The sequence below is a fragment of the Pectinatus frisingensis genome, assembly GCF_015732285.1.
GTDB classification, from domain to species: domain Bacteria; phylum Bacillota; class Negativicutes; order Selenomonadales; family Selenomonadaceae; genus Pectinatus; species Pectinatus frisingensis.
Window position 1 is genome coordinate 1 of record NZ_WIQU01000068.1, and the last position, 57,671, is coordinate 57,671.

The following is a 57,671-nucleotide window of genomic DNA, read 5'->3' on the forward strand; positions in this document are numbered from 1 at the left end:
GCGCTTTTCTTGACTATTTCAGTCAATGTTCGAATAGCGCGTAGGCTGGATAACTTCCTGAATATCCGCTTTGCCTAACAGGATATCTGCCAATGATTTTTCCGGCTCTGCATCAAAGAACTGCGAATCATTGCCTTGATCGTCATTATCTATAACCAGTACTTTTAAATCACAGCTTTCTGCTATGGCATACGCCAGATTAACGGTAATTGTTGTTTTGCCAACGCCGCCTTTTTTGTTAATGAACGAAAATGTTTTCATAAATTTTCAAATCCTCTCGCTTAATTTTTCTATACAAATCAAGCGAAAATCTGCTATAATAAATCTTAGAGAACGAGATTTGTCTATAACAAATTTTCACGTTAAGCGCTATCAGCTGCCAACTGATAGCGCTTTTTTCATACCTAAATTTTTATCTTCCCTTGATTCTTACCAAAGCGCCTTCTAGTTTCATATCTGGACGTGCCTTAAAATAATAATCTTCACCATATTCGATAGACGTTGGCATCCAGGTCATCCATTCTTCTTCATCTGAGAAGTACGGCGCATAAACCTCACAACAACTACCACACGTGAATTCAATATCTGTGCCTTCCATTTCAAATCTTCCAGCTGAATTACGGATTAAGCGCCCTTTCTGGCCTACGGCTGCAAACATCCGCTTTAAACGCCAATCACTTTCATCGAAGCAATTGCTGCCCAAACTCAGTAAATGCTTTACATAGGTTCGCTCCTCTTCTGTTGCCTTTTCTGGATCAAACTCGTCTTGAATCCATTCCAAATCATCGACAAGTTCACTGATGATTGGAGCAGCCTTTTTAAATCGTTCAATCATGCCTTGTTTCAACATTTTCTCTTCCTCCTCTATTCTAAAAATGGATAAAAAATAGACGTTCAATATTATCAAATATCAAACGTCTAAGACTTAAAATCTATGCTATTGTAGAATGGTAAATCCACTTGCTTCTAATAAAAATTAACGTATCCACTCACACCAGATGTAACCGTACTTCCACTTTTATGAATTCTTCAATCACTTTTTTGAGCTCTCCATCCTTATTTTTCTTAAAGCGAAAATGTGGCTGGAAGTACGGAAAATCAAGGATTTTCGGATATTTTTCGCCGTAGCAACGCGATACACTCGACGTGAGAAACTTAGGCTATTTCCAAATATATCTACAAGCACTGTAAAACCTTGATTTTATGTATGTTTTACATTAATTCTATCTACTCACCACTATCATTTTCGACTAGGCTATTTTTGCCCTTATGCTGTATGTAAGAAATCATTTCATCTATTGTGGCTAGTCTATCATTCATCATTAGTGTAACCTTAGGATACCAACCCAAAGCCTCTGCGATTTGTTTCTTTTCATCTTCTTTTTGAAGTTCTTCACTACATTTCTCACAGGCATTAAGCTGTTCAAAAGAACAAGATCCAAATGCAGCATGACTCACATCTTCAATTCTATGTAAACTTTTGCAAACATCACAATACACATAAATCGCATCATCCAATAATGGAACAAGTTCCCCCTGCTTATAATCAGCATTTAGCTTTAAGTACATCATACATAATTCCTACCTTTCTTCTTTTGGTAGTACTATATATCACTCGTGAGGCACATAATAGCAAGTCATTTATTATACAAAGATGAAGATAATTATCCGACTACTTTTTCTTTGAGCTATACTTATTTGCGCTGCGGTGCTTTGTCCCCTCTTCATCTACCGTGACATTGCTTCTCTGAGTTTTTCTTTTTTGCACTGCCTCAAAAACTTCCTTAGAGATGATTGCCGGGTTATTATCACTGATTAAATAATATGTACTATTCTCATCAGATTTCAAAAGCTCCGCTTCTCCGATATACTTTCGTTTGGTTAGCGTCAACTCAACAGTTCGTTTGTTCCACTTATCCTTGCCGGTTGGTGATTTGATACCTAGATTTTCTAGTTCTTTCAAGATGCCTGTTACGCTTTTGCCACCAAGATACAAGTTGAATATCTTCTGAACAATAGTTGCCTGTTCCTCATTAACAATTAATTTTCCGTTCTCATCGCTATCATATCCGTAACATTTTCTATCAGCTAATTTTGAAGTTCCGTATTCGACCTTCTTCTTAATACCCCATTTGATGTTTTCGCTTCTACTCTCGTTTTCTGCTTGTGCCAATGCCTCCACGATGGAAATCATCAGCTGGTTGTCGGTTTCAGTGGAATCCAGATTTTCTTGTTCAAAAATAACACGAACATCGGATTCTCCTAGTATCTTCAAAGCCTCGAGTGTATCAACAGTATCCCTGCCAAACCGACTAAGACTTTTGGTTATCACTATATTAATTTTCTTTTGCTTGCTATCTTCAACCATACGAGCAAAATCTTTTCTTAGAGATTTGGACTTACTGGATGCAATATCAATATAGACATCAACTAATCTCCAAGTATCCACTGTAGCCACAAGCCTAGTAAGTCCGGAAATCTGAGCAGTAAGACTATTCAATTGTTGCATGTCATTTGTACTAACCCTGCAATATATTCCAACCTTCTTTTCAATTCTAGAACGTACAGCCGGAATATAGTTTACTTTCTTTTCCATTTTCACTCCTTGTGGCTAATCAACATCAATTTCATTTTATCTATGATGAATAGCCTATTTTTCTTCAAACCACACATATACTCTAGTGAAAAATCAATTTACAATCATTCCGTCAACTTGCCATCACATCTTAACAATCCTATCTCCACAACCTACCCGTTTTCAAGCTGTCAACTCGACCCTACGGCATTTTAGCCGTGGATATGTTTAGTTCCTCGATTACAACCAAAAATTCGAGAGCTGAAGTTTAACCTCCAACCCTCGGAAATCCCCTTATTTCAAGCCCTTTTCACACATTACTTCTGAACCCTTGACATCAACGCTACGCACTCCACATGACATGTCTGCGGGAACATATCTACGGGCTGGATTTGTTCAGTTTTGTAACCGAGGTCAGCCAATATGGCAATATCGCGGGCAAGCGATGCGGGATTGCAGGAAACGTAAACGATGCGTTTAGGATGCATATTAGCAAATGTTTTCAGTACAGTGGGTGTACAGCCGGCACGCGGCGGATCAACAACCACTACATCAGGATATACACCTTGTTTATAAAGCTGCGGCATAACAATAGTTGCATCACCGACGATAAATTCAGCATTTTTAACATGATTGTCACGGGCATTTTTTTGCGCATCGAGGATAGCTGGTTTGACAATTTCTATACCGTAAACTTTGCGGGCTTTTTGTGCTAAAAATAAAGTTATTGTTCCCGTGCCGCAATAAGCATCAATTACTGTCTCATGGCCGGTCAGATTAGCATATTCTAAAGCCTTTTGGTATAAAACAGCAGCTTGACTGGTATTGACTTGAAAAAATGAGCGAGGAGATATATGGAAAGTCAGTGTTCCTAATGAATCTTTTATAGAAGGTTTACCCCATAATAGATGTGTTTCCCGCCCCATGATAACGTTATTGCGATATGTCTGGATATTTTGCTGTACGCTGGCCAATTTGGGCAGACGTTGACGCAACAGTTTCACCAATTCCTTACTGTGATGCAAATCTTTAGTTGCTGTGACTAGGATGACCATACAGTCACCAGTTTCACTTACACGGCCAACAATGTGTCGTAAAGTACCGATATGTTTGTCTTCATCATAGATGCTGATGCCAAGCTTTTGTACAGCATCGCGTATAGCGTTGGCAATATTGTTATTGGTTTCTTTTTGAATATAGCAGTCACGGGTGTCGACGATGTTGTGGCTGCCTTGGGAAAAACAGCCAAGAATGACGCGCTTTTTGTCCATACCAATGGGAAACTGCATTTTATTGCGATAATTCCAAGGCTGTTTTGCACCTAATGTTGGGTGAATTAGTAAATTTTTTTGTTTGCCAATTCTTTCTACAGCATCTTTTACTTGCTGTTGTTTTATTTTTAACTGGGCATCATAGGACAGGTGCTGCAGCTGGCAGCCACCGCATTCATAATAAAGCCCGCAGCGTGGCGCTATTCGCTGCGGGCTGGTTGTTATAATGCGGATTATTTTGCCGATAGCATAGTTCTTTTTGCTGGTTTGGATAGTTACATCCAGTTGTTCGCCAGGCAGGGCATAAGGAACAAATACCGTAAAATTATTGATGCGTCCAACGCCTTCGCCGTTACTGCCGATGCCTGTGATAGTCATTGTATAGGTGTTGCCGATTTTTATTGGCAAGGTTGTTTTCATTTTAATAACTCCATTGTGGTAGTATTATTAGTCATTGATAAAGGTAATTTTATCAGTCAATTCGGCCGGTGATTTAAGTAATAAACGGGCACCGTTTTCCAGCAGTTCTTCCTTGGAACGGAAACCCCATAAAACTCCTACCGGTAACATATCAGCGTTGACTGCTGTCTGCATGTCTACGGAAGAGTCGCCCATATATATTATTTCTCCCGGATTTAGATGCATTTTTTCAGCTATTAGCAGGACTTTTTTAGGGTCAGGCTTGCGTTTAAAACCAGGCAGATCACCAATGATATAGGTAAAAGTAGTTTGTCCAAATAAATGATAAATGATTTTTTTTGCAGCATCATCATGTTTATTGGTGCAGACAGCCAATGGGATATGTTTTTGCCGGAGCTTTTCAAGCATTTCTCCGATTCCATTGTAAGGCACTGTTTTATCAAGCTGATGTATGGCATAAATTTTTTTGAACTTTTCCAGAGCTTCATCAGCGATATTAGTCGGTGTATTAAGTGGCAAAGCCCGTTCAATTAATTTTTTTATGCCGTTGCCAACCATCATGCGATAGCTTTCAATTGGGTGTTCCGGATAGCCGTATTTTTTAAGGACCGTATTTACACTGTCACCTAAATCATTCAGGGAATTGACTAGCGTACCGTCCAAGTCGAATATTACTGCTTTATATTTCATTGATTTACCTTCTTCAATAAATTATATTTGTGTTGTTCAGTTGAGGTTGCATACAGTATGATATTTAACAGGTAAATGCAAATTTATTTATTTATCTGTATATTGTCATGTTCTAGTTGCAAAAGAAATTTTTTCGTTTTTACTCCTCCGGCATAGCCGCAAAGTTTACCATCAGAGGCGATGACTCGATGGCAAGGAATGCAGATAACTATGGGATTTTTATTATTAGCCATGCCGACTGCCCGAGTAGCTTTGGAATTACCGATGGCTTCAGCTATTTCCTTATAAGAACGGGTTTGTCCGTAAGGAATATCCAATAATGCATTCCAAACTTTTTTTTGGAATGCGGTACCGGAAGGGTTTAACGGCAAGATAAATTTATCTCTTTTGCCACTGAGATATTCGGAAATTTGTGTAAATGCTTCCCGTAATAGGAGTGATTCCATTTTTGTGGCAGCAGAAAGCGGCTTACGAAAACTGATTTCTGTGATAGCAGATTTTTCCTCAGTTATGTATATATTGCCTATTGGTGTTTCATAGGTAAATCTTTTTTTCAAGGAAGTATGCCTCTTTTCATTAAAATGTATTTTAATGGTCAGTAATAAGGCCAACATGTATAAAACGCTATCAGCAAGTCATAGTTTTAGTATTTGTTTAAGTTCATGGGCTGTCTGGCGTAATCCCCAGGGCTGCTGCAGTAAAACCGGGATAACAGCGCGATATTGTTTTACTGTAGCCATTAAAATGACATCGGTAACAGGCTGGCTAAGATCAGCACAATGTCGGGATATAGCAGCGTCACCACCTTTACTGAGCATAGTTTGTTTTAAAATATTGGCAGCTTTGGTGTCAACGTCGGTCAGTTTGATTACACGAAAAATTGCCTTTTCCGCCATTATTGCAATACCGGCATCGGTACAGTCAACAGCTGCTATTGCTGCTTTGGCGGCGGGATAGTCGTTAATTGTCAATATTTCCATGGTATCATCTCAAGAAAAATAGGGGTTGTACGTTTTTTCATGACCGATAGTGGTGGTCGGACCATGACCGGGATAAACAATATTGTCGGTGCTGAGAGGTAATATATTTCTCTCAAGGCTGCTGACCAATGCCTTCATGGAACCTCCGGGGAAGTCAGAGCGACCTATTGATTCAGCAAATAGTGAATCACCGGAGAAAATTATTTGGTCGTTTATCAGGCAGATACCGCCTGGAGTATGTCCCGGTGTATGAATGACTTTTAAGTAGCTTTTACCTATGTGTATTATATCATTTTCATTAAGAAAAAAATCAGCTTTTTTTGATATGACAGGTGAACCCCAGTAAGTTGAAAGGTTTAGCTTGGCATCGGTCAGCATTGGTGCGTCGAGAGGATGGATTCCAAGCTTAATGGAGAATTTATCACATACGGCAGTGTTGGCACCAATATGGTCACTGTGACCATGTGTATTAAGCACATATTTTATGGTGCAGTCAGCAGCCTTTATCCAGTTTAAGATAAGTTGGGGATGTGAGCCCGGATCGATGACGACAGCCTCTTTAGTAGAGGTGTCAATTGCCAGGTAACAGTTTTCGTCGAAGTCGCCGTTGGTAAGAACTTTTACTTCCATAGTAATCAATCACCTTCTGTGCCTTTTGGTTTATTTAATGCCCGGGCGACGCGAAATACATTTTTATTGCGTCGTATTTTGCTCATTATAGTTTCGGCCTGGGCGATACTGCGTATTTCAAGACTCATGGATATAGTTGAAGTTTTATTTTTCTTATTAGGTCGGGCAGTCATTGAATGAATATTAATTTTGGATTCAGAAGGTATTGCCATTAATGATGTCAATACACCCGGTGAATCATTACAGGTTATATCAATAGTGACGGTGTAGGTTTTGTCAAGACCGATATCCCAGCTGACATCGACTACACGTGACAAATCATTTTCATCTTTTATGATATTGGGGCAATCGGCACGATGCACTGATACGCCGCGACCTCTGGTTATATAACCGATTATCGGGTCACCGGGGATTGGATTGCAGCAACGTGCCAAGTGAACGAGAAAACCGCTTTCACCTTCAATTAATATGCCATGGCTGCCCTTTTTCTTTTCACCATGCGGTTTTATTTGTTCGAGCATTTGCGATACATCAGGAGGTGTTATTTCTTTTAAATCTTTTTTGTATAGTTCAATTAAACGAGAGATGACGCCATTTACAGTTATACCGCCATAACCGAGAGAAGCCAGTAAATCATTAGCGTTCTGTTGAATATTCATGTCACGGGCAACAACAGCCAGTCGATCGTCTTTAAGCAGTTCCCGGGGATCATAGCCAAGATGTTTGATACCCTTTTCAATAAGTGCCAGGCCAGAAGCAATGTTTTCTTCACGTTTTTGCCGTTTAAACCATTGACGGATTTTGGTGCGAGTTTCTGAAGAAGCAACAATATTGAGCCAATCGGGACTGGGACCGTTGTTTTGGTTATTTGTTATAACGGAAACGATATCACCATTTTTTAGTTTGTATTCAAGCGGGACAATTTTTCCGTTGATCTTGGCGCCAACACAATGATTACCGATATCAGTATGAATACGATAGGCGAAATCAATGGGATTGGAGCCTTTTGGCAGGCCAATTACATCACCGCGCGGCGTAAAAACAAAAACCTCATCTGAAAAAATATCGACTTTAAGAGCTTCAACATATTCATCGGGATCACTGAGCTCTGTCTGCAAAGAGATAAGCTGACGCAACCAGGAAAGTTTTTGATCGTAAGCATTATTGGCATTGATGCTTTTTCCTGATTCTTTATATTTCCAGTGTGCAGCAATCCCATATTCCGACACTTGGTGCATCTGAAAAGTACGAATCTGGATCTCAAGCGGATAGCCGTTGGCAGCAATGACAGTGGTGTGCAGTGACTGATAACCGTTGCTTTTTGGCATGGCGATGTAATCTTTAAATCTGCCGGGAATAGGTTTCCAGATATTATGAATTATTCCTAAGATCGTATAACATTCCTGTACGGTATTTACCAGTACGCGGACAGCTGACAGATCGTATATTTCGCTTATATCTTTATTATCACGTTTCATTTTGCGCCAGATACTGTAGAAGTGTTTGGCTCGGCCTTGAATTTCTGCTTTTATACCGGTTTTTTTTATTTCAGTGACCATTTCCTGCACGGAATCGTCGATAAATTTTTGTCGTTCCTGTCGTTTTTGTTTGACTTTTTCTACTAAATCATAATATTCTTCCGGATACAGATACCGGAAACATAGGTCTTCAAGCTCCCATTTTATATTAGAAATGCCCAGTCGATTGGCAAGCGGCGCATAGATTTCCAATGTTTCTTTGGCGATGCGTTTTTGCTTTTCTTCGGGCATATATTTTAAGGTACGCATGTTGTGGAGCCTGTCGGCAAGTTTTATCATAATAACGCGTATATCCTTAGCCATGGCAAGGAACATTTTGCGATAATTTTCTGATTGCTGCATTTCTTTGGATTTGAAATGAATTTTGTTCAGTTTGGTTACGCCATCAATTAGTAGGGCGACTTCTTCACCAAACTTTTTTTTCATTTCATCAAGTGTGAATGTGGTATCTTCTACCACATCATGCAAGAGGGCAGCTGCAATTGTCACTTCATCAATATGCATTTGGGTCAGGATTGCCGCTACATGAAGCGGATGAATGATATAATGCTCACCTGAAGCGCGCTTTTGATCAAAGTGCGCAGCGTACGCGAGGTCATAAGCCTTTTGGATCAGATCAATATCGGAATTAGGCTGATATTCTCTGACGGCATCTTTTATATCATCTATTGTTATTTTTGTAGCGTTGTCATCAATCATGATTTTACCCTCAGATCTATTTTAAATCGTTATTTATAATAGCTTTTTGAAAATAAGTGTTTGTTATTTATTGATTGTATCATATTAGTGAGTTTTATAGCAATAGAAAGCCGCTTTGCGTCGGTATTTTTGTTAATATTTACCGTATTTGTTACTTCTTGACACTATCTTTAAAAACCTTTAAAATAAACAATATGTGATGCTAGCATGGCTCACCGATATAGCAGGGTTTGGCGCTCTGTGTGATACTATTGTCAGTAGAAATGCAGGTTATCTATAAAAAGTGTGTAGTAAAAACTATTGGTATAGGGCAGAGGCTTTCCTGAAACGGTTTGCAGATCACTGTCAAGTAATATTTGCGATACTTGTAAAAATTAATTGAATATTGTATTTCCCGGGTGACAATAATTGAAGATTAATTGGAAAATATTCAACGGTGTAAAGGTGGAAGCATAAGCGGCCGCCTTTATAAATCGGATGAATGTGGAGAAAATCTTTGGGAATACAAACTAAAAAGAAAGGAGGATGAGGGCTATAATCGAGATAATTATAGCGGCTCTTGTTGCTGTTATCTTGGGATTTGCTGGCGGGTATGCAACGCGTAAGAAGAAGGCTGAAGAGGCTATTGGTTCGGCAGAAACGGAAGCAAAGCGTATTGTTGATTCAGCACAAAAAGAAATTGAAACAAGAAAAAAAGAAAGTATTCTTGAAACTAAAGAAGAAATACATCGTTTGAGACAGGAAATTGAGCGGGAAACGCGGGAAAGACGCAATGAACTACAGCGTCAGGAACGGCGTTTAATGCAAAAAGAAGAAAATCTTGATCGTAAAGTAGATGGACTGGAAAAGAAAGAAACTGTACTTTCCCGTAAGGAAAGTGAGATTGATAAAGTGCGTGAATCGGTTAATGTTATGCACGCAAAGCAGTTGAGTGAACTCGAACGTATTTCAAGTCTGACGATGGAAGAAGCCAAAACGATACTCTTGGCAGATGCTGAAATGGCAATAAAGCACGATAAAGCACTAATGATAAAAGAATATGAACAGCAGGCTAAGGATGAGGGCGAAAAGAAGGCACAAAGCATAATCGCTCAGGCTATCCAGCGGTGTGCAGCCGATCAAGTAGCAGAAACTACTGTTTCGGTAGTGGCGCTGCCTAATGATGAAATGAAAGGTCGCATTATCGGTCGTGAAGGACGGAATATAAGGGCATTGGAAACATTGACCGGCATAGATCTTATTATTGATGATACGCCGGAAGCAGTTATCTTGTCGGGATTTGATCCGGTAAGAAGAGAAATTGCCCGTACTGCTCTGGAAAAGCTTATAACTGATGGGCGCATTCATCCGGCGCGTATTGAAGAAATGGTTGAAAAAGCTAAAAAAGAAGTTGACCAGCGTATTAAGGAAGCTGGCGAACAAGCATCCTTTGACAGCGGGGTGCATGGACTTCATCCTGAACTTATTCGTTTATTAGGTAGATTGAGATATCGTACTAGTTATGGACAGAATGTATTGAATCATTCTGTGGAAGTCGCTCATTTGGCAGGTGTTATGGCAGCTGAGTTGGGCGTTGATGTACAGCTGGCTAAGCGTGCGGCTTTACTGCACGATATTGGTAAGGCTGTTGATCATGAAGTAGAAGGTTCACATGTGACGATAGGTGCTGATTTGGCACGTAAATATCGCGAATCAGCCAATATTGTAAATGCTATTGCTGCGCATCATGGCGATGAAGAACCGAGAACTGTGGAAGCCGTTCTAGTGGCTGCAGCTGATGCAATTTCAGCAGCCCGTCCGGGAGCACGCAGGGAAAGCTTGGAATCTTATCTTAAACGTTTGACTCGTCTGGAAGAAATTGCAGAATCGTTTGAAGGGGTTGAACGATCTTTTGCAATTCAGGCCGGCCGCGAAATAAGGATAATGGTAAAACCTGACAAGATAGATGATGTGGCGTCTGTTGGATTGGCGCATGATATCGTTAAAAAGGTTGAAAATGAACTTGAATATCCTGGACAGATAAAGGTAACGGTCATTCGGGAAACTCGTGTAGTTGACTACGCTAAATAATAACGATGTAAATTACAGGCATTGTGCAAATTTTTTTATTTGCCATGCCTGTTTTTTGATTCTTTTATTGCTTGTATCATGCGGCCTTGCTATAATATAAATGACCTATAGTCTTGAAGGTGGTGAATAATATGCAGGAATTTAAACAGGATAAGGCTGTTAATATGGATGGAGTCAACTTATTGGCATCGATACTTTTGCGGTATCCTGAAATTGGCACGATCAGTTTTGATCCGGAGACAGATTTATTGAAGATCACATATACGTTGGATAAAATTGTGTTGTCCGAGGAATTTAATAAGTTTAAGGAACTTTTGGAAAATAGTATTTCTGCGTATCATTATCTTGAAGAAATAAAAAATGCCAAGGTGACAATAAGCGAAGATGTATATGAGAATACTTTGTTTTTGCATATAGTGCGTGATATGGATACGGTATCACAAAGTGAAATCAAGCTTATAAGTACGCTGATGAATGAACATTTCGGGGATGCTATAATTAAGGAAAGCGGTGTGGGGAATACCGATCAGGATAATGAGGGTATTCAGGAAGAATTAATCGATCATATGTTGGGAAATGTAAAAATAAATCATGTAAGTGAACATATTATCGGGCTTTGGGAAGAAGGCCGGGTCTTGGTATTTAATAAGTAAATTAATTTTCTCGGAAACGGATATGTTTATGGCAGGATAGCGAAGCATATCCGTTCTTTGATTTTAAATGTCTGTTATCAGGTTGTCTGGGCACAAAAAAATGCAGGAAATGGAGAATTTATGAATATATTATTAGTGGGTGATATTTGTGGACGTACCGGGCGCACGGCATTGTTAAGATATCTGCCAAACTTGAAACGGGAAAGAAATATTGATATTGCGATAGTCAATGGAGAAAATTCTGCCGGCGGCAGAGGGATAACACGCAGTACTCTTGATGAAATGTATCGGGCCGGTGCTGATGTCATAACTTCAGGAAATCATATCTGGGATAAGAAAGAGATTGTTAATTTTATTGATCAGGAGGCATTTTTAATTCGCCCGGCGAATTATCCTGATCCGGCTCCGGGAAGGGGATATTGTATATATCCGTTGAAAGCTAAGAATATTGGTGTAATTAATTTATCGGGGCGTTCGTTTATGCCGCCGATGGATTGTCCTTTTCAAAAAATTGATCAAATATTAAAAAGAATATCTCACGAATGTGATATAATAATCTTAGATTTTCATGCAGAAACTACATCAGAAAAAATTGCCATGGGGTGGTATCTTGACGGACGTATTACATGTCTTGTCGGTACACATACACATGTGCAGACGGCCGATGAACAGATTTTACCGCAGGGAACGGCTTATATTACGGATCTGGGCATGGTTGGGCCAAGAGTTTCTGTACTGGGGATGGAGAAAGAAAAGGTAATTGAGCGATTCAAGTATTGTCGTCCGGTACGGTTTGAGACAGCGGACGGGGCAGCAGTGTTTAGTGCACTGCAGGTTCAGATAGATGACAAGACTAATAAGGCGGTTTATATTGAACGGGTATTGATAAATGAACCATATTGAGGATAATACACATTATTAGAGTAATAATGTGTATTATCTTAAAAAATACATAGCATGCTGATTTTACAGGATGCTATTTAACATAAATAGAGGGAATATATATTTTTTCACGAATATTCTACTATATTACATCGTTTAAGTTATCATAGTAAGGGGCGTGCTAATAATGGAAGTATTAAAAGTATCAGCAAAATCCAATCCTAATTCAGTAGCCGGAGCGTTAGCGGGGGTTCTGCGTGAAACAAGAAGCGCAGAAATGCAGGCAATCGGTGCTGGAGCAATAAACCAGGCGGTGAAGTCAATTGCCATTGCAAGAGGATTTGTTGCACCGCATGGCGTTGATCTCATATGTATACCGGCATTTACAGATATAAATATTGATGGGGAGGAAAGAACAGCTATAAAGCTTATTGTAGAACCGCGATAAGCAATTGATTTTGCCGTTATAGTAATCATTATTGATAAATGATCGTGATCAGTATATAATAGTTTATAAAATTAAGACAGTAAGTCTATAGGTTGATATTGGCTGGTTAAGGGGCGACGGACAGATGGATGTGATTGCTTTAATAGGACCAAGTGGCACAGGAAAAAGTCATCGTGCCTTAATGGTTGCACGTAAAAATAAAGCAGATGCCATAATTGATGATGGTATTCTAATTAAAGACGGCAAAATAATAGCCGGACATTCAGCAAAGCGGGAAGCAAGCAAGATTATGGCTGTCCGCAGGGCTATATTCATTTTGCCGGGACATGCCGATGAAGTGAAGGCTGCCATAGCTGAAAATCATCCACACCGTATACTGGTACTGGCTACATCAGAAAATATGGCTTATAAAATTTGCAAAATATTAGGTCTGCCTGCTATAGAAAAGATTATTAATATTGCAGATATAGCCACGCGGGCGGAGATACAAAAAGCGCAAGACTGTCGTCTTAAAGAAGGCAAGCATATCATCCCCGTCCCGACGATTGAGCTTAAGCCGCATTTTTCTGGTTATCTCATTGATCCTATACAGTCTTTTTTTAAGAAATCACGCACTAAACGCCGCAGGCTGGGGGAAAAATCAATTGTCCGTCCGATGTTCAGTTATTATGGGCATCTAGTTATTGATGATGCGGCAATATTATCGATTATTTCGCAAATAGCTTCGGAAAAATCTGCTATCGATAAATTGTTTGGTGTTCATATTGATCACATTTATCGTGAAGGTGAAGATCAGGGAATCAGTATCTCTTTTAAAGTGGTTTTGTTTTATGGACGGCATATTCCGACTTTATTGCGGGAATTGCAGCAAAAAGTCAAGACTGCTGTTGAATATATGACTGGCATGCTGGTTCAAAAGGTTGATATAACGGTTAAGGCATTGCGTATAGTTGCTTAGGATAAAGTAATTCACTGTATAAAAAATAATCCGCACGATTTTTTAATCGTGCGGATTATTTTTTATGCCAAGGAATTAAAAAAGTCCGGTTATTTTTCCATTGGCATCTATGTCCATATTTTCAGCAGCTGGTTTTTTTGGCAGACCGGGCATAGTCAAAATATTACCGGCCAAGGCTACAATAAAACCAGCTCCAGCGGCAAGACGCAATTCCCGTACAGTTATTTTAAAATTAGTTGGACGCCCCAATTTTGTCATATCATCGCTGAGTGAATACTGCGTTTTAGCCATGCATACAGGCATTTTAGAAAAACCCAACTTTTCCAATTGAATAATGGATTTTTCAGCGGCAGGACTATAGTTAACTCCATCGGCACCATAGATTTTCCTGGCTATAGCTTCAATTTTTTCTTTTATTGACATTTCATCTGTATAAGTAAATATTAATTGGGATGGTTTGGCAGCTGCAATAACAACTTTTTCAGCTAAATCTGTTGCACCTTTACCACCATCAGTAAAAACGGTCGACAACGAAAATTCGACATCGAGTTTTTGACATTCTTTTTCCAGCAAAGCTATTTCAGCTTCAGTATCAGTTGGAAATTTATTTATGGCAATAATTGGTGTTAAACCAAAACCCCGTATATTTTCAATATGTTTGGCAAGATTTCCTATTCCCCTATGCAGAGCTTCAAGATCCGGGACAGCCAGGTCTTTTTTTGCTAGGCCGCCGTGCATTTTTAAAGCACGTATAGTTGCAACTATCACCACGGCGTCAGGTTTTAATCCAGCAAAGCGGCATTTAATATTAAGAAATTTTTCTGCACCCAGATCGGCACCGAAACCGGCTTCAGTTACGACATAGTCAGCTAATTTCAAAGCGTGTTTAGTGGCAAGAACACTGTTGCAGCCGTGCGCAATATTGGCAAAGGGACCACCGTGGATAAAAGCTGGTGTCTTTTCCAGAGATTGTACCAGATTAGGTTTGATGGCATCTTTTAGTAATAAGGTAAGTGCACCGGTAACTTTTAAATCATCGGGATGAATCGGCTTACCGCTGCGGCTATAAGCAACAACTATACGTCCAATACGTTTTTTTGCATCCTGAAGATCGTCAGATAGACATAAAATGGCCATTAATTCAGAAGCTACAGTAATGTCAAAACCAGTTTCACGTGGTACGCCATGGGCTTTACCACCAAGACCGCAGATGATATTACGTAGTGCCCGATCATTTAAATCAACAACGCGGCGCCACGTGATACGACGAACATCGATATCAAGTTCATTACCCTGCTGGAGATGATTGTCGATGACGGCAGCAAGTAAGTTATGGGCTGAGGTCAGCGCATGAAAATCACCGGTGAAATGGAGATTGATGTCCTCCATGGGAACTACTTGGGCATATCCGCCACCGGCAGCGCCACCCTTTATGCCAAAACATGGTCCAAGTGACGGTTCACGCAGAGCAAGAGCTGTTTTTTTGCCGAGTTGGTGAAGTGCGTCGGCCAAACCTATACTTGTAGTTGTTTTGCCCTCACCAGCTGGTGTTGGATTAATGGCTGTGACTAAAATTAGTTTGCCATTTTCATTATTTTTTATCCTGTTCCAAGCATCAATAGAAATTTTGGCCTTGTATTTGCCGTATAATTCCAGATCATCTTCAGTGAGATCAAGCTGGGTAGCAATTTCACTTATGTGTGATAGTGTAGCTTCTTGTGCGATTTCTACATCACTTTTCATTATTTATGACCTCCAGTAATAATAATTGTATAATTTATTGTGGATGGTAAGGAAAGTTTAAAGTAGCTGCTGTCTGGCAGCTTCAATTGTATTTTGCATTAGTGTGGCAATTGTCAGTAAGCCCACACCACCGGGAACCGGTGTTATAAAGGCTGCTTTTTCTTTAACCGCGGTAAAATCAACATCACCTACTAGTTTTTTAGGAGCAATGCGATTTATTCCTACATCGATAATGGCAGCACCAGGTTTTATCATGTCGGCAGTGACGAAAGCAGGACGTCCGACGGCAGCAATCAATATATCGGCGGTACGCGTGATGTCTTTTAAATTTTGGGTATGTGAATGGCATATAGTGACAGTGGCATTTTTAGCAAGCAATAGATTAGCCATGGGTTTACCAACAATATTACTTCGACCGATTATTACGGCATTTTTCCCGTCGATAGGAATACCGGCTGATTCCAGCATTTTTATGCAGCCAAGCGGTGTACAAGGAACCATGCATTTTTCGCCTATAGATAATTTGCCCACATTAACGGGATGAAAACCATCGACGTCTTTTGACGGATTTATGTTGTAAAGAATTTCACTTTCGTATGGTTGCAGTGTCTTAGGTAAGGGCAGTTGCAATAGTATACCGTGTACGGAAACATCCTCATTAAGTTTTTTTATGGCAGTAATAAGAGCACTCTTGCCAGTATTTTCCGGCAGGCTTATCACTTGGGAGTTTATGCCCATTTCCCTGCAGGTCCGATGCTTGTTGCGGACATAAACCTGTGAAGCCGGATCAGCACCGACAATTATCACAGCAAGACCGGGTGTTACACCGGTTTGCCTGATCAGTTCTGTTAAATTGATTTTGGCTTGATTTTTGAGTTCTTGAGCATATGTTTTTCCTGATAGAATGACGGCAGACATATTGAGCCCCCTATGTATTATTTGAACAGAATACTGATGACAGTAAATATAAATATGACAATGGAAACAATGCCATTGCGCATGAAATAAGTTTGTGTGAGTCTGCTGTAATCAGTTGATGAAACGATGGAGTGTTGATATATAAGTGTAATAATGGCAATTGTTACGCCTGCATAATAAATAAGCGGTAATTGATATGACAGACCAACAAAAATAAAACATAAAATGCTGATAAAATGTACACCTGCTATAATGGGAAATACTTTTTTGGCTGTAAATTCTGTAGCCAGTGAATGCAGATGGTGGGTTTTGTCAAAAATTTCATCCTGACTGCCGTAAATAGCATCGAACCCACCAATCCAAAGACATACACCAAGTCCTAAAATAACAATTGTTAGGTTTAATGTGTTGGTTATTGCTATGTAGCTGCCGATGGGGGCCATTGCTAAGGCACTTCCTAAAACAAAGTGGCATAAAAAGGTAAATCTTTTAGTATAAGGATAAATAACTAGGACGAATACAGCCAAGGGAACTAAATAAATACATACCGGTGCAAGCTGAGAAGCAGAAAAAAAGAATAACAGCAGACTTAACAGCAAGATGAATTTGACTTCACGCGGCTTTACTGCACCCGTAACCATTGGCCTTTTGGATAAACGCGGCTGCAAGGAATCATATTTGAGGTCAATCAGATTGTCCAGAACCATAGCAGAACTTCTGGCACCGATCATAGATAAAGTTATAAAAATAAAGTCATGCAGTGACGGCAGACCGTCAGCAGCAAGAAAAGCACCCATATAAGCAAATGGCAGAGCAAAGATAGTATGATAAAGGGCAATATTACTGAGATGCGCGGTTATTTTATTCAAGACCAAGATCCTTCCATTTTTGGTCCACTGCTTCTTTTATTGTTTTAGTCATTGTTATTTCATCTGGCCATTCGCGGGTATGACCTTCTTCCGGCCATGTCTTTGTGGCATCAATGCCGATTTTGGTGCCCCATTTTGGCATCGGCGAAGAATGATCAAGAACATCAAGCGGACCGTCGACCATTACAAAATCTTGCTTGGCATCAATATTATTATAGACACGCCACCATACTTCTTTGGTATCTTGTACATTGACATGGGCATCGACAATAATGATCATCTTGGTAAACATAGCCTGTCCCATGCCCCAGATTGCCTGCATTACTTTTTTTGCCTGTTGCGGATAGGTTTTTTTGATAGAAATCATCATGCAATTGTGGAATACACCCTCTAAAGGACAATTAATATCAACTATTTCCGGCATTAACTGTTGCATCAACGGTAAAAAGATCCTTTCCGTAGCTTTTGCTAAAAAACAATCTTCCATAGGGGGTTTGCCAACGATAGTAGTAGAGTATATGGGACTTTTACGATGGGTGATACAAGTGATATGAAAGACAGGATAATCATCGGCAAGAGAATAGTAACCGGTATGATCACCAAACGGACCTTCACGGCGAAATTCATCGATATTTACATAACCTTCCAGAACAATTTCACTAGATGCCGGAACTTCGACATCGACAGTTTCACATTTTATCATTTCAACAGATTTTTTACGTAAAAACCCGGCAAAAACCATTTCATCAACATCGCGCGGCAACGGTGCCGTGGCAGCATATGTGAGGACAGGATCAGTACCGATGGCAACTGCAACTTCAAGACGGTTATAACCAAGCTGTTTATATTCACGGAAGTTTTCAGCGCCATTTTTATGGATATGCCAATGCATACCGGTAGTGCAGCTGTCATATTTTTGCAGACGATACATACCGACGTTCCTTTTTCCTGTTGTCGGATTTTTTGTAAAGACAAGCGGCAGTGTTATAAAAGGACCGCCGTCTTGCGGCCAGCAGGTTAAAATTGGGAACTTGTCAAGGGAAGGATTATCTTTTATAATGACTTCCTTGCATGGTGCTTTTTTTACGTATTTAGGAAAATTTATTGATCGGCGGGCCAAGGGAATAATGTGGAGCAGGTCCATTTTCTTTTGCAGTGAGATGTAAGGTAGTTTCAATATTTCCCGCAGTTCATCGGGAACATCTTCTAATTTATCGACACCAAGTGCAATTGCCATGCGTTCCATTGACCCAAAAGCGTTTATTAAGACAGGCATATCATAGCCTTTTACGTTTTCGAACAATAAAGCAACATTCTTATTCCCTTCCATTTTGCAGACGCGGTCAGTTATTTCAGTTATTTCCAGTTTGCAGTCAACTGGTGTCTGGATGCGTTTTAGTAGACCACGTTCTTCCAGTACGGTAATAAATTCACGTAAGTCATAAAATGCCATTATATAACCTCTTTTCAACAAGCATAGATCATGATTTCATAAGAAAAAAAGAAGACTGATAAAATCTATGCCAGATTATTTTCGCAATATAAAGCGGACAATTAGATAACTCGAAAAGTACAAAATGATCATCGGTAAAGCGATGGTACATTGGGTAAAAACATCTGGTGTAGGTGAAATTACAGCTGCAATAACAAAGGCGAGAAAAATTACTATACGCCATTTCTTTAGTAAAAACTTAGAGTTTATAAAACCTATTTTTGCTAAAATAACAACGATAAGAGGTAGTTCAAAAACAACACCAAACGGTAAAACAAAGGAAATTATAAAGTCAAAATATCTGCCGACGGAAAATAACGGCATAAGATTGTCAGTACCAAATCCAATGAAAAATTTAATAGCAGCGGGCAATACTAAAAAAAAGGAAAAAAGTAAACCGCCGAAAAATAAAATAACTGAAGATGGTACTACCAATAACAAAACTTTGCGTTCGCGAATAGTCAGTGCTGGCAGGACGAAACACCAGATTTCGTATAATACGACAGGCAATGCCAGTAAAAAACCGGCAAAGATAGCAACCTTAAGATAGGTGAAAAAAGCCTCCATCGGTTGCATATAGTAGAGTTTACCAGCCGGTAAAGTCAAATAGTGCATAATGTCTTCTATAAAATAGTAACAAATGCCGCTGCCAATACAAATAGCGATAAGGCTGCGGATGATCCGTTTACGCAGTTCTTCTAAATGCCCAATAAGTGACATGTTGCCCTCAGGAATATCATTTTGTCTTGAAATTGAGCTGTTCGGAGGTGATAATTCTAATGGATTTTTTTCTGCCATATCTGTCACTTTTTTTGTTCTTCTTTTACATCGATTACCTTGGGTTTATCATTTTTATCTTCTTCTTCGGCAGCTGACTTGAATTCACGAATGCTTTTCCCAATTGCCCGGCCCACTTCAGGAAGTTTTCCCGGACCGAAAAAAACTAAACCAATAACCAGTATAAGTAAAAGTTCTGGTACCCCTACATCAAACATGATTAACCTCCTGACTTAATAAATAAAATTTATAATTATTATTGTTGTTCAAGAAAAATAATTAAAATACAGCAAAAAACGTCTTTATAGTAAAGACGCTTTTTTAGTTACTTATCCACTATTTTAGTTTCTTCTTTGGTCCCTTCCGGGTTAGTTGTGCCGGGCTGCTGTTTTTGAACGGCTGCAGATGCTGTTTCCGACTTGTTAACAGTTGGTGGGGTTTGTTGTGGATTTTCAGTTATACCTGCTGTAGCTTTTTTTAATTCGTTAATGCTTTTTCCCACTGCCCGGCCTACTTCAGGGAGTTTGCCAGGACCAAATAAAACCAATCCGATTATTAAAATAATGATAAGTTCTGGAACACCAATACCAAACATCTTTATCGCTCCTTTTCAGTAATGGCATCATAAACACAAATTATATAATTTACCAAATACATAAACTCACCTGTATTATAACATAGGTATCTTTAAAAATCACGTTTATTGACAAAGTCAGTTATTTCTATAAAAGATTTAGCAATGTTGGTCGGTAGGCTGGTCGGTAAAATCTGTTTGGCTGCATTTAGATAATTATAGACTTTCTTATGGGCATAATCGATCCCATCACTGTCCCGGGTTATCTCAACAGCCCGTTTTACCATCATAGCTGTGAGATTTTTATTGGTTATGAGTTCTATTAATTCTTGTTTATAAGGACTTGTTGAGGCAGCTCTTATCACAGGAAGGGTAATAATGCCTTGCAGAATGTCATTCCCAGCGGGTTTACCAATCTTTTTTTCATTAGATGTGAGATCCAGAATGTCATCGGTGATTTGGAAAGCCATACCAAGGTACAAACCATATTTATAAATACATTGAACTGCAGTGATGTCCATTTCAGCGACAATACCACCAATTTCACAGCTGGCAGCAATAAAATCAGCTGTCTTTTTAGTAATAGCATCATAATACTCAGTTTCTGAACGAAGTTTATAATGTTTTTCATTTTGATGGATTTCACCTTCACTGAGACCGCAGATAACTTTTGCCAGGCGAAGCAGTATGCGCCGGTCATAATTTTTGTCTGCTATCAGGGCAAATGCCCGGGCAAAAAGAAAATCACCGCTTAATATAGAAATATTATTGCCCCATTTGGCATTGGCAGTGGGTGCACCCCTTCTGGTAGCAGCATTGTCGAGCACATCGTCATGGACTAAGGAAGCCATATGAATTAATTCGATGGTGACAGCCAATGGTAAGACCCGTTCTAAATCATATTTTTGACTGCTGTGTGCTGCCAGAAAATATAAGGCCGGGCGAAGCCTTTTTCCTCCCGCTTCAACAAGATGTTTACCAATATCGGTTATAAGTGGAACATCCGAACGGACTTCTTGATATAGGCCATCTTCTAAAGCATTTAAATCTTTTTTTATAATATATAACATTTTATTTGTTAACAATTCAATCACCTGCAAGTAAATTCATGACTAATTAAGTTTACTACAAAATACGCCGATTAGTAAACCGGCAATGGGAAAAAAGCAATAAATTTTATAAACTATTAAAAGACTAATGGTAAAATTATGCTTGTAAATAGGCATATTTCATGATATTTTTATAATTATCTTAGTTATATCTGATAACATTTGATATTTATTTACACAATGACTGAAAAATTCCTCACGATAGTGGAGACGATGCATGTTATGATAAAAATTTGTTCCTGTCAATTTGAAGTGGAGGCTGGGCATCCCAGCAAAAATTCGGCAAAAATGTTGCAGTTTATTGATACGGCAAAAACTGCTGGAGCTGATATTATAGTATTTCCAGAGATGGCTGTTCCAGGCTATTTTCTCGGTGATACTTGGGATTCTTCAGCTTTTTTGCGTGATTGTGAGATGTGCGGGAAGCAGATTATTGCGGCAGCAGACGGTATCGTTGTCATTTTTGGCAATGTAGCGATCGATTGGCGGAAAAAAAATCGTGATGGACGAGTGCGTAAATATAACGCATTGTTTGCTGCACAAAATAAGAAATTAATAAAAGCGGAAAAGGCTTTGTATCCATTTACGATAAAAACACTCCATCCCAATTATCGGGAATTTGATGATACCAGATATTTTTTTAGTAATTTAATGCTGGCCACTGAAATACAACAAAATCCACGTGAACTTATACAGCCGCTGCGGTTAAAAATCAAGGGGAAAGATTTGTGCATTGGCTGTATTTTATGTGAAGATGGCTGGAGTGATGATTATTCTTTATCACCTATTGATATTTTATGTTCAAAAAATAAACTGGATGTTATATTCAATATTTCAGCGTCACCATATACTCTGGGGAAAAATAATAAGCGTCATCGGGTATTTTCTCGTCAGGCACAGAAGAATAATGTGCCGATCGTTTATGTTAATAATATTGGTATTCAAAATAATGGCAAGACTATATATACCTTTGATGGAGCCAGTACGGTTTATGATGCTGCCGGAATTGTAGTTTCCTATATCGAACCATATAGTGAAGAAAATAGTTATATAGATCTTTCTCAACTGAAGGATAAAAGATATCCTTCAGTTGATGATGGTGAAACGGATGATATAGCATGTGTTTATAAAGCCTTATCATACGGAATAAAAAAATTTCTGCAACAGATACATATGCAAAAAGTTGTAATCGGAATCTCGGGTGGAATTGATTCGGCTGTTGCAGCAGCGTTGTATGTTGCTATTTTAGGTAACGAAAATGTTCTTTTAGTTAATATGCCAAGCGTTTACAATTCCACGACGACAAAAAACCTGTCGGAAAGACTGGCGGCCAATTTAAACTGTGCTTATGCGGTGATCCCCATTCAAAAAGTAATTGATTATACGATAAATCAGTTTGAAAGCGCAAAACTCATAAATGTCTCCGGCAATATGACAAAGACTATAAAAGTATCGTCATTTGTGGCGGAAAATATTCAGGCACGGGATCGGTCTGCGAGAATTTTGGCGGGAATTGCGGCAGCAATCGGCGGCGGCTTTACCTGCAATGCCAATAAGGCGGAGATAACTGTCGGTTATTCCACGCTTTATGGTGACCAATCGGGATTTTTAGCGGCATTGGCGGATTTATGGAAGTATCAGATATATGATTTGGCACGGTATTTGAATGAAAAAATTTATAAAAAAACTGTAATACCACAGGCTGTTATCGATATAGTACCAAGTGCAGAACTTTCTTCCAGCCAGAATGTGGATGAAGGCAGGGGAGATCCGATAAAATATCCTTATCATGATTTTTTGTTCCGGGCTTTTGTTGAACGCTGGGATAAAGCTGCACCTGAAAATATTCTGGATTGGTACCGAACCGGAACTTTAGAACAAAATATTGGCTGCGCTGTCGGTTTAGTGAAGAAATATTTTTCCTCTGATGAAGAATTTATTGCTGATTTAGAGCGTTGGTGGAATTTATTTACTGGAATGGCTGTTGCCAAAAGGATACAGGCACCACCAATTTTGGCGGTTAGCCGCAGGGCCTATGGATTTGATCAGCGTGAAGCGCAAAACGGGCCGTATTATACTAAGCGTTACCAAGAGATTAAATATGAATTGTTGAAAAATGATATAGTTAAAACTGTTTAACCGTATTTTGGCTAAATTGTTTTGGCATAAGCAATTATTTTCTGATATACTATATAGTTAATAAAGATTTTTTAAGGGTGAATTGATGAGAGTTATAAGCGGCAGTGCACGCGGTGCAAAATTGAAAGCACCACACGGTATGAATACCCGTCCTACGGCAGATCGGATTAAGGAATCGTTATTTAATATATTACAAGGACAAATATTGGATGCAGGGATATTGGATTTATTTGCCGGCAGTGGTGCACTCGGTATAGAAAGTCTGAGTCGTGGGGCCGCAAGGGCAGTATTTGTTGATAAATCAATAGAAAGTATAAATACGATTAAAGATAACTTGCAGCATACACATTTTATGGATAAGGCAGATATATGTCATAATGACGCTTTGTTTAGCATAAAAAAATATAATGGCAGATGGAACCCCTTTGATATTATTTTTTGTGATCCGCCTTATCATATGGGATGGTGTCAAAAAGCACTGCTATTAATTGATGAATATGTTTTATTGAAAAATAAGGGTTTATTAATTGCGGAAATCGGTGCGGATGAAGAATTAAATACGGAAGATACCAAGTTTAATTTATTGCGAAGTAAGGTTTATGGAGCAACAACAAAAATAAATATTTACGAATTTATGGCAGACGGTACATCAAGAGGTGAGTGAATTGACCATTGCATTGTGTCCCGGTAGTTTTGATCCTGTGACGAACGGGCATATAAATATTTTTGAACGTTCGGCAAAAATTTTTGATCATTTGATTGTAGCTGTTTTTAACAATATACGGAAAGAGTCTTTTTTTAGTATTGAAGAACGATTGGAACTCCTGAGAGAATCAACAGGCCATATTAAAAATATAACTATTGATGCTTTTGATGGCCTTTTAGCTGATTATGTCAAGGATAAAAAGGCAGGCATAGTTGTGCGTGGGTTAAGAGATCAGAATGACTTTTTTTATGAAACATCGCAAATGCTTATGCTCAGGCGGATGGCACCGAATGTAGAATCAGTTTATTTGATGAGTGAGCATCGTTATTCCTATGTGAGTTCATCGGCTATACGTGAACTTGTAAATTTTCAGGGGAATATTGAAGGACTTGTCCCCATCTGTGTAGAAAAGGCTATAAAGGAAAAGTATGCCCGGAAAAATGATTGATAATTATGTTGGATCTTAAACCGAGCTTTATGATAGTGCTGAGTTGTAAAATATTAAACGAAGGTAGGATTTTATAAATGGCTATTAACGAACTACTTGACGAACTGGAAAATTTGGTAGTCGATGCCCGTCGCCTCGTATTTACCAATAAGTGTATCATTGAAGAAGATGATCTCATGCGGCTGATTGACGGACTGCGTAAGGAGTTGCCTCAGACAATTAAGAAATCTGAAGATGTTATCCGTAATGAACAGGTGATCATTGATGATGCAAAAAGTGAAGCCACTAAGATTGTAGAACAGGCAAAAGATTATGCTAATAAAATAACTGCTGAAAGTGAAATAGTGGAACAAGCCAGGATGCAGGCTAAAAAAGTAATGGATAAGACGGTGGAACACTCTGATGAACTTAAAAAGGATTCATTGCATTATGCCAACCAGGTGTTTGATCACATGATTGGCAATTTGACAAGCATTTTGGATGTAGTCCAGCAGGCTAAGGCCGGTTTGAATGAAGATACAACGCATACAGCTGAACCGGTTAAACGTGACATAAAAAAATGATGCTGATACATTGATAGGTGAATAGGTCATGCCCGGATACCATAGTTAAAGTGCATTGTGTTAACACTGAAGACTATGGTATACTTTTTTTGAAAATAAATTTGTTGTGATAATGATAGGATGAAGAATATAATGATAAAAATTTCACCGGCAGTTTTGCAGTCTGTAAGTAAACCAGCTCGTTATACAGGCGGTGAGGTGAATGCTGTACATAAAGATCACAGGATGATTTCCTGCAAATTTGCTTTATCCATGCCCGATGTTTATGAAGTTGGCATGTCTAATATGGGACTGAAAATTCTTTATGAGATATTAAACCACCGTAGTGATACTGTTGCTGAACGCGTGTATACACCATGGCCTGATATGGAAATGAAAATGCGGGAAAATCATATTCCTCTTTATGGATTAGAATCGTTCACACCGTTAAAAAATTTTGATTTCATTGGATTTTCTCTGCAGTATGAATTGATTTATACTAATATATTAAATATGCTGGATATGTCAGATATACCGGTATGGGCTGAAGATCGTCGTGATGAAGATCCATTTATCATTGGCGGAGGGCCTTGTGTTTATAATGTAGAACCTATAGCAGATTTTTTTGATTTTTTTATCGTCGGTGAAGGGGAAGAAATAATTGAAGAGGTGGCAGATGCTTTTATAAAGTGGCATAGTATGTCAAAAAGTCACAGCAGAATAGAATTCCTGCACTATGTATCTAAAATAAAAGGCATATATGTACCTTCGTTTTATCGGCCTGAATACAATGTCAATGGTATTTTTAAAGAACTTATATCACTTTATGATGATATACCGGCGATTATTCATAAAAGGGTCATTAAAGATATGGATAATGTACCCACTGTTGAAAAACCAGTCATCCCATATATAAATATAGTACATGATCGTCTGATGCTGGAACTATTTCGTGGCTGCAGCCGTGGCTGCAGATTTTGCCAGGCAGGGATTGCTTATCGTCCGGTGCGCGAACGCAGTCGTGAAAAACTTAATGAACTGACACGGATAATGATTGATAATACAGGCTATGATGAAATGTCACTCACTTCACTGAGCTCGGCTGATTATTCTTGCCTGCCGGTTTTGATTGACGACCTGATGACAAATTATGCAGATGAAAAAATGAGTTTTTCCCTACCATCACTGCGAGTTGACAGTTTTTCAATAGATATAGCGCATAAATTGCAGACTATGCGAAAGAGCGGACTTACCTTTGCGCCTGAGGCCGGGACACAGCGGTTACGCGATGTCATAAATAAAGGTGTAACAGAAGAAGATCTGCTTAAAGCCTGCGGTGCTGCTTTTAAGTATGGCTGGAAGACAGTAAAACTATATTTTATGATGGGATTACCAACGGAAACAGATGAAGATATAATTGGCATACCGCAATTGGCGGAGAAAGTTGTGGATTTATATAAAGAAATACGCGGCCGCCGTGATGTAAAAGTCACAATCAGTGTATCGTGTTTTGTCCCTAAAGCTTTTACGCCATTTCAATGGTTTGCACAGTGCGAAAAAAGTGAATTTGAACGTAAACAGCATTTATTAAAAAAACACATAAATAGTAGGGCTGTTCAGTTTCATTATCATGATGCTTCTACTAGTATTCTTGAAGGAATCATTTCACGTGGTGACCGGCGTTTGGCAAAAGTAATATATGAAGCTTTTAAAAACGGAGCAAAGTTTGATGGTTGGACAGAAATGTTTGATTTTTCTATTTGGCAGGAAGCTTTTAAAAAAACAGGCATTGATCCGGCACAATATAATCTGCGCAGTCGTAGTTTTACGGAAAAACTACCATGGGAACATACAACTCCGGGTGTGAGTAAAAGATTTCTAATAAATGAATACAATAAAGCTTTGGATGGGATATTGACGTCAGACTGTCGACGTGGCAGTTGCATCGGTTGTGGAATATGTCAGGCTTTAAACGCTGATGTAGTGGACTGGAGGAGAAATAAATGAGTGTATTTCGCATTGAATTAACTAAGGAAGAACAACTCCGATATATTTCTCATCTGGATTATTATAATCTGCTGCAACGGGCAATACGTCGTGCCAAATTACCGGCTGCATATTCAGAAGGATTTAATCCTCATATGAAAGTGTCATTTGCCTCGGCTTTAGCAGTGGGGGTGACTGCTTCGGCTGAATATGCAGATGTGGAATTGACAAAAGATATCTGCCAGCCGGAATTTTTTGATAAACTGAGTGCGGTATTACCGGCGGGAATGCGGTTATTGCGGGTTAAGAAAATTGTGGCTCATCAGCATCACAAATCCATGAATGCTTTGGCTGATATGGCAGTTTATGCTATTCAGCTGCCGGAAAATGTTCATTCAGATGCGGTAATGACAGCTGTAAATGCATTTAATGCAACCTCGGAAGTGCTTTTCCTGCGAGAAAAAACAGGAAAAGGCAATAAAAAGGGACAAGTGATTAAAAAAATAATCAATATAAAAGAATTTGTAGCTACTGATTTACAGTATGATACTGCCAATAATGTTATAATAGTTAATATAAAAGTATCATCAAACGGCAGTATTAAACCGGCAGAGGTAATAGCCTCTTTACAGCAAAAATATTTACTGCAGCTTGATAGCAACAATATATTGATAAATAGAAATGCTTTATTATCAGCTGGTAAAAATTTCATAGACTTATTATGAGCTGCTTTTAACTGTAATGATATTTTAGAGGGAAAGGTTTCATTGTTGGTTATGTAATACTAAAATGAAGCGAAAATGATTCTTGCTTTGTTTGGGAGTTGATGTCATGAAATGCAGTTGTGCTGACTGTCCTACACATGTTTGCTATACCAAAGGCGTGAATTGTACAGGTATTGACTGGGAGACTGTTCGAAGTAATTACTCGGAAGAAGAAATTAAAATTATGCGGGCAGCCGCATACGTTGAGGGAACTTTTTACAGTAATATTACACGGCTTCAGGAAACTGCTGAATTTGCCAAGGCTATGCAATATAAAAAATTGGGAATGGCTTTTTGCATTGGTTTAAATGAAGAAGCACGGTATATTGCTAAATATTTTCTTGCACAGGGTTTTGAATTTTATAGTGTCTGTTGTAAAAATTGTAGTTTTCCTAAAAAAGAATTTAACCTAAAACAGGTGAAACCGGAAATTGAGCACGAGGCAATGTGTAACCCTAAGTTTCAGGCAAAGTTTTTGGCAGAAAAGGATGTAGAACTGTTTATTTCCTGCGGATTGTGTGTAGGACACGATACTTTATTCAATAAAAATTGCCCGGGACCGGTCACTACCTTGGTGGTGAAAGATCGACTGTTGGCACATAATCCATTGGGTGCAATTTATTCCCGCTACTGGAGGAAGAAACTTGGTATAATGGATGATGATGAAGTGTAGGATGACAAACAAATATTTTATGAATAATGTTTATTAATATGAGCTGTTTATTAAAAGGCCTTCCCATGATTTTTTGGGAGGGCCTTTTAAAGTATAACAGGTATTATTAAAACAGCGATATTGTTATTGGTTAGTGAATATATTTTTATCAAATAATACTAAATAAACGGTTAAATCATTTTTTATTAAAAATTTTTTAATGGATGAAACTGCAACTTTTAACGCTTTATCTTTGGGATAACCATAAACTCCCGCAGATATTAACGGAAAGGCAATACTTTTGAATTTATGTTTTTGGGCTAATGTTAATGAATTGATGTAGCAGTCAATGAGCAGGCCCTGTTCGTTATTATTCCCGCCGTGCCATATCGGTCCGACTGTATGGATGACATAGCGAGCCGGTAGATTATAGCCTTTAGTCATTTTGACTTCGCCAGTCTTGCAGCCACCAAGAGTGCGACATTCTGCCAGCAGCTGAGGACCGGCAGCCTTATGTATCGCCCCATCGACTCCACCTCCACCGAGCAGAGATGGATTGGCAGCATTGACGATAACATCTGCATTGATTTTAGTTATATCATCATGAATTATTTTAAATGACATTTTTATCCTCCTGAAAAAGCTTAAAATAACTTTCAACACTTTACTAATTAACATAAGACAACATTTTTATTATAGTACATACTGTAAATGAATTACACAGTGGTCAATAATGAACACAGTTTGTGTTCATTATTAGTCTGGATATAGTACCTGTTATTAAATATAATAATGGCGTAGGGGAAATATCATTTTATTATACAAGAGAGGCAAGATGATGCGGATACAAAATAAAAGAATTATTAAAATACTAGAAATTTTAGATCAGAATAAATATTCAGTGACAAGTGAGTATATTGCCGGTTCGCTTGGTGTCAGCCGCAGTACAATAAGACGCGATATAAAGGAACTGAATATATTTTTGCATCAGTTTGATGCGGGTGTGACAGCGGAAGCGGGCAGTGGGTACAGGCTTAATAATGCAGATAATAGTAAATATCTGCAGATGAAGGAAAAATACGGTATAAACTTATCAGGAAATTATCGAGGTGTAAATATAGTCCCTTTTGATTATAATGATCGAATTTCTTTTATAATAGCCAGAATATTACTTAACTCCCTTCATAATAAAGTTGTCAATCAGGAGGAATTGGCTGATGAACTTTTCTTAAGCCTGTCAACCTTAAAGAAATATTTGTCTGATATAAAAAAAAGCCTATCAAGATTTAATTTGAGGTTAGTTACTGACAGACTTAATGGAGTAAGAATAGATGGAGCTGAAGCACAGATACGCTATTGCATATCCGAATATATTTTTAATCGTGATGATTTGCTGAATTTAAGTAATAACGATTTTTTTAATGATATTTTCCCACAAGAAGAGATAGAAACAGTGAAACATATCTTAATGAAAATAATCTTAAAATATAATATTCATCTGACAGATGTTGCTTTTAAAAATTTGCTTGTCCATGTTGTTATAACCATGCGCCGATCCAGTAATAAAAATACTGTAGAATATACCCACCGAGAACAAAAAAGGCTTCAGCAATCTACTTATTTTAATCCTGCAACAGAAATACTTGAAGTAGTAAAGCGACAGTTAGGGGTGGATATTGATAATGAAGTTTATTATCTTACACAGCATTTTATCGCTAGTCAAAAATTCCTTGAGTCATCTAAAAGCCGTGATGAATCAAGGAACCTTATCAATAATATTTTACAACGTATTAAAGATAATACGGGATTCGATCTTTCCGAGGATAGTGAATTAGTATCAGGTTTGATGATTCACTTGATTGCGGCAATAAATCGTTTAAAGTTTAATATGAACATTCGTAATGAGATTCTTACGCCAATAAAAAATAATTATCCGGTGGCTTTTGAAATGGCAGTTATCGCTAGTGAAGTTATTGAAGAGCAGAAAAAAGTCAAAACTAATGAAAATGAAATTGGTTTTTTGGCGATTCACTTTGGAGCTTCATTAGAGCGCAACAAACTTAATAAAGAAAAGGGTAAAACCGCTATCATTGTCTGCGGAACCGGGTTGTCAACAGCACTTTTACTTAAAAGTAAACTGCAACGTCGTTACGGTGCAATATTACAGATTAAAAAAGTTATGAGTTGTTATGAGCTTACAGAAGAATTGATTGATGGTATTGATTTTATTTTTTCCACGGTACCTGTTCCTAATATAAAGACGAATAAAATAATCAGGGTTGAACCGATAATGACTGAAGATGATTTCGAAAAAGTTGAAGCAAGACTTTCTGGAATACAAAATGCAAAAAATGTTGATTATGAAAAGTTTTTTAAACGAGAATTATTCTTCTCTGATTTTGAAGCTGGATCAGCATGTGAAATTATTCGTAAAATATCAACTATTATGATTAAAAAAGGGTATATAGATAAAAATATTCAGAAATCAATTTTTGCCCGGGAAAGTATGTCTTCAACTGAAATAGGGAACTTCGTGGCTGTCCCACATGCATTGGAAAACGATATGAAGGAAGCGGCAGTTGCTGTGAGCATATTAGAAAAAGCTATAAGGTGGGATAAAACATATGTCCAAATAGTTTTTTTATTATGCATACCCAAAACTTTATATAGTGTGTGGGAACCAGTATTTAAGAATATTTACCAAAAATTTATACATGGTAACTACACAAGTAAGTTCCTAAAAAATCCAAATTATACAGAATTAATGAATATTTTGAAAAAGTAAAGGAGAAATTTATTATGCCATTAGTAAATGGTTTTACGCTTTTAAAAAAAATTTTTGAAAAGAAATCTGTTGCCTGTGCATTTAATACCACGAATATTGAAACATCTTTTGGAATAGCAGATGCTATAGAAGACACATCAATTCCTAATTATATTCAAATTGCGCCCACTAATGTTAAATTGTCCGGATACGAATATATTGCAGACATAATCAAAAAAATTGCTTTTGATATGAAAACACCAATTGCACTGCATTTAGATCATGGCAAAACAATGGAAGATGTTGAAGCGGCAGTAAAAGCTGGATTTACTTCGATAATGATAGACGGTTCCGATAAATCTTTTGATGAAAATATAAACGTTGTGTCACAAGCTGTAGATTATTGTTCCTGCTATAACATTCCAGTAGAGGCAGAACTTGGTGCCATTTCGGGTAAGGAAGATAACATAGAAGGGAAAAATGATAAGACAAATCCCGGGCTTGTGAAAGAATTTATTAAAAAATCCAAATGTAATATGCTTGCTGTATCCGTTGGTAACGTACATGGATTGGAAAGTAAACCGCATATTGATTTTGAATTGCTGGATAAAATATATCGTAATAGTTCTGTTCCTTTGGTATTGCATGGTGGATCGGGAATACCGTTTGAAATTTTGAAGAAAGTTAAAAAATATGGGGTATGTAAAATTAATATTGCCAGTGACTTAAGACGAGAAGTTGTCCGGGTTTATGGGCAGGCATATGAAAAAAATCATATGGAACATAATCTTATAAAAGTAGCCTTAGATGCTAAATCAGCTGTATATGATGAATGTAAACGAAAAATATTGGCGCTAAACTGACAGGAGAACGTTATATGAGGGGTAATTTAATTTTTATAAAGGATTTACTGAATGTAGATATTACAGCACGGACTCAAGAAGAACTTTTTACTATATTATCAAAACCATTGTCGGATAATGGTTTCACCACCAGTGATTATTTGACAGGTGTTATTGAACGGGAAAAAAATTTTCCGACAGGATTGCCCACTAAACCATATGGCGTTGCACTACCCCATACTCTGCCCAAATATGTGATTAAAAATTCTATTAGTGTGGGAGTTCTGAAAGAACCTATTAAATTCAAGATTATGGGGAGTGAAAATGACTATATTGATGCGAAAATGATATTTTTGTTGGCATTGAGGGAAAACAGAAAACAATTGTGGATGCTCCAGGCAATTATGAATATGATTCGTTCCAAAGAAATATTAAATAAAATTGCCACAGCAAAAAAAGATGATGTATTTGAGATTATTAATAAAAATTTATTTTAAGGAGTGAGAACATTATGTCAAAAAAACATGTATTGTTTGTATGTGCAACAGGAATTGCTACATCTACTGTAGTAGCGGAAAAAGTCACGCAGTATTGCAGGGAAAAGGGGCTGGAAATTGAGTATCATCAATCAAATGTAGCTAGTGTACCTAAAAATTGTAATGGCATAGATTTGATTATTTCAACAACTAATATTCCATATGAATTAGATGTACCGGTAATCAGGGGATTAAATCTTTTGACAGGGATAGGGGAAGACGACACGCTGAAGAAAATTTATGATATTTTAATCAAATAGGAAAGAGGGGGGGTTTAATCATGGATTTTAGTTTATTTTTACTTGACACTGTAAAATATATTTTAAGTTTTGGTCCAACAGTTATGTTGCCATTGGTTTTATTTATACTTGCAATGTTTTTTAGAATTCCGGTTTCTATTGCACTTAGATCTTCATTGACAGTGGGGATGGGATTTGTTGGGATATACGCCATTTTTGGAATATTAACCAATAATATTGGACCTGCTGCCCAATCAATGGTCACACATAGCGGCATAAATTTACCTATAGTTGATCTTGGATGGCCACCTCTTGCTGCTATAACATGGGGGTCACCTATAGCTGCTTTTGTTATTCCGTTGACAATATTTATCAATATTGTTTTATTGGCTTTTAATTTAACTCGGACCGTAGATGTTGATATGTGGAATTATTGGCATTTTGCATTGGCTGGTGCACTGGTATATTACAGTACGGGCAGTTTTGTATTAGGCCTTTTGGCTGCTGGAATAACAGCTGTAGTAATATTTAAATTAGCGGATTGGTCTGCTCCCTTGGTAGAAAGATATTTTGGACTGGAAGGAATATCTTTGCCTACACTCTCATCGGCCGTATTCTTTCCAATAGGATTATTGGGAGATAAAATTATTGATAAAATTCCAATTATAAACAAAATTCATATAGATCCACAAAGTATACAAAGAAAATTTGGCGTATTCGGAGAACCAATGTTAGTCGGTATTATCTTGGGGATTATGGTGGGAATTCTTGCAGGCTATAATTTTAAAAATACACTGATTTTAGGAATAAATATCGGCGCTGTTATGTTTATTTTGCCCAGAATGGTAAAAATTCTTATGGAAGGACTTCTCCCATTATCGGAATCAATAAAGAAATTTCTTAATAAAAAGTATCCTAATCGTAAGGATTTATATATTGGACTGGATATTGCTGTGGCCATTGGTAGTCCGGCAATAATTTCTACAGCATTGTTGTTGACTCCTCTTGCGGTTGTATTTGCTTTTCTTATACCAGACAATCAGGTTTTGCCGTTGGGGGATTTAGCTAATTTAGCTGTATTTGCTTCAATGATAGTTTTAGCCACTAAGGGAAATATCTTTAGGGCAATCATCATTGGGATACCATGCATGATAGGAGATTTACTGATAGCAACTAACATAGCACCATTTGTAACGCGTATGGCGGAAGATGTGCAGTTTAATTTCCCACCGGATTCCAGTGGACTTGTTTCCAGCTTTTTAGATGGGGGCAATCCATATCGATTTTGGATTATGAAAATATTCCAAGGAGATATTTTATCAATAGTACTGATTCCTATTATTGCCGTTATTATATATTTCGTTTACAAATGGACAAAGGGATATGTTTATGGTAAAAGTGAAAGTTGATTTTGTTCTTGATATAGGTTCAACTAATACGAAAATATCTTTGTATTCAATCAATAATAAAAAAAATATTGTTCAAAAAATATTTAATACACCTAAAATTTCTAATAATAATAATGATAATGAAGATTTTAATTATGTAGAGTTATGGAAAATAATAAAAGACCAGATTATTATATTTAATACCAGTGAGCCATATATTATTAAAAAAATAATTATAGCAAGCGTGGGTGAAATGGGAGTATTGATAACCGAAAATGGCAGTGTAGTCGGTCCGATGATAGCATGGTATGACAAAAGAGGGAAAAAATATCTTAATTCATTATCACAGGCTGATATTAATGAGGTATATATGATTACGGGGCTTCCTGTTCATAGTAATTATAGTGTATTCAAAATTAAATGGTTATATGATAAATTTATTGCGAATTCAAATATTGCTGTTAAATGGCTCAGCCTCCCTAATTATATTGCCTATCTTCTCACCGGAGAAAGGTCGATGGAGTATACTCTTGCAAGTAGGACAATGCTGTTAGATATAAAAAATAAGCAGTGGTCAAAATTTTTATTAAGGAAATTTAATCTTCCCCTTGAAATTATGCCTAGGATAATTCCTAATAATTCTGCTGTTGGAATTATTTCGGATGTAATGGGAAAATATTTAAAATTTCAGGATGATTGCAAAGTTTATGTTGCGGGACATGATCATATGGCAGGTTCTGTATCAGTTAATTTAAAAAATAATGAATTACTTAACTCCACAGGAACAACTGAAGGATTATTATCAATATGTGATAACGTAAATATAAATGATAATTCATTTAAAAGAAAACTTTCTAATGGTATTTATATTGATAATGAAAGATATACCTTATTTGCATCATTACCCTGTGCTGGAATTTGTTTTGAAAGTTTTCAAAAATTATTTGGGTATAGTTATGAAGAACTAGTTAATTTTTTCATTACGATAAAAACAGAATATGCAAAATTGTCCACTACAACCGAGATTAATTTATTTTTTCCTCACTTACGAGGTAATGGTTCTCCAGAAAAAAATATTTTTGCAAAAGGATTATATTATGGTTTTACGAATAAAATATCTTCCAAACAGCTATTATTTGATATTTCTGCAGGATTATGCCTGGAATTGAAAAATTTATATAATTGCTTTGATGATACTGGTAATAAGTTTGATATTATTAAAGTTATTGGTCCGGCTGTAAAAAATGAATTTTGGTTACAGTTGAAAGCTGATATTTTAAATAAACCTGTTATTGCAATAGATATTCCGGAAACAGTATCATATGGGGCAGTGTGCTATTTTGAGAAGTGCAATGCTAAGACAGAAAGAATGAAAAAATATTTACCTAATGAGTACAAAGCTTCATTTTTTAGAAAATTATACGATAAATATAAAAAGATTTATGATCTTAAAGTAAATATGGAAAGACAATGTATATAGTATTTGTTAGAAACAGGTTACAGTTTATCGACATAAATCAAACGATAAATTAAAAACCAATATTCCCTGATTTTTACTGGAAATCAAGGAATATTGGTTTTTATAATTTTAGATTAACATTTGACCTGATGCTCAGATACCTTCGCCGTCCATTCCGGTGAAACCCTGGAAACGATATTTTTCAGTGCGTTCAACCTGAACTACACGGCCTGCTTTTATTATTATTACTATATTGCCATATTCAAGATTGTAGAATTCCTGCTGAATTTTTTGGCAGACTGGATCATAATTGATAGTAGCTGATTTTTGGGTATAGGTTTGAAATTTTTTAAGATCTGACAGACGAATCTTTTCATTGCGTTCAACTTGGATTAAACATGAATTCTGGACTATTAAGGTTATTTCTCCATGAAAAACCGCTTTTAACAAAGTAACTATCAGTTTCATGCCAGCAGAATCTATTTTAGGATGTTTAGCCAAAGTTTTATTATCTGTCATTTTATCCCCCTCAATCAAATTAATCATACATTACGGATAAAGTATGATAATATAAGCAAGTATAATCGTTTGTATAAGAATTGTCAATATAAAAAATAGAAAGTTATTGACTATTGTAATCTTTGGTTTAGGTAATATTGTAATGAAAATGAATATATAAGGTATATTATTTACTAAATTTGCAAATAATGCAGGTTATACAAATATAATGTAGAATATATATCTAAATTAATTTGAAAATTTCTACATTGATAAGGGGTGAAGTTGATGAAATGGTTTGAGAATTTGAAGATTAGAGAAAAACTTATATTGCTGATTGCTGTTTTTAGTGTAGTTATCTTAGTTATTGGAAGTATAGGATACTTAGATTTGAAAAAAAGCAATGAGAATACCGACAGAATGTATAACGAAAATATGATGCAAGTAGATTTGGCGCATCAGAACAGTACATATATCGGACAAATACGCAGCGATTTATTTGAACTCATGTTGACAAAAAACCAGGCAGAGAATGTCCGTATTGCAAAAGAGATAGAAGATATGCGGACAATGTATGGGAAAAATATGGAACAGTTGAATTCGATGAATTTAAGCCCGATACAGCAAGAAAAACTTAAAGCACTTAATAAAATTTTAACAGAATATAAAAAAGAAAATAATGCAGCTTTAGAATTGGCGAAGGCAAATAAAAATCAGGAAGCATATGATTACTATCAAAATAATGTAGTAAGGCTGGCTTCGGGGACGACACAATTATTGACAGATATGACATCAATAGCCAAAGATGAAGCAAAAGCGATGAAACAAAAATCTGATGAAGATTTGAACAATATGAAGACAGTATTTATTATTATTATCTTGGCAGGCATATTAGTGGGAGTTTTGTTGGGATGGCTGGTTATCAGACAAATTGTCAGACAATTAGGAAGCTCTATTGATTTACTTGATAGGATTGCATCAGGAGATTTTTCAGGAGATGTTGAGACAGAACATCTTAATGATAAAAGTGAATTTGGTTTTCTGGCGAAATCTATTGATCAAATGAATCGAAATGTGCGGGCGCTTATCAAACAATTGATAAACACATCTGATCAGCTGGCAGCAGCTTCAGAAGAACTCACAGCAAGTGCCGAGCAATCAGCGCTTGCAACTAACCAAATAGCAGAATCGATTACAGAAGTCGCAGCGGGGGCAAATAGGCAGCTTGAAATAGCCATAGCAACAAATCATGTTGTTGAGGAAATGACAATGGGTATCCACCAGGTTACCAAAAATACGGTAGATGTGGCCTCGTCTTCGGAAAGGACATCGGATGCTGCAAATGAAGGACATAGGGTAATTGAAGAAGCCGTCAGCCAAATGAAAACCATAGGAGAAAAAACAGACAATACGGCAGATGTTATTGAGAACTTGGGGGAAAAATCAAAACAAATTGATACGATTGTTGGTTTGATCTCACAGATTGCTGAGCAAACAAATTTACTTGCACTCAATGCGGCCATTGAGGCTGCCCGGGCCGGATCGGCGGGGCGGGGATTTGCGGTGGTAGCTGACGAAGTGCGCAAGCTTGCTGAGCAATCGGCCTCAGCAACCAAAGATATAACAACTATCATTGATGAAGTTCAGGCGAAAACAAGATCGGCAATTGTTTTTATGAATGAAAGTAAAAAAGAGGTTAAAAATGGCAAAGATCTTGTAGATATTGCAGGAAGAAATTTCAAAGAAATTTTGACTATGGTGCAGGGGATATCTGGTGATATTCAGGATATATCAGCTGCTGCTGAAGAATTGACGGCAGGCAGCGATGAGGTTATAAAGTCAGCCAAGACGGTTGAGGGTGAAAGTAAAAAAGCGGCGGAAGAAACAGAAACAATATCGGCGGCCGCTGAAGAGCAATCAGCATCTATTGAAGAAATAGCTTCGGCCAGTACTCATTTGGCACAATTGGCTTCAGAACTACAGGACACTGTCAATAAATTTAAGATATAAATTTATTGACAGGCTGCAAATATACTGGTATTCTAATCATATTATATTTATTCTATGCCGATTAGAAAACTAAAGGCTGGAAAAAGCAGAGAGAAGGGTTGACTGCTTTTTCCAGCCTTTTTGCTATTGAAAATATATTATCGGTTTAATGAAGTGGCAGGAGGATTTTTATGAATATTACATTGAATGGTAAAATAGTATTTTTGGACAAAAAAATGATGGTTGATGAACTTTTGAAGGTAACAAAAGCACAGACTCCGGAATATGTTACGGTTCAGATCAACAATGAATTTATCGACAAAGCTGATTTTGGTATAACGCCAATTAATGAGGGTGATACTGTTGAATATCTTTATTTTATGGGAGGTGGTCAGTGATGGAAATAACTAATGAACAGATGGAAAGGTATTCCCGGCAGATTATTTTGCAGGGTGTCGGAGGCAAAGGACAAAAAAAACTGCTTCAGGCGAAAATTCTGATTATTGGTACCGGAGGTTTGGGTTCTCCGGCATCCATGTACCTTGCTGCAGCAGGGATCGGTACAATAGGGTTGGTGGATTTTGATAATGTTGATTTATCAAATTTGCAGCGGCAAATAGTACATTCAACGAATGATATTGGCAGACCAAAAGTTTTATCGGCAAAAGAAAGTATCACAGCGATAAATCCTGATGTCGATGTAGTTACATATCAAAAAATAGTCAATGCCGGTAATTTAAAAAATATTATTAAAGACAGGGATTATGATTTTATTCTTGACTGCACGGATAATTTCCCTGTAAAATTTTTGATTAATGATGCCTGCGTACTTTTACAAAAACCATTTTCCCATGCTGGAATTTTGGGATTCAAGGGACAGACAATGACTTATGTACCCGGTAGAGGCCCTTGCTATCGCTGTGTCTTTCAAACACCGCCGCCGTCTGATGCAGTACCGAGCTGCAAACAGGCCGGGGTATTGGGAGTGTTAGGTGGAATAATAGGGACGCTGCAAGCCACCGAGGCAATAAAATACATATTAGGACTGGGAAATTTATTAACGGGGTATTTGCTGATTTATGACGCATTGACGATGGATTTTAGAAAAGTTAAGCTTTCCCGTAATAAAAAATGTGCAGTCTGTGGTGAAAAACCAACTATCACGAAATTGATCGACTATGAACAACCAAAATGTGAAGCAAAAAGGTGAAGTTGATGATTGTTTTACAAAAAAAACAAGTGGAAGATATTATGAAATTTGCCAACGATAATCTGCCTAATGAAGCCTGCGGGCTTATCAGTGGAATAAAAAATGGGCAAAAAAATATTGTAGAAAAAATTTATTTTTTAACTAATATGGACCATAGTTCAGAACATTTTTCTATGAATGTAAAGGAACAGTTTGATGCAGTTAAAGATATGAGACAATTCGGATACACATTGCTTGGCAATTTTCACAGCCATCCGTCATCACCGGCAAGACCTTCGGATGAGGATAAACGATTGGCATTTGATGCAGCATTAAGTTATCTTATTTTATCATTGGCGGATAAGAGGCCTATATTGAAAAGTTTTAAGATAGAGAATAAAATTTCCAGTGAAGAATTAGTAACGATACTATAGCAGGAGGAAATCAAGTGGAAAATGTTGACTATAAAGAACTAAAAAAGGGCGGATTTATGCGTCAGATACAAAAAAATTATTTTTCTATGCGGCTTAAATCGGTTGGTGGGCAATTAACAGTACAGCAGCTTGAAACGATTCAAAAGGTAGCTGAAAAATATGGTCATGGCTATATTCATCTTACTTCCAGGCAAGGTGTGGAAATTCCTTTTATCAATATAAATAGTATCAGTCAGGTAAAGACGCAACTGGGCGAAGGTGGAGTAAAAGTAGGTGCCTGCGGGCCGAGAGTAAGAACAATAACAGCCTGTCAGGGCAATAGTATTTGCCCGTCAGGTCTTATCAATACGGTGGAAGTGGCTGAAGAACTGGAAAAAAGATATGGTGGCAGAGAACTGCCGCATAAATTCAAATTTGGTGTTACAGGTTGCTGCAATAACTGTTTAAAGGCCGAGGAAAATGATCTTGGCATAAAGGGCGGGATAAAACCTTCATGGAATAATTCAGAATGTACTTTTTGTGGTTTATGTGAGGCAATATGTCCTGCTAAGGCTATAAAAGTTGGTAAGACAGATAAACAATTGTATTTTGAACCGGATAAGTGTATTTATTGTGGTAAATGTGTAAAGATTTGTCCCACTTCGGCATGGTCGGGAAAAAGCGGCTTTATTGTGTCTTTTGGTGGACTATACGGAAACAGGATAGCTATCGGCAGAAGACTGCTGCCATTGATTTTTTCTATAGAAATTTTATATAAAACAATTGACATTGCACTGGCTTTTTTTGAAAAAAATGCAAAAAATGGTGAAAGATTTGCTAATACATTGGACAGAGTAGGCTGGAAATTATTGGAAAAGGAGCTGAACAAGGCATTATGAGTATAAAGGCAGATGATTTTGTAGACATTACCGATGTGGTTTGTCCGGTTACTTTTGTAAAAGCTAAGATGGGCATAGAAGAACTTGAGGATGGACAAATACTTGAAGTAAAACTCAATGAAGGGGAGCCCCTTTTAAATGTACCGCGCAGTTTTAAAGATGAAGGACATAAGGTCATTGAGGTAAATGATAATGGCGATGGGACTTTTACCGTTTTTGTGGAAAAAAGCGGATTGTAATTAAATCAAACTTGAATGAAAAAATGCCGATGAAGCTATTTTACTTCATCGGCATTTCGTTTATTTAAAAAAGCGTTTAATTTTATCCTGCCAGGTTTTTTGTTCCGGATTAACATTTTCGTTATTTTCTGAGGCAAATTCTTCCAGTAATCCTTTTTGTTTGGCAGTTAATTTTTGTGGCGTAAGTACTTTGACTTTTATATGCTGATCACCGCGCCCAATACCACGCAAATATGGAACACCCTTATTTTTCATGCGTAAAATAGTACCTGATTGAATACCCGCCGGAATAGAAATTTCGACTTTTCCATCAAGTGTGGGAACTTCAATTTTATCGCCTAGTGAGGCTTGGACAAATGAAATCGGGACTTCGCAAATAACATCATTGCCGTCACGATGAAATATTTTATGTGGTTTAACTGTGATATAAACATATAAATCACCGGAACTGCCGCCTCTGGTACCAGCTTCTCCACCACCAGATACCCGTATGCGGGAATCATTATCTACACCGGCAGGAATCTTTACCTTTATCTTGCGGCGCACTCGTGTATGTCCTTCGCCATGACAGTCAGGACAAGGAGTTTTTACTATCTTGCCAGTACCATTACAACGATCACAGGTCCGGGTATTTACCATACGCCCAAAAGGAGTATTGTGAACTTCCTGTATTTGACCGGTTCCGTGGCATTTAGGACATTCTTCAGGTTGCGTCCCTGGTTTGGCACCGGTTCCGTGACATGTTTTGCATTCTTCAGTGCGAGGAATGGTAAGTTCTGTATCTTTACCGAAAGCTGCTTCTTCAAAACTTATTTCCAAATTATAGCGTAAGTCATCGCCTCTTTGTGGACCTTGCCGTCTGCTGGAACGACCACCGCCACCGCCGCCAAAGAAGGCATCAAAAATGTCACCAAAATCACCAGATGAATCACCGAAACCGCCAAATCCACCGAAACCGCCAAAATTACCAAAGCCACCGGCACCGCCGGCACCAGCGCTGCCATCAAAAGCGGCGTGACCAAACTGGTCATATTGCGCACGTTTTTTGGAATCTGATAAAACTTCATAAGCTTCATTAGCTTCCTTGAATTTTTCTTCGGCTTCTTTAGGATTGTCCTTGTTAAGGTCAGGATGGTATTTGCGGGCCAATTTTCTAAATGCTTTTTTTATGTCGACCTCGGTTGCATTTTTAGGAACGCCGAGGACTTCGTAATAATCTCGTTTTTCGCTCACTTTATCCACCTTGATATATAAATAAGATTAACCTGATGACTTCGAGTATCGCAAAGTCATCAGGCCAGTAATATTACCTGTTGTCATCTGCAAGAAAAGTTACAGATAAATTATTTTTTGTCGTCATCAACTACCTTATAGTCAGCATCGACAACATTATCATCATTTTTCTTGGTATCGTTTGGTGCAGCCTGCTGAGCCTGCTGCCCGCCGGCAGTCTGACCTTGAGCTTGCTGAGCCTGCTGATAAGCTGCTGCACTCATTTCATAAAGTGGTTTTTGCAATTCTTCAGTAGCTTTTTTGATAGCTTCTGTATCAGTGCCTTTTAGAGCTTCCTTGACTTTATCAGCAGCTGATTGAATCTTTTCTACAGCAGATTTATCGGCTTTATCACCCAAATCCTTAATCGCTTTTTCGGCTTGGTATACCATACTGTCAGCATTGTTTCTGACATCTATTTCTTCTTTGTGTTTTTTATCTTCTGATGCATGGGCTTCCGCTTCTTTGACCATGCGGTCAATATCTTCCTTGCTCATGCCGCTGTCAGATTGAATGGTGATTTTTTGTTCTTTACCGGTACCTAGGTCTTTGGCTGAGACATTAACAATACCATTGGCGTCAATACTGAATGTAACTTCGATACGAGGTACTCCTCTTGGAGCCGGTGGAATATCGGCAAGTTCAAAACGGCCTAAAGTTTTGTTGCCGGCTGCCATTTCCCGTTCACCCTGCAGCACATGTATGTCAACAGATGGCTGATTATCGGCAGCTGTCGAGAACACCTGGCTTTTAGAGGTCGGTATGGTGGTATTTCTTTCAATAATTTTGGTGCATACGCCGCCTAAAGTTTCAATACCGAGCGACAGCGGAGTAACATCTAATAAGAGTACATCTTTTACATCACCGGCCAGGATACCGCCTTGAATAGCAGCACCGATGGAAACACATTCATCTGGGTTTACACCGCGGTTAGCTTCTTTACCAAGTTCTTTTTTTATTATTTCCTGAACAGCTGGAATACGGGTCGAACCACCGACAAGAATGATTTTGTTGATGTCGTTAACAGTAAGATCAGCATCGGCCATAGCTTTTTTAGCCGGTTCAATCGTAGCGGCAACAAGATCGGCGGTTATTTCGTTGAATTTAGCGCGGGTCAAGGTTAAATCAAGATGTTTAGGACCGCTGGCATCAGCTGTGATAAACGGCAGATTGATATTGGTCGAAGTCATATTAGAAAGTTCGATTTTTGCTTTTTCAGCAGCTTCTATAAGACGCTGTGCACTCATTTTGTCTTTTGACAAGTCAATGCCGTTAGATTTTTTAAATTCATCGACCATCCAGTCCATAACACGTTTATCAAAATCATCACCACCTAAATGAGTATTACCATTTGTGGCTTTGACTTCGAATACACCGTCGCCGAGTTCCAGAATGGACACATCAAATGTGCCGCCACCTAAGTCGAACACAAGAATAGTTTCATCTTTATCCTTATCAAGACCATAAGCCAAAGACGCTGCTGTAGGTTCGTTGATAATACGCAAAACTTCAAGGCCGGCGATCTTGCCTGCATCCTTAGTGGCCTGACGCTGGCTGTCATTGAAGTAAGCAGGAACAGTAATAACAGCCTGAGTCACTGTTTCGCCAAGATAAGCTTCAGCATCTGCCTTGAGTTTTTGCAGAATCATGGCGGATATTTCTGGCGGTGTGTAGTCCTTGTTGTCGATAGTTACTTTGTAATTTTCTCCCATATGGCGTTTTATGGAAGCTATGGTCCGGTCAGGATTGGATACAGCCTGGCGTTTTGCCAGTTGACCGACTAAACGTTCACCGTCTTTAGTAAAACCCACTACTGACGGTGTAATGCGACTGCCTTCCGGGTTGGTTATAACTGTAGGTTCGCCGCCTTCCATAACTGAAACTACTGAGTTGGTTGTACCTAAATCGATACCAATTATTTTTGACATTATAAAATTCCTCCTATATATTATGTATTAAATATTGCTTATTGAATGATTCCCCAAACAAGTCAAACCACCAAAATGATTTTCTACCCTTGATGGGGAAATGGATAATGTTAATTGGAAACAACTTTTACCATTGATGGACGTATTACCCGGCCACGTACTGTATATCCCTTTTGCAGTTCCTGTTCAATCGTATTGTCTTCTTTTTCGGCATCTTGCACACGCATCACAGCCTGATGAAAATTGGGATCAAATTTTTCACCTGTGGTTTTTATGGTTTCAAGACCATTTTTGACGAGGACTTCATTAAATTGGGTAAAGACCATTTTAATGCCCTTTTTTAAAGCATCAATATCATCACCCTCAACTGCCAATGCCCGTTCAAAATTGTCAAGAATAGGCAGCATGTCCTTAATTAAACCTTGCAAGACAACATCGGCAATTTCAGATTTTTCCTGAGTACTGCGGCGTCGAAAATTAGTAAAATCAGCCTGCAGTCGTTTGAAACGATCATCAGCTTCCGCCAAAGACTTTTTATCTGCGGCAAGTTGGGCCATCAAAGAATCGATGTCGGCAGATTTTTTATCAGCTTCATCATCCGCTGTCTTTTCAACTGCGGGGTTTTGCTGATTTTCTTCAGTATGTTTGTTTTCATCCGACAATTTTTGAGCTTCTGCCGATACAGCTTCATAGATTTCTTTTTTCATGTCATCTAACTTTTCGCTGTCCTTTTTTTTCATGTCGTCTTTAATGTATGGCATATTTAACCTCATCTCTTTAATAGTATCTATGAAATATCTATAAAAATCTTTTTAAAATATGAGCTAGATTATCATTCATGAATTTCAGTAAAGCAATTACCTTACTGTATTCCATACGAGTCGGTCCGAGTACGGCAATAGTGCCAAGCTGTTCGCCGGCCAGATGATAAGTAGCTCTTATTACACTGCAATCCTGGATGCTGCTGTATTTATTTTCCTGACCGATAGTTATCACAAGGTTGGCCTTGGAATCCTGGGTATTAAGAATGTCACGCAGGATAGGTTCTTCTTCCAGCATAAGCAGTATGCTCTTGACTTTATTTATATCATGAAATTCCGGTTGATCCAGCAGCTGTGGTGTTCCTTCGGTGTAAATCTGATTACGCTTTTTACCGGCCATGGCATGGTCAATAATATTTACCACTTTATTGAAAACAGCAGTGTCAATCATTTGCGAGCGCATCTTATGAATTTCATTCATGCTGATTTCACCTATTTTTTTACCGGACAGATAGTTATTCAAACCAGCGGCAATTTGTTCGAAATCGGTAAATGATGTACCGGCGGGCATATCAATTATCTTATTTTCAATATAACCGCTGTCACTCATTATAGCAGCAACTACATGATTGTCATCCAATGCAACAAATTTTATATAACTGAAAGTGGCTTCGGCGAGCTGAGGTGTTATAACCATTGATATATTGTTGGTCAGATAAGAAATTATTTTGGCTGTTTCGCGAAATACACCTTCCAAGCGCTGCACTTTTGTATTATACCACTGCTCAATCAGGTTTGTTTCTTTATTGGATAACTCAGTTGGTGTGAGTAAATCATCCACGTAAAAACGGTATCCCTTCGACGAGGGGATACGACCTGATGAAGTATGAAGATGTTCAATATATCCTAAAAGCTCCAAATCTGCCATTTCATTCCGTATCGTAGCAGGGCTTATACCAAGATTATACTTCCTGGCAATAGTCCTTGAACCAATAGGTTCGGCCGTTGAAATATAATCATCAATAATAGCCTGCAATATACGTTGTTTCCTTTTGTCAATCATGACAGCACCTCCTCTATTGAACAAAGTGCCTAGCAGATAATTTATTAGCACTCTCGATTGGTGAGTGCTAATTTCTAATTAAAAATATACAACCATTTAATCAAAATGTCAAGAAATTTACAATAAAATTATCAATTAGTAAAAATGTTATCAGACTATTAATTGGTATATAATAGTCTATATCAATTAATAATTTTAGGAGAAAATTATGGAAGAAATAATAAAAGCTGCAGCAGCCTCGTTTATCGATGCAACTATTGTCTCACAAGAAGGACTTAAAGTAAAGCTTGTTAATAATGATATAAAAAAAGGAATGTCTGTTATTGGCTGTATTGAAAAGTTGTTGGATAGTTGTGAGTGTTTTCGTTTCGCTGTTGCCTTTATTACACAAAGTGGCTTGATAATGCTTAAGGATAGTTTGAAGAGATTACAGATAAGTGGAGTAAAAGGCCAGATATTGACTACTGATTATCTCGCATTCAATGATCCGCGGACATTGGCACAGATAAATAAATTGCCTAATGTCACTGTACGAGTATATACCAAAAATAATTTTCATATTAAAGGGTATGCATTTTTAGCATCAGATAAGATAACTTATCTGATAGGTAGTTCTAATATCACACAGGAGGCATTTAAAGCTAATCAGGAATGGAACATAAAGTTTACTTGTACCAGTCAGGGAGACCTTGCCAGGAAACTGAATAGTGAGTTTGCTGCACTATGGGATGCAGGACAGGAAATTTCTGCTGAATGGTTAAAACTATATCAGCAAAAATTTCTTTCATTAAAAAAAATATATAAAATGCGACAATCAATATCGACTGATATTGATTCTATTATAAGACCCAATGCAATGCAGATGCGAGTATTGACAAAAATAAAAAAACTCTATTATGACGGGAAGAAAAAGGCACTGTTGATTTCTGCAACAGGAACGGGGAAAACTTTTTTGAGTGCTTTTGCAATAAAGGAAAGTAATTCACGGCATGTATTATTTATAGCGCATCGGGAACAGATTTTGCTGCAGGCTGAAAAAAGTTACAGGAAAATATTAGGAAAAATTGATACTGGGTTTTTATCGGGCAGTGAAAAAAATATAAATGCGGATTATGTTTTTGCAACTATAAATATGCTGGCTAAAGATGATATTATGAGGCAGTTTTCCCCCACACATTTCGAGTATATAATAATTGATGAAACACATCGTGCCGGAGCTAAAAGCTATCAAAAAGTCATCAGTTACTTTAGGCCGCGATTTATGCTTGGCATGACGGCAACACCAGAAAGAACCGACGACTTTGATATATATAAGTTGTTTGATAATAATATTGCTTATGAAATACGCTTACAAGAAGCGATGCAGGAAAATCTGCTATGTCCTTTTCATTATTTTGGTATAGCGGATATTGAAGTTGCCGGAATGATTGTTGATGATAATACGCATTTTAGTAATTTGGTCAGTGAACAGCGTGTGCAGCATATAATAGAACAAGCCGGATTTTATGGATACAGTGGGGAACGATTAAGGGGATTGGTATTCTGCCGAACGGTGGATGAGGCAGCGGAACTTTCACACAAATTTAACGAACGAGGGTTCTGTACGATTGCTTTATCCGGAATTGATACGCAAGGCAGTAGAAATGATGCCATCAGTCGACTGGAGCAGCCTGAACGACAGGGAGGGCTGGATTATATATTTTCTGTTGATATTTTTAATGAAGGTGTCGATATTCCTGCGGTAAATCAGATAATTATGCTGCGTCCGACAAAATCACCAATTGTGTTTGTACAGCAACTGGGACGGGGGCTGCGTAAAGAAAAAGGAAAGGATTACTTAGTAGTTCTTGATTTTATTGGTAATTATAGTAATAACTTTATGATTCCGATAGCGCTGTTTGGAGACAATTCTTACAATAAAGATAATATGCGGCGCTGTATCAGTGACGGCAAAAATATTTTATATGGACCTTCAACAGTAAACTTCGATACAATTGCCAGAAAACGCATTTATGAGGCGATTGATAAGGCCCATTTAAATGATGTGTCATTGTTGAAGAAAGCCTATGAAAACTTAAAAAATAAACTGGGAAAAATTCCGCAAATAAATGATTTTTCTTATTTTGGTACGATAGACATTATGCGTTATTGGGATAAATTTGGTTCATATCACGCATTTTTGCAAAAATATGAACCAAATTATAATATTATTCTGACGGATGCACAGGAAGAAATATTACAATTCATTTGCAAACGTTTCGCCTATGGAAAAAGAATATATGAAATAGAATTATTGCAGATACTACTTGAAGAAAAAGAAGACATATTCATTACATTGACAGCTGTTTTAGCACAGCAATATAATATAGGATTGTCGGACACAGTCAAAAGATCTGTGATAAATAATATGACCAATGTTTTTACTATCAGTAATGAAAAAGAGAAATATCGACATTGTGTATTTATTAAGCAAACAGGCAGTAAATATGTGATTTCTGATGTTTTTCGTGCATGTTTGAAAAATGAGGCTTTTAAAAATGAATTAATTGATGTACTGGCTTATGCAAGAAATAATTATCAAAATAATTATTATGATACTTATGCAGAAACAGACCTGTGTCTTTATCAAAAATATACATATGAAGAAGTCTGTTGGCTGTTAAATTGGCCGCATAAAATAAATCCCAATGCCATGGCCGGATACTTTTATGAAAAAAATACTCGCACAATACCGGTATTTATTAACTATATAAAAGCGGATGCCAAACGTGTGGCATATGCCAATAAATTTTTATCGGATCAACGGATAACGGCCTATTCTAAATTAAACAGAAGGATTGATTCCCCGGATGCCAGACATATTTATAACGCTGATAATGAGAATAATCGCTTGTTTTTATTTATTAGGAAACCGTATGAAGATAAAAACACCAAGGAATTTTATTTCCTTGGTGATATACATGCTGTAGGGAGACCAGTGCCGGCGCCGCGTTTTAACGGATTCAAAATTGTCTATGAACTGATGACACCGGTACGGGAGGATATTTTTGATTATTTACTTAGTTGAAAGGAATGTTAAAGACGTTTTTTAGCGATTACACGGCGCATCTTTTTAATATTGTCTACATAGGAAGCATGGTTTTTCATAGCTATCCCCGTGTATAAAATATCAACAATGGCGATATGCACAAGTCTTGATGCCATTGCCTCCGAACGATAACGAACTTCGCGGCCCATACCAGTCAGCGTAATGTCAGCCAATTTAGATAAAGGAGAATGATTGTAACTGGTGATGGCAATAACTTGGGCAGTACTTTGCTTGGCAATCCTCACTGATTCCAAAAGTTCAATTGACGCCCCGGTATGGGATACGGCGATGACCACATCATCTTTTGATAAAAGTGATGCTGAAGTGAATTGCTGATGTGAGTCTGAATAGGCTTGGACCGGTATACCAAAACGAATAAACCTTGTTTCAATATCGCGGCAGATGGTGGCAGAATTGCCGAATCCGTAAGCAACAATACGTTTGGCACTGCTTAGTAAAGTAACGGCATGTTTTACGTCATTAAAATTCAAGAGTTTTAATGTATCCTGCAACCCGTCCGATATGTTTTGGAAAATTTTTCCGGCTATTATGTCATAGGTATCATCAATGTTTATATCCCTATAAATAGTTTCGTCTGGAGAGAAGATTTCTCTCGCAAGAGAAATCTTTAATGCCTGCAGACCATTGAATCCAAGTTTTTTGCAGAACCGAGATACAGTTATTTCTGAGCTGTGTGTATTATTGGCAATCTCGGATACTGTCTGATCAATAAAATCTTTAGTGTTGGCAAGCAGATAATCTGCTATATGTTGTTCTGATTTGGTGAGATTATTGTAGGAACTGCGCAATATAGGCAGTTGATTTATAGCTTCTTTTGTCATCGTCATCACTCATATTTTATATTATTTACTGTAGTGCTCTTGCCATTCATGATGGAAGGTTCCCGGTTTATCAATTCTTTCAAAAGTATGAGCACCAAAATAATCACGCTGGGCTTGGATGAGATTGGCACCTATTTTGGGACTGCGGTGAGCATCTATATACTGCAGAGCATTGGAAAATGCCGGGATAGGAATACCATTATTCACAGCCAGGCAGATAATGCGGCGTAAACTGGATTGATTAGTATTTATATTATCAAGGAAAAATTCATCAAACATCAAGTTGGATAAATTTTCATTTTTTTCGTAGGCGAGGGTAATTTTATTTAGAAATTCAGCTTGTATAATGCAGCCGGCTCGGAAAATGGCAGCAATTTTAGCAAAATTGAGTTGCCAATTGTAATTTTTACAGGCTGAACGATATAGTGAAAAACCTTGGGCATAAGCAATTATTTTAGCAACATAGAGACTCTTTCTTACTTCTTCAATAAAATTGTCAGGGAGATTTTTTGCACAGGTGGGAATGTTGATTTCATTGGCGGCTCTTTGCCGATCGTCTATCAGGTTTGAAACTACGCGAGTATTACAGGCGGCAGTTATCATTGATATGTCAACACCCTGCTTTAGTGACTGGATGCTTGTCCAGCGACCGGTACCTTTTTGTCCGGCACTATCGATGATTTTATCGATGACTTGGCCGCCTTGTGGATCATCTTCAGCAAAAATGTCAGCAGTGATACCAATTAAATAACTGTGAAGTTCACCTTCATTCCATTCATGAAAAATTTGTGAGAGTTTTTTATTATCAAATCCACCGATATAATGTAATATTAAATACGCTTCTGCTATAAGCTGCATATCCGCATATTCAATGCCGTTATGAACCATCTTTACATAATGGCCGGCACCGTTTTCACCAATATAAGTGCAACATGGTTCACTGCCGACATGGGCGGAAATTGCTTCTAAAATAGGCTGGATTTGTGAATAAGCGTTTTTATTACCGCCCGGCATTATGGAGGGGCCGAACCTGGCACCTTTTTCACCGCCGGATATGCCCACACCAAAATAATTTATATCTTTTTCCTGAAGGAAGGCATGACGGCGGATCGTGTCCTCAAAATAAGAATTACCACCGTCAATTATGATGTCTCCCCTATCAAGATATGGCAATAATTCGTCTATTACCATATCAACGGGTTTGCCGGCTTTTATCATAAGCATTATTTTGCGAGGATGTTGTAAAGAATTGATAAAGTCAGCTAAAGTGTAAAATCCAGTCATATTTTTGTTGGGGTTTTTTTCAATAACTTCTTTTGTCAATATGGCTGTACGGTTATATGCAGCAACTTTAAAGCCATGATCGGCCATATTTAGAGCAAGATTGCTGCCCATCACTGCCATACCGATGATACCGATATCCATTTGTGGCATTTTTTCATCGATCCTTTCATAAATGCTAAATTTATTATATCATAAAATAATATATTTTATGATTTATAAGAAATACAAAATTTTCAGTTAAATATTTCTTGTAAATCATTCTATCATAAGAAAACGCATTATGCAATACAAATATCATTTTAATAATAAATAAATGATATTTGTATTGCATAATGTGTTTATTGTGTTTTAATAAAAAAATAATTTCTAAGATTTTCCTTAATTTAAAGGCTTTATTGCATATTGTAGATTATATATGTTAGTGTCAATAGTAGTTCGCAAAATTCAAGGTAACTCCGAAGAGATTAAGCGACCGATTTTTGCCTTTTTTCTTGAACCTGTTGCAGTGTATCCGGCTTAATATAGCAGTGACTCATTGACCAGTCTTCGCTGTATTCGATCAGGTATGTCGTAACCAGCCGGATATAAGAATCCATACTGGGGAAAATTCCTACGACAGTTGTCTGGCGGCGAATTTCCCGATTGAGTCGCTCCAATATATTGTTAGAAGCAATTTTACGAAAGTCTATTGGGGTAAAATCATAAAACTGCAGTGAATCCTCTAGGCCATCTTCTAAAACGGCTGTCGCTTCCGGATAAGATTTTCCAACAGATTCTATGAAAGAATGAGCATATTCCCTGGCGCTGTCGTAATCAGGTTGCAGCCAAATTTGTTTTAGCCTTCCGACAAACCAGGCTTTTTTCTTTGCCGGAATATGAGCCAGGATATTTCGCATGAAATGGACTTTACACCGCTGCCAAGCACATTGCAAAAAAGATTCATTGATCGCTTTTACCAGGCCCTTATGGGCATCGGAAACGACTAACCACGCATTTTCCAGACCTCGTTGTTTGAGCTTTTCAAATACAGCTTTATAGGTGCATTTGGATCCCTCCTGCATCGGCTCAACGGCTAATACATCGCGGTGACCCGTTTCGTCCAGACCGATTACGATCGCTACCGCCATGTTTTGTACTCGGTGATCATAGCGAATTTTTTCATATAAAGCATCCACCCATAGTACCGGATAGATATTCTTTAGCGGTCTGGTTCGAAAAGTTTGAACCTGATCATTAAGCTCTTTAGTGATCTGTGATACTTGGCTGCAGGAGATCGAATCAATGCCTAAACTTTTGCCCGGTTTTTCAATTTTACGGGTGGAAACACCATACATAGGCTTACTGAATAACCTGCAGGAGCGCCATTTCTGAGCGTTTTTTCTCTGTGACGAAAAAAGGAATATAGCCGCCTTTTCTTAGTTTCGGAACGAATAAATACATGGTTCCCAGGCGAGTATCATAGCGGCGTACACGATAGCCGGAACGGTATCCAGACCGTTCATCGGTTCTTTCCGACTTGGCAGCATTAATTTTTGCATCCACTTCGGCTTCCATGAGTTTTTCGCAAAGCCACTTGAGCATAGCAAGCAGGGGATCGTCTTCGGTCATGAATTGTAATAGCATTTTTTCCAAAGGTACGTTAGAATGGGAGTAAGCCATCGGTTTTCAACTCCTTTTGGGTTTGTTTGGGCACTTACCTTTTTCGGAGTTACCGATGGTTTTTCCTATTCTCTTTTGCGAACTTCATTATATGCTATCCTCCTTCCATGCAGACCGCACCTTCGCATTATAAAGTCTATTGGGTTCCACTTTGATACAATAGATATATCATAAGCGCTCAATAAAGCAATGGATAGAAAAAAGGCAGCCATTACCATATACTAAAAATACGGTAATAGCTGCCAAAATTTTACTTGCAGTTATTTTGAATATCTGCACTCCATGGAAGATATCCATCAATAAGTTTCGGATCATGGATGAGCGGTAATGTCGGTAAATGCTCAAACAGATAAATGAGATATTTATAAGCATCTATTTTATTTGCCTTACAGGTTTCAATAATGCTGTATACTGCGGCACTTACCCGTGCCCCTTTAGGTGACCCGGAAAATAGTCAGTTCTTCCTTCCCACCGCGAAGGCCTGATACTGTTTTCAGCAAGACTATTGAATATGTCACACCGACCGTCTTCAAGATAAGTTTGTAGATTGTTTTGGTTTAAATATGCATAGTTTATTGCCTTGCCAATCTTTAACTTTGGTAGCATCTTATTCCTGTTCGCTTCATAACCCCTGCCCATCAATCATCTCAATCTTGTGAATTTTTTTACGCTGCTTTGCCATGATAAAAAGGCCTTCTATAATTAGATTGTACCATAGAGGACCTTATAACTTTGATAGAAAATTTCTTTACGAAGATTTTTTCATAGACCCAGATAGGATTTATTTTATTATACTTTTACACATGCATAGTACGCTGAAAGTCCAGTTTATTTTTACTCGAAAGCGTGTTTTTATATAATTCTAGGCGAAATACGCATTTGTCAGCTCTGGTGGTCGAAGTTGTCAGCTCAAATACATAACCGGAATCTAAATGGGATATACGTTCGATTTGATAACCAGGAATACTTGAAGTGCATTTTAAGAGTTTGGCGGTAGCACCTTTGATTATAATAGCTTCAATCGTTTCTGATGCATGATACAAGTTAAGTGAGTATTGGTTAGTTAATGTATCATACAGGGAAATCGCTTCAAAATTAAATTGTTCGATTCCATCGCAGAGATAATATGGTATATATGTATTTTCTAAAAGAAGCGGAGTGTTGTCAGCACATCGCAACCTGAGCAGATGGAACGCCTTGGGAGCGTTTTCGGGTAATTGCAGAGAGGCAATCAATTGTTTATCCGTTATGTCAATTACTTCTTTTATCAAAATGATAGAAGTTGGAACAGAACCGATGCTGCGGATATTTTCCGTAAAATTGTATAAGTAATTTATATTTCGTTTAAGTTTTGGATTAGAAATAAAGGATCCCCTGCCACGCTGACGAATAAGCAGTCCCTCTTCCACAAGACGATTCATGCATTGACGCACAGTTGTCCGGCTGATATTTAGTACTCTGCATAGATCATTTTCTGGTATCATCTGATCATTGGGTTTTAAAACGCCTGACTGTATTTGGATTTTTATATAAGAAGCCAATTGTTCATATAAGGGAATGTTTTTTTCTATAGAAAAATGAAACGTGTTTTTAAAATAATCAATGTCCAAATTTTTACCTCCCGTATGGTTTTAACCTGACTTCGTCTGATATTCAGTTTACATTAATTTGCTGTATTCATCAAGTGGATGGGTAATGTAAAATTTTAAAATACACTTGCAATAATAAAATAAACCATTTATAATAAACATATGAATTGTATCATACATTTATTATAAAGAGAGGATAATAGTAATGAAACCAACAAAAAAAGCAAGTAAAATGACTGTTAAGGAATTAGCGGCCTATATTGATCAGTCTGTATTGAAACCGGAATTTACAGAAGATGATATTCACCGTTATATTCAGGAAGGTGTTGATGTTGGATGTGCGACAGTCTGCATTAATCCGTCGTCTTTACCCATAGCTGCCAAGCTCACTAAAGGAACAGATACGGCAATTTGTGTAGTATGCGATTTTCCGTTCGGTACCAGCACGACTGCATCTAAAGTCCTGCAGGCGCGTGAATATTGCAGCCATTGGGAAATTAAGGAGCTTGATATCGTAGCAAATTTTGGCTGGATGCGCAGCGGCAAATGGGATGATGTGACGAAGGACATCGCAGCGGTTGCAGAAGCTTGTCATGAGTATAATACAAAAGTTAAGGTCATTTTTGAGACGGATGCACTTACAGTAGATGAAGTAAAAAAGGCTTGTGAATGTGCTATCGCAGCAAAAGCTGATTTCGTCAAAACTAGTACGGGCTTTTTGACCGGGCATGAAAACCATGGGGCTGCACCGGAAATTATTAAAGTAATGATTGATACCTGCAATGGCCGCATTAAAATTAAAGGCAGTGGTTGTATACGTACCAGAGAACACTTCCTGCAGCTTATTGATATGGGTATAGACCGTATGGGCGTGGGTTTCCGTTCTACGCCGGTTGTCTTGGGGTTAAAGGAATAATAATTATAAAAAGTAAATTTTATAGGTTGTAATAAAATTTCTTCATAGAAACAAGCTTACCAAAATAGTCAATTATTCTTTTGGTGAGCTTGTTAAAATATATAGTTATTAAGCAATATTTATTTGATTTTGTTACATTTCTGTAATTGAGGAGGAATTGTTTTGATAGGAATTATTGTCAGCACGCATGGTAATTTTTGCAGTGAGATTGTCAATTCTGCAAAAATGTTTTGTGGAGAAATAAATAATATTGAATGTGTTGCTTTTCAGCCTGGAGAAAGTATAACCGAACTGCATGGGAAATATGATAGGGCAATAGATAAGTTGGATACTGCGGATGGATTGCTGATTTTTGTAGATCTTTTCAATGGGAGCCCATTCAATGTGGCATTGGAAAAAGCTTTTTCGAATAATAAGATCCAGGTTGTGACAGGCGTGAATATGCCGATGCTGTTAGAAACTATTTTCCAGAGAATGACAACAGCTAATATAATGGATTTATTAGTTACAGCACAAAGCAGTGGTGATGCCGGTATAAAAACATCGCAGGAAATTTTGGTAAAACCTGCAGAGGAGGATGATTTGTAATGGATATTGTTCTTGCAAGGGTAGATGAAAGACTGATTCATGGGCAAGTGGCAATTAATTGGTCACGTTTTTCAAAATGTGAAAGGATTTTGATTTGTTCAGATGAAGTGGCAGATGATGAGCTTCGCAGTACACTTTTGGTGAAAGCGGTACCGCCAGGAATAAAGGCTAATGTTATTAGTTTGGGAAAGGCTGTGAAAGTATATAACAATCCCAAATATAATTCTATGAAGGTCATGCTGCTGTTTCAAAATCCGAAAGATGCTTTTAAATTAATGGAAGGAGGTGTAGCTATTAGATGTATAAATGTAGGAGGCATGCCGTACCGTGAGGGAAAACAGATGGTTACGAAATCAGTTAGTTTAAGTAATGAAGATATTGAATATTTCAAAAAAATGCATAATTTAGGCATAGAACTTGAAATTAGAACGCTTCCAACGGATAAGAAAATAGATTTGGCGGAAAAAATAAACTTTTAACATGATGCATAAGGAGGAGTATACATGTACGATATAAGTTTTTGGCAAATAATTGCCATTTTAGTTGTAGCAGCAATTGGAGGAATGGATAGCGTAATGGATCAGTTTGCGTTCTATCGCCCACTTACGACGTGCACTCTTTTAGGATTAATACTTGGAGATGTTACAACTGGTGCTATTATTGGAGGAACTTTGGAAATGATAACGCTGGGATGGATGAATGTAGGTGCTGCACAGGCTCCAGATCCACTTTTAGCATCCTTGATTGCACCAATACTTGTTATTATGGGACATCAAAGCATTGGCACCGGCATAGCAATGGCTATACCGGCTGCAGCAGCAGGACAAATCCTTGGAGTTATTACGCGGGCACTTCCTGTATATTTCCAGCATAGAGCGGATAAATGTGCTGATAATGGGAATTGTGCTGGTATTGCCATTAATAATTTACTGCCATTAATTTTACAGGCACTTAGAGGTGCATTACCTGCTTACTTGATATTAGCCGCTGTTGGGACAGGAACTTTTCAAAATATGCTTGATTTACTGCCAGTTTTTATTACCAAGGGATTGCAAGTATCTGGTGGATTTATCGTAGTTGTCGGATATGCACTCGTTATTAATATGATGGAAGCAAAATATCTAATGACTTTTCTGTTTTTAGGTTTTATATTAGCTGCATTTACAAATTTAAATCTTGTAGCATTTGGTGTTATTGGTACAATCATAGCTATTACTTATATTCAATTGAATCCGAAGTATTTTTTTAAAAATATGAATAATACATCTAAAAAAATACTCGCAGAGGATGAACTAGATTAATTTGAGGTAAAATTATGAAAATGAATATGTCTGAAAAAATAAAAGTAACGAAACAGGATTTAGTAAGGTCTTGTGTATTATCTACGTTCTTATTGGCTGGATGGAATTTTGAAAGGATGCAGGCTATGGGGTTTTGTCATAGCTTACTGCCTATTATTAAAAGATTGTACAAAGGAAAACCTGAGGAAATCGTTAAAGCATTGAAGCGTCATTTAGTTTTTTACAATACTACGCCATTTATATCTAATGCGATATTAGGCATAACGATAGCGATGGAAGAAGAACGTGCAAATGGGGCAGAAATTGATGATAATACGATCAATGCAGTAAAAGTCGGATTGATTGGACCATTGGCAGGAGTCGGAGATCCTCTTATTTGGGGAACTCTTCGT

59 protein-coding genes and 1 pseudogene (1 of these 60 running past the window's edge) are annotated in these 57,671 nt (G+C 37.6%); 30 read left to right on the forward strand and 30 right to left on the reverse strand.

Translation table 11 applies throughout. The annotated features are described in order from the left end of the window. Window positions 1-18: 18 nt before the first annotated feature. The 10 genes from I6751_RS12975 to I6751_RS13020 form a co-directional block, all read right to left on the reverse strand. The gene (locus I6751_RS12975; protein ID WP_231037756.1) at window positions 19-261 is read right to left on the reverse strand and encodes a ParA family protein; all 243 of its coding nucleotides are present in this window, start codon (window positions 259-261) and stop codon (window positions 19-21) included. Window positions 262-412: 151 nt separating this feature from the next. Further along, window positions 413-850: a DUF5348 domain-containing protein gene (locus I6751_RS12980; RefSeq protein ID WP_196590068.1), complete on the reverse strand. Its 438-nt coding sequence runs from the start codon at window positions 848-850 to the stop codon at window positions 413-415. A 377-nt stretch (window positions 851-1,227) separates the two neighbouring features. Then, entirely contained in the window at window positions 1,228-1,572 is a 345-nt protein-coding gene (locus I6751_RS12985; RefSeq protein WP_196590069.1) for a hypothetical protein, read from the reverse strand. Window positions 1,573-1,672: 100 nt separating this feature from the next. Further along, window positions 1,673-2,596, reverse strand: coding sequence for a recombinase family protein (locus I6751_RS12990; RefSeq protein ID WP_196590070.1), 924 nt, complete (start codon window positions 2,594-2,596; stop codon window positions 1,673-1,675). A 296-nt stretch (window positions 2,597-2,892) separates the two neighbouring features. Continuing rightward, a complete protein-coding gene (gene rlmD / locus I6751_RS12995; protein ID WP_196590071.1) occupies window positions 2,893-4,266 on the reverse strand; it encodes a 23S rRNA (uracil(1939)-C(5))-methyltransferase RlmD in 1,374 nt (457 codons plus the stop codon). A 27-nt stretch (window positions 4,267-4,293) separates the two neighbouring features. After that, complete coding sequence (locus tag I6751_RS13000) at window positions 4,294-4,956, reverse strand: HAD family hydrolase (RefSeq protein WP_196599125.1); 663 nt, start codon at window positions 4,954-4,956, stop codon at window positions 4,294-4,296. A gap of 83 nt (window positions 4,957-5,039) precedes the next feature. Further along, complete coding sequence (locus tag I6751_RS13005; protein WP_182186582.1) at window positions 5,040-5,513, reverse strand: methylated-DNA--[protein]-cysteine S-methyltransferase; 474 nt, start codon at window positions 5,511-5,513, stop codon at window positions 5,040-5,042. Between the two features lie 78 nt (window positions 5,514-5,591). After that, window positions 5,592-5,936, reverse strand: coding sequence for a dihydropteroate synthase (locus tag I6751_RS13010; RefSeq protein ID WP_182186580.1), 345 nt, complete (start codon window positions 5,934-5,936; stop codon window positions 5,592-5,594). 9 nt (window positions 5,937-5,945) lie between these two features. Beyond that, complete coding sequence (locus tag I6751_RS13015) at window positions 5,946-6,566, reverse strand: MBL fold metallo-hydrolase (protein ID WP_196590074.1); 621 nt, start codon at window positions 6,564-6,566, stop codon at window positions 5,946-5,948. A 5-nt stretch (window positions 6,567-6,571) separates the two neighbouring features. Beyond that, entirely contained in the window at window positions 6,572-8,803 is a 2,232-nt protein-coding gene (locus tag I6751_RS13020; RefSeq protein ID WP_196590075.1) for a RelA/SpoT family protein, read from the reverse strand. A 525-nt stretch (window positions 8,804-9,328) separates the two neighbouring features. Between I6751_RS13020 and rny the strand changes: the two genes are divergently transcribed. From rny to I6751_RS13045, 5 genes are all read left to right on the forward strand, one after another. Further along, window positions 9,329-10,873, forward strand: coding sequence for a ribonuclease Y (gene rny, locus I6751_RS13025; RefSeq protein WP_196590076.1), 1,545 nt, complete (start codon window positions 9,329-9,331; stop codon window positions 10,871-10,873). A gap of 131 nt (window positions 10,874-11,004) precedes the next feature. Continuing rightward, window positions 11,005-11,526, forward strand: coding sequence for a hypothetical protein (locus I6751_RS13030; RefSeq protein ID WP_182186573.1), 522 nt, complete (start codon window positions 11,005-11,007; stop codon window positions 11,524-11,526). A 120-nt stretch (window positions 11,527-11,646) separates the two neighbouring features. Further along, complete coding sequence (locus I6751_RS13035; RefSeq protein WP_196590077.1) at window positions 11,647-12,429, forward strand: TIGR00282 family metallophosphoesterase; 783 nt, start codon at window positions 11,647-11,649, stop codon at window positions 12,427-12,429. 166 nt (window positions 12,430-12,595) lie between these two features. Continuing rightward, window positions 12,596-12,856, forward strand: a complete 261-nt coding sequence (locus tag I6751_RS13040) for a stage V sporulation protein S (protein WP_182186569.1) — start codon at window positions 12,596-12,598, stop codon at window positions 12,854-12,856. A 124-nt stretch (window positions 12,857-12,980) separates the two neighbouring features. Further along, window positions 12,981-13,814 (forward strand): Asp23/Gls24 family envelope stress response protein, encoded by an 834-nt coding sequence (locus I6751_RS13045; protein WP_196590078.1) that lies wholly within the window; start codon window positions 12,981-12,983, stop codon window positions 13,812-13,814. A 75-nt stretch (window positions 13,815-13,889) separates the two neighbouring features. On the opposite strand, the gene I6751_RS13050 is transcribed toward I6751_RS13045, so the two are convergent. The 8 genes from I6751_RS13050 to I6751_RS13085 form a co-directional block, all read right to left on the reverse strand. Then, window positions 13,890-15,557, reverse strand: a complete 1,668-nt coding sequence (locus I6751_RS13050; RefSeq protein WP_196590079.1) for a formate--tetrahydrofolate ligase — start codon at window positions 15,555-15,557, stop codon at window positions 13,890-13,892. A 57-nt stretch (window positions 15,558-15,614) separates the two neighbouring features. After that, on the reverse strand, window positions 15,615-16,475 hold the full coding sequence (gene folD, locus I6751_RS13055; protein WP_182186563.1) for a bifunctional methylenetetrahydrofolate dehydrogenase/methenyltetrahydrofolate cyclohydrolase FolD: 861 nt from the start codon (window positions 16,473-16,475) through the stop codon (window positions 15,615-15,617). A gap of 17 nt (window positions 16,476-16,492) precedes the next feature. After that, a complete protein-coding gene (locus I6751_RS13060) occupies window positions 16,493-17,344 on the reverse strand; it encodes a UbiA-like polyprenyltransferase (protein WP_182186562.1) in 852 nt (283 codons plus the stop codon). Then, window positions 17,337-18,797: a menaquinone biosynthesis decarboxylase gene (locus tag I6751_RS13065; protein WP_196590080.1), complete on the reverse strand. Its 1,461-nt coding sequence runs from the start codon at window positions 18,795-18,797 to the stop codon at window positions 17,337-17,339. Before I6751_RS13065 ends, I6751_RS13060 begins: the two co-directional genes overlap by 8 nt. A 75-nt stretch (window positions 18,798-18,872) precedes the next feature. Continuing rightward, window positions 18,873-19,634 (reverse strand): twin-arginine translocase subunit TatC, encoded by a 762-nt coding sequence (tatC, locus tag I6751_RS13070; RefSeq protein WP_196590102.1) that lies wholly within the window; start codon window positions 19,632-19,634, stop codon window positions 18,873-18,875. Window positions 19,635-19,639: 5 nt separating this feature from the next. Then, complete coding sequence (gene tatA, locus I6751_RS13075; RefSeq protein WP_196590081.1) at window positions 19,640-19,831, reverse strand: twin-arginine translocase TatA/TatE family subunit; 192 nt, start codon at window positions 19,829-19,831, stop codon at window positions 19,640-19,642. A 107-nt stretch (window positions 19,832-19,938) separates the two neighbouring features. Beyond that, a complete protein-coding gene (tatA, locus tag I6751_RS13080) occupies window positions 19,939-20,208 on the reverse strand; it encodes a twin-arginine translocase TatA/TatE family subunit (protein WP_196590082.1) in 270 nt (89 codons plus the stop codon). Window positions 20,209-20,300: 92 nt separating this feature from the next. Further along, a complete protein-coding gene (locus I6751_RS13085; RefSeq protein WP_330998607.1) occupies window positions 20,301-21,272 on the reverse strand; it encodes a polyprenyl synthetase family protein in 972 nt (323 codons plus the stop codon). A gap of 246 nt (window positions 21,273-21,518) precedes the next feature. Here I6751_RS13085 and nadE point away from each other — a divergent pair, with 246 nt between their 5' ends. From nadE to I6751_RS13115, 7 genes are all read left to right on the forward strand, one after another. Further along, window positions 21,519-23,435, forward strand: coding sequence for an NAD(+) synthase (gene nadE / locus I6751_RS13090; RefSeq protein WP_196590103.1), 1,917 nt, complete (start codon window positions 21,519-21,521; stop codon window positions 23,433-23,435). 85 nt (window positions 23,436-23,520) lie between these two features. Beyond that, window positions 23,521-24,099, forward strand: a complete 579-nt coding sequence (gene rsmD, locus I6751_RS13095) for a 16S rRNA (guanine(966)-N(2))-methyltransferase RsmD (protein ID WP_182186554.1) — start codon at window positions 23,521-23,523, stop codon at window positions 24,097-24,099. Between the two features lies 1 nt (window position 24,100). Continuing rightward, a complete protein-coding gene (gene coaD, locus I6751_RS13100) occupies window positions 24,101-24,589 on the forward strand; it encodes a pantetheine-phosphate adenylyltransferase (RefSeq protein ID WP_196590084.1) in 489 nt (162 codons plus the stop codon). A gap of 77 nt (window positions 24,590-24,666) precedes the next feature. After that, on the forward strand, window positions 24,667-25,152 hold the full coding sequence (locus I6751_RS13105; protein WP_182186550.1) for an ATP synthase subunit B family protein: 486 nt from the start codon (window positions 24,667-24,669) through the stop codon (window positions 25,150-25,152). Window positions 25,153-25,284: 132 nt separating this feature from the next. After that, window positions 25,285-27,138, forward strand: a complete 1,854-nt coding sequence (locus I6751_RS13110; RefSeq protein ID WP_231037757.1) for a TIGR03960 family B12-binding radical SAM protein — start codon at window positions 25,285-25,287, stop codon at window positions 27,136-27,138. Further along, complete coding sequence (locus tag I6751_RS13955; protein WP_231037758.1) at window positions 27,135-27,842, forward strand: TIGR03936 family radical SAM-associated protein; 708 nt, start codon at window positions 27,135-27,137, stop codon at window positions 27,840-27,842. The genes I6751_RS13110 and I6751_RS13955 overlap by 4 nt, the downstream gene beginning before the upstream one ends. 106 nt (window positions 27,843-27,948) lie before the next feature. Beyond that, a complete protein-coding gene (locus I6751_RS13115; protein WP_182186548.1) occupies window positions 27,949-28,554 on the forward strand; it encodes a DUF1847 domain-containing protein in 606 nt (201 codons plus the stop codon). A 123-nt stretch (window positions 28,555-28,677) separates the two neighbouring features. Here I6751_RS13115 and I6751_RS13120 read toward each other — a convergent pair whose 3' ends face one another. Continuing rightward, a complete protein-coding gene (locus I6751_RS13120; protein WP_196590085.1) occupies window positions 28,678-29,157 on the reverse strand; it encodes an O-acetyl-ADP-ribose deacetylase in 480 nt (159 codons plus the stop codon). A 211-nt stretch (window positions 29,158-29,368) separates the two neighbouring features. On the opposite strand from I6751_RS13120, the gene I6751_RS13125 reads away from it, so the two are divergent. The 6 genes from I6751_RS13125 to I6751_RS13150 are packed head-to-tail and all read left to right on the forward strand — an operon-like array spanning window position 29,369 to window position 35,782. Beyond that, on the forward strand, window positions 29,369-31,318 hold the full coding sequence (locus I6751_RS13125) for a BglG family transcription antiterminator (protein ID WP_231037759.1): 1,950 nt from the start codon (window positions 29,369-29,371) through the stop codon (window positions 31,316-31,318). A gap of 14 nt (window positions 31,319-31,332) precedes the next feature. Beyond that, the gene (locus I6751_RS13130; RefSeq protein WP_196590086.1) at window positions 31,333-32,160 is read left to right on the forward strand and encodes a class II aldolase; all 828 of its coding nucleotides are present in this window, start codon (window positions 31,333-31,335) and stop codon (window positions 32,158-32,160) included. A gap of 14 nt (window positions 32,161-32,174) precedes the next feature. Continuing rightward, complete coding sequence (locus I6751_RS13135; RefSeq protein WP_196590087.1) at window positions 32,175-32,636, forward strand: PTS sugar transporter subunit IIA; 462 nt, start codon at window positions 32,175-32,177, stop codon at window positions 32,634-32,636. A 14-nt stretch (window positions 32,637-32,650) separates the two neighbouring features. Then, entirely contained in the window at window positions 32,651-32,935 is a 285-nt protein-coding gene (locus I6751_RS13140) for a PTS sugar transporter subunit IIB (RefSeq protein ID WP_196590088.1), read from the forward strand. Window positions 32,936-32,955: 20 nt separating this feature from the next. Continuing rightward, window positions 32,956-34,323 (forward strand): PTS galactitol transporter subunit IIC, encoded by a 1,368-nt coding sequence (locus I6751_RS13145; protein WP_196590089.1) that lies wholly within the window; start codon window positions 32,956-32,958, stop codon window positions 34,321-34,323. Then, window positions 34,304-35,782 (forward strand): FGGY-family carbohydrate kinase, encoded by a 1,479-nt coding sequence (locus I6751_RS13150; RefSeq protein ID WP_196590090.1) that lies wholly within the window; start codon window positions 34,304-34,306, stop codon window positions 35,780-35,782. The genes I6751_RS13145 and I6751_RS13150 overlap by 20 nt, the downstream gene beginning before the upstream one ends. A gap of 132 nt (window positions 35,783-35,914) precedes the next feature. On the opposite strand, the gene I6751_RS13155 is transcribed toward I6751_RS13150, so the two are convergent. Beyond that, window positions 35,915-36,280 carry a YezD family protein gene (locus tag I6751_RS13155; RefSeq protein ID WP_196590091.1) on the reverse strand — a complete coding sequence of 122 codons (366 nt, stop codon included), beginning with the start codon at window positions 36,278-36,280 and terminating at the stop codon, window positions 35,915-35,917. A 267-nt stretch (window positions 36,281-36,547) separates the two neighbouring features. On the opposite strand from I6751_RS13155, the gene I6751_RS13160 reads away from it, so the two are divergent. From I6751_RS13160 to I6751_RS13185, 6 genes are all read left to right on the forward strand, one after another. Further along, window positions 36,548-38,269: a methyl-accepting chemotaxis protein gene (locus tag I6751_RS13160; RefSeq protein WP_196590092.1), complete on the forward strand. Its 1,722-nt coding sequence runs from the start codon at window positions 36,548-36,550 to the stop codon at window positions 38,267-38,269. 170 nt (window positions 38,270-38,439) lie between these two features. After that, a complete protein-coding gene (gene thiS / locus I6751_RS13165) occupies window positions 38,440-38,646 on the forward strand; it encodes a sulfur carrier protein ThiS (RefSeq protein ID WP_196590093.1) in 207 nt (68 codons plus the stop codon). Then, window positions 38,646-39,458, forward strand: coding sequence for a HesA/MoeB/ThiF family protein (locus I6751_RS13170; protein ID WP_196590094.1), 813 nt, complete (start codon window positions 38,646-38,648; stop codon window positions 39,456-39,458). The genes thiS and I6751_RS13170 overlap by 1 nt, the downstream gene beginning before the upstream one ends. A 5-nt stretch (window positions 39,459-39,463) precedes the next feature. After that, window positions 39,464-39,871, forward strand: coding sequence for a M67 family metallopeptidase (locus I6751_RS13175; RefSeq protein WP_196590095.1), 408 nt, complete (start codon window positions 39,464-39,466; stop codon window positions 39,869-39,871). Between the two features lie 14 nt (window positions 39,872-39,885). Further along, window positions 39,886-40,749, forward strand: a complete 864-nt coding sequence (locus I6751_RS13180; RefSeq protein WP_330998608.1) for a 4Fe-4S binding protein — start codon at window positions 39,886-39,888, stop codon at window positions 40,747-40,749. Further along, the gene (locus I6751_RS13185; RefSeq protein WP_196590096.1) at window positions 40,746-40,988 is read left to right on the forward strand and encodes a sulfurtransferase TusA family protein; all 243 of its coding nucleotides are present in this window, start codon (window positions 40,746-40,748) and stop codon (window positions 40,986-40,988) included. Before I6751_RS13180 ends, I6751_RS13185 begins: the two co-directional genes overlap by 4 nt. A gap of 60 nt (window positions 40,989-41,048) precedes the next feature. Here the strand turns inward: I6751_RS13185 and dnaJ are convergent, their stop codons facing one another. The 4 genes from dnaJ to hrcA all read right to left on the reverse strand — a co-directional run bounded on the left by dnaJ (window position 41,049) and on the right by hrcA (window position 46,012). Then, a complete protein-coding gene (dnaJ, locus tag I6751_RS13190; RefSeq protein ID WP_196590097.1) occupies window positions 41,049-42,221 on the reverse strand; it encodes a molecular chaperone DnaJ in 1,173 nt (390 codons plus the stop codon). A gap of 110 nt (window positions 42,222-42,331) precedes the next feature. Further along, window positions 42,332-44,188, reverse strand: a complete 1,857-nt coding sequence (gene dnaK, locus I6751_RS13195; protein WP_196590098.1) for a molecular chaperone DnaK — start codon at window positions 44,186-44,188, stop codon at window positions 42,332-42,334. 110 nt (window positions 44,189-44,298) lie between these two features. Next, the gene (grpE, locus tag I6751_RS13200) at window positions 44,299-44,949 is read right to left on the reverse strand and encodes a nucleotide exchange factor GrpE (RefSeq protein ID WP_196590099.1); all 651 of its coding nucleotides are present in this window, start codon (window positions 44,947-44,949) and stop codon (window positions 44,299-44,301) included. Window positions 44,950-44,986: 37 nt separating this feature from the next. After that, complete coding sequence (gene hrcA, locus I6751_RS13205; protein ID WP_196590100.1) at window positions 44,987-46,012, reverse strand: heat-inducible transcriptional repressor HrcA; 1,026 nt, start codon at window positions 46,010-46,012, stop codon at window positions 44,987-44,989. Window positions 46,013-46,220: 208 nt separating this feature from the next. On the opposite strand from hrcA, the gene I6751_RS13210 reads away from it, so the two are divergent. Then, window positions 46,221-49,079, forward strand: a complete 2,859-nt coding sequence (locus I6751_RS13210; protein ID WP_196590101.1) for a DUF3427 domain-containing protein — start codon at window positions 46,221-46,223, stop codon at window positions 49,077-49,079. An 8-nt stretch (window positions 49,080-49,087) separates the two neighbouring features. On the opposite strand, the gene I6751_RS13215 is transcribed toward I6751_RS13210, so the two are convergent. The 6 genes and pseudogenes from I6751_RS13215 to I6751_RS13240 all read right to left on the reverse strand — a co-directional run bounded on the left by I6751_RS13215 (window position 49,088) and on the right by I6751_RS13240 (window position 54,495). Further along, a complete protein-coding gene (locus I6751_RS13215) occupies window positions 49,088-49,942 on the reverse strand; it encodes a MurR/RpiR family transcriptional regulator (protein ID WP_182186514.1) in 855 nt (284 codons plus the stop codon). 21 nt (window positions 49,943-49,963) lie between these two features. Beyond that, a complete protein-coding gene (gnd, locus tag I6751_RS13220; protein ID WP_182186512.1) occupies window positions 49,964-51,376 on the reverse strand; it encodes a decarboxylating NADP(+)-dependent phosphogluconate dehydrogenase in 1,413 nt (470 codons plus the stop codon). A gap of 314 nt (window positions 51,377-51,690) precedes the next feature. Then, a pseudogene (locus I6751_RS13225) lies at window positions 51,691-52,885 on the reverse strand (IS256 family transposase). Window positions 52,886-53,135: 250 nt separating this feature from the next. After that, window positions 53,136-53,288, reverse strand: coding sequence for a transposase domain-containing protein (locus I6751_RS14155; protein ID WP_196592009.1), 153 nt, complete (start codon window positions 53,286-53,288; stop codon window positions 53,136-53,138). Between the two features lie 17 nt (window positions 53,289-53,305). Further along, window positions 53,306-53,524, reverse strand: coding sequence for an IS66 family transposase (locus I6751_RS14160; protein WP_414153188.1), 219 nt, complete (start codon window positions 53,522-53,524; stop codon window positions 53,306-53,308). Between the two features lie 158 nt (window positions 53,525-53,682). Further along, entirely contained in the window at window positions 53,683-54,495 is an 813-nt protein-coding gene (locus I6751_RS13240; protein WP_196592001.1) for a GntR family transcriptional regulator, read from the reverse strand. 184 nt (window positions 54,496-54,679) lie between these two features. Here I6751_RS13240 and deoC point away from each other — a divergent pair, with 184 nt between their 5' ends. The 5 genes from deoC to I6751_RS13265 all read left to right on the forward strand — a co-directional run. Then, window positions 54,680-55,390: a deoxyribose-phosphate aldolase gene (deoC, locus tag I6751_RS13245; protein ID WP_196592002.1), complete on the forward strand. Its 711-nt coding sequence runs from the start codon at window positions 54,680-54,682 to the stop codon at window positions 55,388-55,390. A gap of 162 nt (window positions 55,391-55,552) precedes the next feature. Then, on the forward strand, window positions 55,553-55,978 hold the full coding sequence (locus I6751_RS13250; protein ID WP_196592003.1) for a PTS sugar transporter subunit IIA: 426 nt from the start codon (window positions 55,553-55,555) through the stop codon (window positions 55,976-55,978). Then, complete coding sequence (locus tag I6751_RS13255; RefSeq protein WP_196592004.1) at window positions 55,978-56,457, forward strand: PTS system mannose/fructose/N-acetylgalactosamine-transporter subunit IIB; 480 nt, start codon at window positions 55,978-55,980, stop codon at window positions 56,455-56,457. The genes I6751_RS13250 and I6751_RS13255 overlap by 1 nt, the downstream gene beginning before the upstream one ends. A 24-nt stretch (window positions 56,458-56,481) precedes the next feature. Continuing rightward, window positions 56,482-57,279, forward strand: a complete 798-nt coding sequence (locus tag I6751_RS13260) for a PTS mannose/fructose/sorbose transporter subunit IIC (RefSeq protein WP_196592005.1) — start codon at window positions 56,482-56,484, stop codon at window positions 57,277-57,279. A gap of 14 nt (window positions 57,280-57,293) precedes the next feature. Beyond that, window positions 57,294-57,671, forward strand: partial view of a PTS system mannose/fructose/sorbose family transporter subunit IID gene (locus tag I6751_RS13265; RefSeq protein WP_330998640.1) — the start only. Its footprint extends 465 nt past the window's final position; the window shows 378 of its 843 coding nt (coding positions 1-378); its start codon is at window positions 57,294-57,296; its stop codon lies beyond the right edge, outside the window.

Bases quoted from the DNA above. Each gene is read 5' to 3' on its own strand.
- tatC (WP_196590102.1), bottom strand. From the start codon at position 19,634: ATGGCAGAAAAAAATCCATTAGAATTATCACCTCCGAACAGCTCAATT.
- I6751_RS13155 (WP_196590091.1), bottom strand. From the start codon at position 36,280: ATGACAGATAATAAAACTTTGGCTAAACATCCTAAAATAGATTCTGCT.
- rny (WP_196590076.1), top strand. From the start codon at position 9,329: ATGAGGGCTATAATCGAGATAATTATAGCGGCTCTTGTTGCTGTTATC.
- I6751_RS13955 (WP_231037758.1), top strand. From the start codon at position 27,135: ATGAGTGTATTTCGCATTGAATTAACTAAGGAAGAACAACTCCGATAT.
- gnd (WP_182186512.1), bottom strand. From the start codon at position 51,376: ATGCCACAAATGGATATCGGTATCATCGGTATGGCAGTGATGGGCAGC.
- rlmD (WP_196590071.1), bottom strand. From the start codon at position 4,266: ATGAAAACAACCTTGCCAATAAAAATCGGCAACACCTATACAATGACT.
- I6751_RS13150 (WP_196590090.1), top strand. From the start codon at position 34,304: ATGGTAAAAGTGAAAGTTGATTTTGTTCTTGATATAGGTTCAACTAAT.
- I6751_RS13035 (WP_196590077.1), top strand. From the start codon at position 11,647: ATGAATATATTATTAGTGGGTGATATTTGTGGACGTACCGGGCGCACG.
- I6751_RS13050 (WP_196590079.1), bottom strand. From the start codon at position 15,557: ATGAAAAGTGATGTAGAAATCGCACAAGAAGCTACACTATCACACATA.
- rsmD (WP_182186554.1), top strand. From the start codon at position 23,521: ATGAGAGTTATAAGCGGCAGTGCACGCGGTGCAAAATTGAAAGCACCA.
- I6751_RS13130 (WP_196590086.1), top strand. From the start codon at position 31,333: ATGCCATTAGTAAATGGTTTTACGCTTTTAAAAAAAATTTTTGAAAAG.
- I6751_RS13110 (WP_231037757.1), top strand. From the start codon at position 25,285: ATGATAAAAATTTCACCGGCAGTTTTGCAGTCTGTAAGTAAACCAGCT.
- I6751_RS13185 (WP_196590096.1), top strand. From the start codon at position 40,746: ATGAGTATAAAGGCAGATGATTTTGTAGACATTACCGATGTGGTTTGT.
- nadE (WP_196590103.1), top strand. From the start codon at position 21,519: ATGATAAAAATTTGTTCCTGTCAATTTGAAGTGGAGGCTGGGCATCCC.
- I6751_RS13145 (WP_196590089.1), top strand. From the start codon at position 32,956: ATGGATTTTAGTTTATTTTTACTTGACACTGTAAAATATATTTTAAGT.
- I6751_RS13020 (WP_196590075.1), bottom strand. From the start codon at position 8,803: ATGATTGATGACAACGCTACAAAAATAACAATAGATGATATAAAAGAT.
- I6751_RS13170 (WP_196590094.1), top strand. From the start codon at position 38,646: ATGGAAATAACTAATGAACAGATGGAAAGGTATTCCCGGCAGATTATT.
- I6751_RS13115 (WP_182186548.1), top strand. From the start codon at position 27,949: ATGAAATGCAGTTGTGCTGACTGTCCTACACATGTTTGCTATACCAAA.
- I6751_RS14160 (WP_414153188.1), bottom strand. From the start codon at position 53,524: ATGGGCAGGGGTTATGAAGCGAACAGGAATAAGATGCTACCAAAGTTA.
- I6751_RS12980 (WP_196590068.1), bottom strand. From the start codon at position 850: ATGTTGAAACAAGGCATGATTGAACGATTTAAAAAGGCTGCTCCAATC.
- tatA (WP_196590081.1), bottom strand. From the start codon at position 19,831: ATGTTTGATGTAGGGGTACCAGAACTTTTACTTATACTGGTTATTGGT.
- I6751_RS13105 (WP_182186550.1), top strand. From the start codon at position 24,667: ATGGCTATTAACGAACTACTTGACGAACTGGAAAATTTGGTAGTCGAT.
- deoC (WP_196592002.1), top strand. From the start codon at position 54,680: ATGAAACCAACAAAAAAAGCAAGTAAAATGACTGTTAAGGAATTAGCG.
- I6751_RS13000 (WP_196599125.1), bottom strand. From the start codon at position 4,956: ATGAAATATAAAGCAGTAATATTCGACTTGGACGGTACGCTAGTCAAT.
- I6751_RS13135 (WP_196590087.1), top strand. From the start codon at position 32,175: ATGAGGGGTAATTTAATTTTTATAAAGGATTTACTGAATGTAGATATT.
- I6751_RS13210 (WP_196590101.1), top strand. From the start codon at position 46,221: ATGGAAGAAATAATAAAAGCTGCAGCAGCCTCGTTTATCGATGCAACT.
- I6751_RS13045 (WP_196590078.1), top strand. From the start codon at position 12,981: ATGGATGTGATTGCTTTAATAGGACCAAGTGGCACAGGAAAAAGTCAT.
- dnaK (WP_196590098.1), bottom strand. From the start codon at position 44,188: ATGTCAAAAATAATTGGTATCGATTTAGGTACAACCAACTCAGTAGTT.
- I6751_RS13215 (WP_182186514.1), bottom strand. From the start codon at position 49,942: ATGACAAAAGAAGCTATAAATCAACTGCCTATATTGCGCAGTTCCTAC.
- I6751_RS13260 (WP_196592005.1), top strand. From the start codon at position 56,482: ATGTACGATATAAGTTTTTGGCAAATAATTGCCATTTTAGTTGTAGCA.
- I6751_RS13125 (WP_231037759.1), top strand. From the start codon at position 29,369: ATGATGCGGATACAAAATAAAAGAATTATTAAAATACTAGAAATTTTA.
- I6751_RS13015 (WP_196590074.1), bottom strand. From the start codon at position 6,566: ATGGAAGTAAAAGTTCTTACCAACGGCGACTTCGACGAAAACTGTTAC.
- I6751_RS12975 (WP_231037756.1), bottom strand. From the start codon at position 261: ATGAAAACATTTTCGTTCATTAACAAAAAAGGCGGCGTTGGCAAAACA.
- I6751_RS13255 (WP_196592004.1), top strand. From the start codon at position 55,978: ATGGATATTGTTCTTGCAAGGGTAGATGAAAGACTGATTCATGGGCAA.
- hrcA (WP_196590100.1), bottom strand. From the start codon at position 46,012: ATGATTGACAAAAGGAAACAACGTATATTGCAGGCTATTATTGATGAT.
- thiS (WP_196590093.1), top strand. From the start codon at position 38,440: ATGAATATTACATTGAATGGTAAAATAGTATTTTTGGACAAAAAAATG.
- I6751_RS13030 (WP_182186573.1), top strand. From the start codon at position 11,005: ATGCAGGAATTTAAACAGGATAAGGCTGTTAATATGGATGGAGTCAAC.
- I6751_RS13040 (WP_182186569.1), top strand. From the start codon at position 12,596: ATGGAAGTATTAAAAGTATCAGCAAAATCCAATCCTAATTCAGTAGCC.
- I6751_RS13010 (WP_182186580.1), bottom strand. From the start codon at position 5,936: ATGGAAATATTGACAATTAACGACTATCCCGCCGCCAAAGCAGCAATA.
- I6751_RS13065 (WP_196590080.1), bottom strand. From the start codon at position 18,797: ATGGCATTTTATGACTTACGTGAATTTATTACCGTACTGGAAGAACGT.
- folD (WP_182186563.1), bottom strand. From the start codon at position 16,475: ATGTCTGCCGTCATTCTATCAGGAAAAACATATGCTCAAGAACTCAAA.
- I6751_RS12985 (WP_196590069.1), bottom strand. From the start codon at position 1,572: ATGATGTACTTAAAGCTAAATGCTGATTATAAGCAGGGGGAACTTGTT.
- tatA (WP_196590082.1), bottom strand. From the start codon at position 20,208: ATGTTTGGTATTGGTGTTCCAGAACTTATCATTATTTTAATAATCGGA.
- I6751_RS13140 (WP_196590088.1), top strand. From the start codon at position 32,651: ATGTCAAAAAAACATGTATTGTTTGTATGTGCAACAGGAATTGCTACA.
- I6751_RS12990 (WP_196590070.1), bottom strand. From the start codon at position 2,596: ATGGAAAAGAAAGTAAACTATATTCCGGCTGTACGTTCTAGAATTGAA.
- I6751_RS13160 (WP_196590092.1), top strand. From the start codon at position 36,548: ATGAAATGGTTTGAGAATTTGAAGATTAGAGAAAAACTTATATTGCTG.
- I6751_RS13120 (WP_196590085.1), bottom strand. From the start codon at position 29,157: ATGTCATTTAAAATAATTCATGATGATATAACTAAAATCAATGCAGAT.
- grpE (WP_196590099.1), bottom strand. From the start codon at position 44,949: ATGCCATACATTAAAGACGACATGAAAAAAAAGGACAGCGAAAAGTTA.
- I6751_RS13175 (WP_196590095.1), top strand. From the start codon at position 39,464: ATGATTGTTTTACAAAAAAAACAAGTGGAAGATATTATGAAATTTGCC.